The sequence below is a fragment of the Flavobacterium laiguense genome, assembly GCF_003097655.1.
GTDB lineage: Bacteria > Bacteroidota > Bacteroidia > Flavobacteriales > Flavobacteriaceae > Flavobacterium > Flavobacterium laiguense.
The window spans coordinates 57,672-98,562 of record NZ_QCZH01000012.1; the positions used below are offsets into that span (position 1 = coordinate 57,672).

28 protein-coding genes (1 of these 28 running past the window's edge) are annotated in these 40,891 nt (G+C 35.2%); 18 read left to right on the top strand and 10 right to left on the bottom strand.

The features are described 5' to 3' along the window. From rpoC to DB891_RS11325, 3 genes are all read left to right on the top strand, one after another. Positions 1 to 3,258: the 3' portion of a DNA-directed RNA polymerase subunit beta' gene (rpoC, locus tag DB891_RS11315; protein WP_116763591.1), read on the top strand. It extends 1,053 nt beyond the left edge of the window; the window shows 3,258 of its 4,311 coding nt (coding positions 1,054–4,311); its start codon lies beyond the left edge, outside the window; the stop codon is at positions 3,256 to 3,258. Positions 3,259 to 3,317: 59 nt separating this feature from the next. Further along, positions 3,318 to 3,626 carry a DUF3467 domain-containing protein gene (locus DB891_RS11320; protein ID WP_116763593.1) on the top strand — a complete coding sequence of 103 codons (309 nt, stop codon included), beginning with the start codon at positions 3,318 to 3,320 and terminating at the stop codon, positions 3,624 to 3,626. A gap of 214 nt (positions 3,627 to 3,840) precedes the next feature. Continuing rightward, positions 3,841 to 4,203, top strand: a complete 363-nt coding sequence (locus DB891_RS11325; protein WP_124019513.1) for a hypothetical protein — start codon at positions 3,841 to 3,843, stop codon at positions 4,201 to 4,203. 85 nt (positions 4,204 to 4,288) lie between these two features. Here the strand turns inward: DB891_RS11325 and DB891_RS11330 are convergent, their stop codons facing one another. Together DB891_RS11330 and DB891_RS11335 are read right to left on the bottom strand one after the other, a co-directional pair. Continuing rightward, on the bottom strand, positions 4,289 to 5,878 hold the full coding sequence (locus DB891_RS11330; RefSeq protein WP_116763596.1) for a peptide chain release factor 3: 1,590 nt from the start codon (positions 5,876 to 5,878) through the stop codon (positions 4,289 to 4,291). Positions 5,879 to 6,081: 203 nt separating this feature from the next. Next, positions 6,082 to 7,524 carry an alpha-amylase gene (locus tag DB891_RS11335; RefSeq protein ID WP_116763598.1) on the bottom strand — a complete coding sequence of 481 codons (1,443 nt, stop codon included), beginning with the start codon at positions 7,522 to 7,524 and terminating at the stop codon, positions 6,082 to 6,084. Between the two features lie 920 nt (positions 7,525 to 8,444). Here DB891_RS11335 and DB891_RS11340 point away from each other — a divergent pair. From DB891_RS11340 to DB891_RS11380, 9 genes are all read left to right on the top strand, one after another. After that, positions 8,445 to 9,866 carry a peptidylprolyl isomerase gene (locus DB891_RS11340; protein ID WP_116763600.1) on the top strand — a complete coding sequence of 474 codons (1,422 nt, stop codon included), beginning with the start codon at positions 8,445 to 8,447 and terminating at the stop codon, positions 9,864 to 9,866. 78 nt (positions 9,867 to 9,944) lie between these two features. Next, on the top strand, positions 9,945 to 10,898 hold the full coding sequence (locus DB891_RS11345) for an AAA family ATPase (RefSeq protein ID WP_116763602.1): 954 nt from the start codon (positions 9,945 to 9,947) through the stop codon (positions 10,896 to 10,898). Between the two features lie 331 nt (positions 10,899 to 11,229). Then, positions 11,230 to 14,001: a bifunctional aconitate hydratase 2/2-methylisocitrate dehydratase gene (locus DB891_RS11350; RefSeq protein ID WP_116763604.1), complete on the top strand. Its 2,772-nt coding sequence runs from the start codon at positions 11,230 to 11,232 to the stop codon at positions 13,999 to 14,001. A 124-nt stretch (positions 14,002 to 14,125) separates the two neighbouring features. After that, positions 14,126 to 16,393, top strand: coding sequence for an aconitate hydratase (locus DB891_RS11355; protein WP_116763606.1), 2,268 nt, complete (start codon positions 14,126 to 14,128; stop codon positions 16,391 to 16,393). Positions 16,394 to 16,790: 397 nt separating this feature from the next. Further along, complete coding sequence (locus DB891_RS11360) at positions 16,791 to 17,117, top strand: hypothetical protein (protein ID WP_116763608.1); 327 nt, start codon at positions 16,791 to 16,793, stop codon at positions 17,115 to 17,117. Between the two features lie 61 nt (positions 17,118 to 17,178). Next, on the top strand, positions 17,179 to 17,808 hold the full coding sequence (locus tag DB891_RS11365; RefSeq protein ID WP_116763610.1) for a hypothetical protein: 630 nt from the start codon (positions 17,179 to 17,181) through the stop codon (positions 17,806 to 17,808). A gap of 132 nt (positions 17,809 to 17,940) precedes the next feature. Beyond that, positions 17,941 to 18,483 (top strand): PAQR family membrane homeostasis protein TrhA, encoded by a 543-nt coding sequence (gene trhA, locus DB891_RS11370; RefSeq protein ID WP_116763612.1) that lies wholly within the window; start codon positions 17,941 to 17,943, stop codon positions 18,481 to 18,483. A gap of 305 nt (positions 18,484 to 18,788) precedes the next feature. Beyond that, positions 18,789 to 20,462: a peptidoglycan endopeptidase gene (locus DB891_RS11375; protein WP_116763614.1), complete on the top strand. Its 1,674-nt coding sequence runs from the start codon at positions 18,789 to 18,791 to the stop codon at positions 20,460 to 20,462. A gap of 149 nt (positions 20,463 to 20,611) precedes the next feature. Continuing rightward, positions 20,612 to 22,021: an APC family permease gene (locus tag DB891_RS11380; RefSeq protein ID WP_116763619.1), complete on the top strand. Its 1,410-nt coding sequence runs from the start codon at positions 20,612 to 20,614 to the stop codon at positions 22,019 to 22,021. A gap of 221 nt (positions 22,022 to 22,242) precedes the next feature. Here DB891_RS11380 and ald read toward each other — a convergent pair whose 3' ends face one another. After that, positions 22,243 to 23,337, bottom strand: coding sequence for an alanine dehydrogenase (gene ald, locus DB891_RS11385; RefSeq protein ID WP_116763621.1), 1,095 nt, complete (start codon positions 23,335 to 23,337; stop codon positions 22,243 to 22,245). A 202-nt stretch (positions 23,338 to 23,539) separates the two neighbouring features. Between ald and DB891_RS11390 the strand changes: the two genes are divergently transcribed. Next, positions 23,540 to 23,998 carry an Lrp/AsnC family transcriptional regulator gene (locus DB891_RS11390; protein ID WP_116763623.1) on the top strand — a complete coding sequence of 153 codons (459 nt, stop codon included), beginning with the start codon at positions 23,540 to 23,542 and terminating at the stop codon, positions 23,996 to 23,998. 612 nt (positions 23,999 to 24,610) lie between these two features. Here the strand turns inward: DB891_RS11390 and DB891_RS11395 are convergent. Both DB891_RS11395 and DB891_RS11400 read right to left on the bottom strand, forming a co-directional pair. Continuing rightward, the gene (locus DB891_RS11395; RefSeq protein ID WP_116763625.1) at positions 24,611 to 26,059 is read right to left on the bottom strand and encodes a glyceraldehyde-3-phosphate dehydrogenase; all 1,449 of its coding nucleotides are present in this window, start codon (positions 26,057 to 26,059) and stop codon (positions 24,611 to 24,613) included. 156 nt (positions 26,060 to 26,215) lie between these two features. After that, a complete protein-coding gene (locus tag DB891_RS11400; RefSeq protein ID WP_116763627.1) occupies positions 26,216 to 27,616 on the bottom strand; it encodes a trypsin-like peptidase domain-containing protein in 1,401 nt (466 codons plus the stop codon). A gap of 279 nt (positions 27,617 to 27,895) precedes the next feature. On the opposite strand from DB891_RS11400, the gene dapF reads away from it, so the two are divergent. The 4 genes from dapF to DB891_RS11425 all read left to right on the top strand — a co-directional run bounded on the left by dapF (position 27,896) and on the right by DB891_RS11425 (position 31,648). Beyond that, the gene (dapF, locus tag DB891_RS11405) at positions 27,896 to 28,678 is read left to right on the top strand and encodes a diaminopimelate epimerase (RefSeq protein WP_116763629.1); all 783 of its coding nucleotides are present in this window, start codon (positions 27,896 to 27,898) and stop codon (positions 28,676 to 28,678) included. A 167-nt stretch (positions 28,679 to 28,845) separates the two neighbouring features. After that, a complete protein-coding gene (locus DB891_RS11410) occupies positions 28,846 to 29,373 on the top strand; it encodes a GNAT family N-acetyltransferase (protein WP_116763631.1) in 528 nt (175 codons plus the stop codon). 57 nt (positions 29,374 to 29,430) lie between these two features. Then, on the top strand, positions 29,431 to 30,471 hold the full coding sequence (mltG, locus tag DB891_RS11415; RefSeq protein WP_116763633.1) for an endolytic transglycosylase MltG: 1,041 nt from the start codon (positions 29,431 to 29,433) through the stop codon (positions 30,469 to 30,471). Between the two features lie 541 nt (positions 30,472 to 31,012). Continuing rightward, a complete protein-coding gene (locus DB891_RS11425; RefSeq protein ID WP_116763637.1) occupies positions 31,013 to 31,648 on the top strand; it encodes a peptidoglycan-binding protein LysM in 636 nt (211 codons plus the stop codon). A gap of 72 nt (positions 31,649 to 31,720) precedes the next feature. On the opposite strand, the gene DB891_RS11430 is transcribed toward DB891_RS11425, so the two are convergent. The 5 genes from DB891_RS11430 to udk all read right to left on the bottom strand — a co-directional run bounded on the left by DB891_RS11430 (position 31,721) and on the right by udk (position 37,424). Beyond that, on the bottom strand, positions 31,721 to 32,257 hold the full coding sequence (locus DB891_RS11430; protein WP_116763639.1) for a hypothetical protein: 537 nt from the start codon (positions 32,255 to 32,257) through the stop codon (positions 31,721 to 31,723). A 489-nt stretch (positions 32,258 to 32,746) separates the two neighbouring features. Next, positions 32,747 to 34,876, bottom strand: coding sequence for a methylmalonyl-CoA mutase (gene scpA, locus DB891_RS11435; RefSeq protein ID WP_116763641.1), 2,130 nt, complete (start codon positions 34,874 to 34,876; stop codon positions 32,747 to 32,749). An 82-nt stretch (positions 34,877 to 34,958) separates the two neighbouring features. Next, the gene (locus DB891_RS11440; protein WP_116763643.1) at positions 34,959 to 36,323 is read right to left on the bottom strand and encodes a methylmalonyl-CoA mutase subunit beta; all 1,365 of its coding nucleotides are present in this window, start codon (positions 36,321 to 36,323) and stop codon (positions 34,959 to 34,961) included. Positions 36,324 to 36,360: 37 nt separating this feature from the next. Then, positions 36,361 to 36,684: an FtsB family cell division protein gene (locus DB891_RS11445; protein ID WP_189337138.1), complete on the bottom strand. Its 324-nt coding sequence runs from the start codon at positions 36,682 to 36,684 to the stop codon at positions 36,361 to 36,363. A gap of 131 nt (positions 36,685 to 36,815) precedes the next feature. After that, the gene (gene udk / locus DB891_RS11450) at positions 36,816 to 37,424 is read right to left on the bottom strand and encodes a uridine kinase (protein ID WP_116763647.1); all 609 of its coding nucleotides are present in this window, start codon (positions 37,422 to 37,424) and stop codon (positions 36,816 to 36,818) included. 505 nt (positions 37,425 to 37,929) lie between these two features. On the opposite strand from udk, the gene DB891_RS11455 reads away from it, so the two are divergent. Beyond that, the coding region (locus tag DB891_RS11455; RefSeq protein ID WP_133243528.1) for a hypothetical protein at positions 37,930 to 40,891 on the top strand (2,962 nt) is incomplete at its 3' end.

Genomic DNA, 40,891 nt, shown 5'->3' on the forward strand with positions numbered 1-40,891 from the left:
CTAAAAGGTAAGCAAGGACGTTTCCGTCAAAACTTACTTGGAAAACGTGTGGATTATTCTGCTCGTTCGGTAATTGTTGTTGGACCTGAATTGAAATTATCTGAATGTGGTATCCCAAAAGATATGGCAGCCGAATTATACAAACCTTTCGTTATCCGTAAATTGATAGAAAGAGGAATTGTAAAAACGGTTAAATCAGCTAAGAAAATAATAGATAAGAAAGAGCCTGTAGTTTGGGATATCCTTGAAAATGTAATTAAAGGTCACCCAATATTACTGAATCGTGCTCCTACTTTGCACAGATTAGGTATCCAAGCATTCCAACCAAAATTAATTGAAGGAAAAGCAATCCAATTGCACCCTTTAGTTTGTACTGCATTTAATGCGGATTTTGATGGGGATCAAATGGCAGTTCACTTGCCTTTAGGACCAGAAGCTATTTTGGAAGCACAATTATTAATGTTGGGTTCTCATAATATTCTGAATCCTGCTAATGGTGCGCCAATCACGGTACCTTCTCAAGACATGGTACTTGGTCTTTACTATATGACCAAGGAACGTTTGTCTACTCCAGAACTTAAAATATTAGGTCAAGGAATCACTTTTTACTCTGCTGAAGAAGTAAATATTGCTTTGAATGAAGGCCGATTAGAATTGAATGCTCGTGTGAAAATTAGAGCAAAACATTTTAATGAAGCTGGTGACTTGGTTTACCAAATCATTCAAACAACTGCAGGTCGTGTATTATTTAATGAAGTAGTGCCGGAAGCAGCTGGATATATCAATGATGTATTGACTAAGAAAAACCTTAGAGACATTATCGGGCACGTTTTGAGTTCGACTGATGTACCTACAACAGCGGCTTTCTTGGACAATATGAAAGATATGGGGTATAAATTCGCCTTTAAAGGTGGATTGTCATTCTCTCTTGGGGATATTAGAATTCCAGATGAGAAACCAAAATTAATTGCAGACGCTAGAGAGCAAGTTGAAGCTATTTCTGCTAATTATAACATGGGTCTTATTACCAATAACGAACGTTACAACCAAGTTATTGACGTATGGACTTCTACAAATGCACAGCTTACAGAAACTGCAATGAAAAACATTAGAGAAGACCAACAAGGTTTCAACTCGGTGTACATGATGCTTGATTCTGGAGCAAGGGGTTCCAAAGAACAGATTCGTCAGTTAACTGGTATGCGTGGTTTGATGGCTAAGCCTAAAAAATCTACTGCTGGTGGTGGTGAGATTATTGAAAACCCGATTCTTTCCAACTTTAAGGAAGGTCTTTCTATCCTTGAGTATTTTATTTCTACTCACGGTGCTCGTAAAGGTCTTGCGGATACGGCTTTGAAAACGGCTGATGCTGGATACCTTACTAGAAGATTACATGACGTTTCTCAAGATGTTATTGTTAATATCGAAGATTGTGGTACTCTTAGAGGTGTTGAAGTTTCTGCATTGAAGAAAAATGAGGAAATTGTTGAATCATTAGGAGAAAGAATTTTAGGTCGTGTAGCATTACAAGACGTAATCAATCCTTTAACCAATGAGATTTTAGTTAAATCTGGGGAGCAAATTACAGAAGTATTGATGAAAGCGATTGAAGCTTCTCCAGTGGAGAAAGTCGAAGTGCGTTCGCCTTTAGTTTGTGAGGCTACAAAAGGGATTTGTGCTAAATGTTACGGTAGAAACTTAGCTACCGGAAAAATGACACAAAGAGGAGAAGCAGTTGGTGTAATTGCAGCTCAATCTATTGGAGAACCAGGTACACAGTTAACATTACGTACGTTCCACGTTGGAGGGGTTGCGGGTGGTATTTCTGAAGAATCTAGTATTGTTACCCGTTTTGGTGGTAAACTAGAAATTGAGGATTTAAAAACTGTTAAAGGTGAAGATGGTGAAGGTAATGCAGTAGATATTGTCGTTTCTCGTTCAACAGAATTGAAATTAATTGACGAAAAAACAGGTATTTTATTAAGTACCAATAACATTCCTTACGGTTCTAGTATTTTTGTTGCAGATGGTCAATCTGTTGAAAAAGGGGCTACTATCTGTAAATGGGACCCTTATAATGGGGTTATTGTTTCTGAGTTTACTGGTAAAATTGCTTACGAAGATTTAGAACAAGGACAATCATTCATGGTTGAAATTGATGAGCAAACTGGTTTCCAAGAAAAAGTAATTTCTGAATCAAGAGCCAAAAAATTAATCCCAACTTTATTGGTTTACGGTAAAGATGGCGAATTGATTCGTTCTTACAACTTACCAGTTGGTGCCCACTTGATGGTTGAAAACGGTGAGAAAATTAAAGCGGGTAAAGTATTGGTTAAAATTCCACGTCGTTCTTCTAAATCTGGGGATATTACTGGAGGTTTACCAAGAATTACAGAGTTGTTAGAAGCTCGTAATCCTTCGAACCCAGCGGTAGTTTCTGAGATTGATGGTGTTGTTTCTTTTGGAAAAATCAAAAGAGGTAACCGTGAGATCGTTATCGAATCTAAATTTGGTGATATTAGAAAATACTTGGTTAAATTATCAAGTCAAATTCTAGTTCAGGAAAATGACTTCGTAAGAGCAGGTGTACCATTGTCTGATGGAGCTATTACTCCAGATGATATTTTAAGAATTCAAGGGCCTGCTGCTGTTCAACAGTATTTGGTTAATGAAATTCAAGAAGTATACCGTTTGCAAGGGGTAAAAATCAACGACAAACACTTTGAGGTAGTAATACGTCAAATGATGCGTAAAGTAAGAGTTCAAGATCCAGGTGATACTTTATTCTTAGAAGATCAATTGATTCACACCAAAGATTTTATCGTTCAAAATGATAATCTTTATGGAATGAAAGTGGTTGAAGACGCAGGAGATTCTAGCGTATTAAAAGCTGGGCAAATTATTACGCCTCGTGAATTACGTGATGAAAATTCATTGTTGAAACGTACCGACAAAAATCTAGTTGTGGCTCGTGATGTTATCACTGCAACTGCAACTCCAGTTTTACAAGGTATTACAAGAGCATCACTTCAAACGAAATCGTTTATCTCTGCTGCATCGTTCCAAGAAACGACTAAAGTATTAAATGAAGCTGCAGTTGCAGGTAAAATTGACTACTTAGAAGGATTGAAAGAAAATGTAATTGTTGGTCATAGAATTCCTGCCGGAACGGGTATGAGAGAATATGATAATACAATTGTAGGATCAAGAGAAGATTACAATGATATGATGGCAAATAAAGAGGAGTACATTTATTAATTCTTTCCCAAATAGCTCTCTCCGTCTCGGCGGAGAGAGAATTGGAAAATAACATAGCTATGAATAATTCTAATCAACAAGAACAAATTAATATTGAGTTGGATGAAAAAATTGCTGAAGGAATTTATTCCAATTTAGCGATTATCAATCATTCTTCATCAGAATTTGTTTTGGATTTTGTATGTATCATGCCGGGTGTTCCTAAAGCTAAAGTGAAATCAAGAATTGTTTTGACACCACAACATGCCAAAAGATTATTGAAAGCAATTGGAGAAAATATTCATCGTTTTGAAATCGCTCATGGCGAGATTAAAGATGTTGAACAGCCGCCAATTCCGCTTAATTTTGGACCAACAGGTCAAGCATAATTTAAAAGCCTCTCAAATCGAGAGGCTTTTTTTATGCTCAATATTTTTTTGACATTAATTTTGTTTGTGTAGTCTGATCGTTGAGGCAGTCTGGTTTGCGTACTTAAACGAGTATTCAGACATTTAAACGAGTATTTTTTTTTCCCGATTTTAATACTATTAGTTTAGTACTCGAAATATGATGCGAATATTTTCCATCTTTAAATTTAAGGGTATGAAAACTTTTTTCAAAAAATATAACACTAACAATAGAAGAATTCATTTTCTTGTTGTGTTTGTATTTTTTGGTTTTTCGAGTTTTGCTCAAGCATCCTTTAATAGTACTGATTTGAATGTGTCAGCTAAAGTTTTTAATGTTGTAACTGACGAATTACCAGTTAAAGCTTCTTCTTCTGCTACTTTAAATTCTAATACGAATTTTATACTTTGGTTTATGGGTACTAAAGTAGGTCCTAATAAAACGAAATCAAATGAGGGTGTGTACACTAAGAATCAAATTATTTCGACAGGAATAGTACCTAATCATTTGTTGATGAAAACCCTTTTGAAAAAAACTATAAATTCAAAATTTTGTTAGGTTTACATAAAGTTAAATTAATTCATCATAAAAAAAACGCCAACTTTTTAGTTGGCGTTTTTTTTATGATTCTATGTCTTCTTGATTATTCAAATTCAGATGTGAAAAATAATTTGACATTTGGGTATTTATTTTGTGTCATTTGAATCGTAAAATCAGAATCAGCAAGAAATACTAGTTGGCCGTATTTATCATGAGCTAAGAACTTTTGTTTGATTCTTCTAAATTCTTTAAACTCATCACTTTTTACGTCATTTGGTTTAACCCAACACGCTTTGTGAACAGGAAAATTCTCGTAGGTACATTTAGCGCCATATTCATGCTCTAAACGGTATTGAATTACTTCATATTGTAATGCTCCAACGGTTCCAATGATTTTACGGTTGTTCATTTCTAAGGTAAACAATTGTGCTACACCTTCATCCATTAGTTGGTCAACTCCTTTGTCGAGCTGTTTGGCTTTCATTGGGTCGGCATTATTGATGTATCTAAAGTGTTCCGGAGAGAAACTTGGTATTCCTTTGAAACTCATGATTTCCCCTTCGGTCAACGTGTCTCCAATTTTAAAATTACCAGTATCATGTAATCCTACGATATCTCCAGGATAAGAGATGTCTACGATCTCCTTCTTTTCAGCGAAGAAAGCATTTGGACTTGAGAATTTCAAATTCTTTTTTTGACGAACATGGTAATACGGTTTGTTTCTTTCAAAAGTACCCGAAACAATTTTTATAAAAGCTAATCTGTCCCTGTGTTTTGGGTCCATGTTGGCATGGATTTTAAATACAAAACCAGACATTTTTTCTTCTTTTGGATCTACTAGTCTGGTTTCAGAGTCTTTAGGTCTAGGGGATGGTGCAATGGTAACGAAGCAATCCAACAATTCTCGAACCCCAAAATTATTTAAGGCAGAACCAAAAAATACAGGTTGTAGTTTTCCATCCAAATAATCTTGACGGTCGAATTTTGGATATACTTCATCGATCAATTCCAATTCTTCTCGAAGTCTATCTGCAGGTTTTTGACCAATTATTTTTTCTAATTCAGGGTTTTGAACATCCGAAAAAGCAATGGTTTCCTCAATATTTTTTCTGCTGTCTCCGCTGAATAAATTGATGTTTTGTTCCCAAAGATTGTAAATTCCTTGAAAGTCATACCCCATTCCGATAGGAAAGCTTAGAGGTGTAACGGTAAGTCCAAGTTTTTGCTCTACTTCATCCATTAAGTCAAAAGCATCTTTCCCTTCACGGTCCAATTTGTTAATAAAAACAATGATTGGAATTTTTCGCATTCTACATACGGCAACCAATTTTTCGGTTTGTTCCTCGACCCCTTTGGCAACGTCAATAACTACGATAACGCTATCAACGGCAGTTAGCGTTCTAAAAGTATCTTCGGCAAAATCCTTGTGACCGGGAGTATCAAGAATGTTTATTTTTTTCTCTTTGTAGTTAAAGGCTAAAACAGAGGTAGAAACAGAAATTCCTCTCTGACGCTCAATTTCCATGAAATCGCTCGTAGCTCCTTTTTTTATTTTATTGTTCTTAACTGCACCAGCTTCTTGAATAGCACCTCCAAAAAGAAGCAATTTTTCAGTTAGTGTTGTCTTTCCGGCATCGGGATGTGAGATGATTCCAAATGTCCTTCTTCGTTGTATTTCTTTTAAAAAACTCATATTTTATATAAATAGTTTGCAAAAGTACTATTTATAAATGCCAATTAAAAAAAATGTAGAATCTAATTGTGAATGTTGACTTCTTGGTTATTAGTTCTAATTGCTTTAAGATCGCTTAGTTTGTGTTAGCAATAGCATAAAAGAAAAAAAAGAGGCTGTCTTTTTGTGACAGCCTCTCGGGAATTGTTATTGTGTTTTAGGTTTTACATATTAATAGACCAAACACTATATCCTTTTGGCGGACATTGAATTTTTACCCATTTGTCACCTTGGGTTGTGGGAAACCAAGTTGAATTTCCTGTAAAATCTTTAATTTGAGCATTGGTCCAATTGGTTTGAATCCATCTTTCTTGCCATGTGTCAGAATTGTTTATATAAACTACCAATCCGGGATTTCCATTGTATCCATTTCTTCTGGCAATGTATTCGTCATTATCAGTATATAAAATAGAAGTGGTTCCAGTAGCCTTCTGGTTGTGAATCCAGATAAGGTTGTTTAGTTTGGTTTTATTCAACCATTCTTCGTAATCTCTGTAAAAAATGGTTGGATAACCTTCGTGTGTTAGAATATAAGCATAAGCCAATTCTTTAGTCCAAATTTCATCCGTGTCGTGATTAGTGACAAAAGTAACCGCTTTGTATGGGTTTCTTTTCCACATCATATCATCATTAAGTAAATTAAGGTTGTTGCCATCAAATGCATCATTCATTTTGTAGTAACACGCAAAGTCGAATACGGAACTGTTGGCGTTATTTGCCCACCATTCTAATGTGTTTACGTTAGAATCCCATAATTCACCAACAGAAAATCCACCTACATTGGCATTCCAGTCTTTTACTACCCAAGTACCAAAACCTTTTACGTAGTCAAATCTCCATCCATCGAATTTCATGGTGTTTTTATAATATTTACCTACGCCATCTGCTCTTTTCCAAAGCCAATCCTGCACATTTGGAGCAGCATGACACAAATCTGGGAATCCGCCAAATGCGCCTTCGTCATTATTTCCGAAGGAATTTTTGTAAAAATCAGCATACGTTCTTGGGAATTTTCCTGAAGCCACTCCAGTGAAATTGGTCCAAGTATTGGTTCCTGTAAATGGATTGCTTTCAGAAGCTCCTCCGCTGTTATGATTGATTACAATATCTGCATATACTTGCATGTTTTCAGTATGTGCTTTGGTGATTAAGCTTACCAATTCTGTTTTTGAACCAAATCTAGTTTCTGTAGAGCCATTTTGATTGAAATCCCCAAAATCAAAATAATCGGTAGGATCATATCCCATTGAGAAGGCTCCATTTTGTGCTTTTGATGCTGGAGGTAACCAGATGGATCCAATTCCTGCATTCGACCATTCTGTTACTTTAGTGCTAACGGTATCCCACCAAGTTCCTCCTGCGGGAACATCCCAGTAAAAGGCTTGCATCATTACTCCTCCGCCAGGATTTGCAACATATTTACCTGTTAGGGAGTTAGTTGTTTTACCCGTACTAAAGGGGCGACCATCGTGATGGGTCACGTTAACTATTTGATCATGCACTTCAGCGATTGAAGCTTCTTTTGTAGAATCCTCGTTCGAGTTACAAGAATAGAAACCGATGGTTAAAGCGGTTAAGAAATAAATCTTTAAATTTTGTGTTTTCATTAAAATAGTGATTTTGGTTAATAATTGAGGTTTGGTTGTTGTGTTAATTTTTTGTATTCTTTGTTGGAATTTAGATTTCTGAATAATTCTTTGTTTCGCTTAAACGGATTAGGTAATTACCTAGGTAAAATTTAATCAATACTCTTAATTGGCAGGATATTAGGTTTTTTTTTTGCTAATGTATGTGTATTTTTAGATGGTCAATAATTGATTTTTTTTATTCGCTTACTATTACGTTGTAGTGTTTAAAACTTGGTGTAACTTGTTTAAATTGTAAGTTTTATGAGTATTATTTAATAATTGTTTTTTTATTTGCTTCTTTTTAATAGAAAAACGTAAAAACATATTATTCTGTAAATTGCAGATTCAATTATGAAATTTACTTTTATTATGCGAAAAAATTAGAATTTTGTAAAACGTAATATGGTGTAGTAAATTGATTCGAAAAATAAGAGGTGTCGTAAATTGGAACCCGAATGAAATAGATCTAATAATTTTTTGCTGAATAGTTGCAAAAACTTAACTTTTTTAAAATCTTTGTTTGTAAATCGATATAGTCTGGATTAGGGAATCATAGAATATAAAAACACTTTGAAATGTTTGAAAGTGAAGGTTTTTTAAGTAATTGAAATGTTTAATGATGAATTGGTTTTTAAAGCTATTTCACGGAAAAAATGAAGTCAGCAAAGGAACTTAATAATTTTTTGTTAATACTAGTGTGGAAACTTGTTTAATGCATTCGAATTGTTATTTTTGTTCGGTTTAAGTTTTAGGAATTGTAAGTATTTTGCTGAATTAATTCATTTTAATTGTTTGAAACTTAAAATTAAATGTGTTGTTTTGTTTTAAAGCATTGTGTATTAGATGGTATGCTTTTTTTTCGGAACGATTTTTTTTTAGAATAATATAAATTATAAAAAATGCCTTTAAAAATTGTATTGATGAATTCCGTAGCCAATAAAGTTGTGTTAACTTTTTTTCTTTTGTTTTTTTCTTTTGTAGATGCGCAAGAAATTATTAAAGACAGCGTTGTTGTGACGAAGACAGCTGTTCCGTCTGGAAAAAAATTAAAAATCGATGGCGTTGTTGCTACAGTTGGGGATTATATTATTTTGGATTCGGATATCGATAAATCATTTCTTGAAATTTCAAGTCAAGGCGGATCTGTTAAGGATATTACAAGATGTCAGGTTTTAGGAAAGCTATTGGAAGATAAACTATATGCGCATCAAGCGGTACAAGATAGTGTTATTGTTAGTGATGCCGAGGTAAAAGGGATGATGGATGAAAGGCTAAACTATATGGTAGAACAAATTGGTTCTATGGAAAAAGTAGTGGCGTATTATCAAAAAGATTCGGAAGAGGAGTTTAGAACCTATTTCTTTGATGTGTTGAAAGAGCAGAAGCTTACTGGAGAAATGCAAAAGAAGATTGTTGATAAAGTAGAGATTACCCCAGAAGAGGTTCGTGAGTTCTTTAAAAAAATACCAGTTGCCGATTTGCCTGTTTTTGGTGCTGAATTAGAAGTAGCGCAGATTGTGATTAAACCTAAAGTTACGGATGCTGATAAGCAAAAAGTAATTGATAAATTGAATGGTTTTAGAAAAGAATGTCTTGAGGGGGCAAGTTTTGCAACCAAAGCAGTATTGTATTCTGAAGATCCAGGCTCCAGTAAAAACGGAGGGTATTATAAAATGAACCGTAAAACTCCTTTTGTCAAAGAGTTTAAGGATGTGGCTTTTGGTCTTGCCGAAGGTGAAATTTCAGAACCTTTTGAAACTACTTTTGGGTATCATATTATTTATGTAGAAAAAATCAAAGGTCAGGAAATTGAGTTGAGACATATTTTGATAAGCCCAGCAGTTACCCAAGAGTCTTTGAAAGAAGCCAAAGAGAAAATTACTTTAATCCGTAAAAAGATCATGGACAAAGAGATTACTTTTGCGGAAGCGGCAAGAACGATGTCTGATGAAAAAGAAACAAAAACAAATGGTGGGGCATTGGTGAATACCAAAACGCAAGATACTCGTTTTGAATTGACAAAAATGGATCCTAAAATTTATGGTCAAGTGTCTAATTTAAAAGACAATGAAATTTCTTTGCCATTTTTAGAGGATGAACAAGGAAAAAAAGATTATAAAATTATGATTGTAACCAATAGAATTGATGCGCATACTGCGGATTATGCTAAAGATTATATCAAGATTAAAGATCTGGCATTGAAGGAAAAGCAAATTAAAGCTATTGGAAAATGGTTTGATACAAAAATTAAAGATACCTATATAAAAATTGTGGGAGAGTATAGAGATTGCGCTTTTGCGAACAATTGGTTAAAAAAATAATTTTCATTAAATAAATAAAAAGAGTTAGTTTTATGATTTCATAGTACTAACTCTTTTTTAATTTAAATATAGCGCAAAATGTCAGATGTAGCAGCAATACAGAATTTAGTTCAAAAACGTAAAGAACTAAAAAAAGAAATTGCAAAAATTATTGTGGGGCAAGAAGCTGTCGTTGATCAGATTTTGCTTTGTATTTTTTCTGGAGGTCATGCTTTGTTGGTTGGAGTTCCAGGTTTAGCAAAGACATTGTTGGTAAACACTTTGGCGCAAGCCTTAGGACTTGACTTTAAGAGGATACAATTTACACCGGACTTAATGCCTTCGGATATATTAGGGAGTGAAATATTAGATGAAACTAGGCAGTTTAAATTTATAAAAGGACCGATTTTTTCGAATATTATATTGGCTGATGAAATCAATAGAACGCCACCAAAAACACAAGCTGCTTTGTTGGAAGCGATGCAGGAGCGTTCGGTGACGATTGCTGGAGAAAATCGCAAATTGAGTTTACCTTATTTTGTATTGGCTACTCAAAATCCTATTGAGCAGGAGGGAACTTATCCTTTGCCTGAAGCTCAATTGGATCGGTTTATGTTTGCTGTAAAACTGGAATATCCTTCTTTTGAAGAAGAAGTTCAAGTGGTAAAACGTACGACTTCGGATTCAGAGAATGTTGTGAATCCATTGTTTACGGCTCAAGAAATTATTGATTTTCAACATTTGATTCGTCGTATTCCCGTTGCGGATAATGTGGTAGAATATGCGGTTACACTGGTAAGTAAAACGCGTCCGGATAATGTGCTTTCAAATGAGTTTGTGAAAAATTATTTGGATTGGGGTGCGGGACCAAGGGCTTCGCAGAATTTGATTTTGGCTGCCAAAGCCAATGCTGCTTTTCAAGGTAAATTTTCGCCGGATATAGAAGATGTAAAAGCAGTTGCTATCGGAATATTGCGTCATAGGATTATTAAAAACTACAAGGCCGACGCCGAGGGAATTACGGAAGAAATGATAATCTCAAAACTGATATAAGTATTTTACGATACTATTTTTTACTAAATACCGCTTTCTGAAAAGAATGCGGTTTTTTTTTTTAATCAATCGTTGTAGTTTTGTTGTAAAATGGATTTTAAATTATAGTTTTCGTAATTTAAAGACGTAATTTCGATTTTATTTCAATATAATTCATGTAAAATGATTATTTTGCAATAATAATTTTTCAAAAGGCGACTTCTATTAAATGTTTTTAAATTCTCGTCTTTAATTATTAAATTTGCAACACAAAAAAATAAAACACTTATTATTATGGCTTTTTTATTTTTAAATAATAAAGGAATTTGCCATATAACATTGAAAAGATATCATTATGACTTATAGCGATTACATTAAAGAAATCGAAGAAAGAAAAGGTCAAGGGCTTCACCCTAAACCAATTGATGGCGCTGAATTATTAAGCGAAATCATTGCGCAAATTAAAGATTTAAATAACGACTACAGAGCAGATTCTCTTAACTTCTTTATTTATAATGTTGTGCCTGGAACTACTCCTGCTGCTAATGTAAAAGCTGATTTTTTAAAAGAAATCGTTCTAGGTCAATCAGTAGTTGCTGAAATTACGCCTGCTTTTGCTTTAGAATTATTATCACATATGAAAGGTGGAACTTCGATAAAGGTATTACTTGATTTAGCTTTAGGTAATGATGTAGCTATTGCGAAAGATGCTGCAGAAGTTTTAAAGACACAAGTTTTTCTTTATGAAGCAGATACGGATCGTTTAGAAGTAGCTTTCAAAAGCGGTAATGAAATCGCTGCGGCTATTTTAGAGAGCTATGCTAAGGCTGAGTTTTTTACTAAATTACCGGAAATAGCAGAAGAAATTAAGGTAGTTGCTTTTATTGCTGGTGAAGGAGATATTTCAACTGATTTACTTTCTCCAGGAAACCAAGCGCACTCAAGATCAGATCGAGAACTTCATGGAAAATGTTTAATTTCTCCTGAAGCACAAGCTGAAATCAAAGCATTAGCAGAAGCGAATCCTGATAAGAGCGTGATGTTAATCGCTGAAAAAGGGACTATGGGCGTGGGTTCTTCAAGAATGTCAGGTGTAAACAACGTGGCACTTTGGAGTGGTAAACAAGCGAGTCCATATGTTCCATTTATTAATATTGCTCCAATCGTTGCAGGAACAAACGGTATTTCTCCGATTTTCCTAACAACTGTTGATGTTACTGGTGGTATTGGTCTTGACCTTAAAAACTGGGTAAAAAAAACAGATGAAAATGGTAGCGTTCTTCGTAATGAAAGTGGTGATCCTATTCTAGAAGAAGTTTACTCTGTTGCTACTGGTACTGTTCTTACAATCAACACAAAGAAAAAGAAACTTTATAATGGCGATAAAGAATTGATAGATATTTCTAAGGCATTTACGCCTCAGAAAATTGAGTTTATAAAAGCTGGTGGGTCATATGCTATTGTATTTGGAAAAAAATTACAAACATTTGCATCAAAGACTCTTGGTATTGATATCGTACCTGTATACGCACCGTCAAAAGAGGTTTCTGTTGAAGGACAAGGTCTTACAGCTGTAGAGAAAATATTTAATAAAAATGCGGTTGGAACAACTCCAGGTAAAGTTTTACATGCTGGTTCAGATGTTCGTGTTACCGTAAATATTGTTGGTTCACAAGATACAACAGGTCTTATGACTTCTCAGGAATTGGAATCTATGGCTGCTACTGTGATTTCTCCAATCGTTGACGGTGCGTACCAATCAGGTTGTCATACTGCTTCAGTTTGGGATAATAAGTCTAAGGCGAACATCCCAAGATTAATGAAATTTATGAACGATTTCGGATTGATTACAGCTCGTGATCCGAAAGGTGTTTATCACTCAATGACTGATGTAATTCACAAAGTACTTAATGATATAACTGTGAATGAGTGGGCTATCATCATCGGTGGTGACTCTCATACAAGAATGTCTAAAGGTGTTGCTTTTGGTGCTGATTCAGGAACTGTTGCTCTTGCATTGGCTACTGGTGAAGCTTCAATGCCAATTCCTGAATCAGTAAAGGTAACGTTCAAAGGAGATATGAAAAGTTATATGGATTTCCGTGATGTGGTCCATGCTACACAATCTCAGATGCTTAAAACTTTTGGTGGAGAGAATGTATTTCAAGGACGAATTATTGAGGTTCACTTAGGAACTCTTAATGCGGATCAAGCATTTACGTTTACGGACTGGACTGCAGAAATGAAGGCGAAAGCTTCTATCTGTATTTCTGAGGATGATACCTTGATCGAATCGCTAGAGATGGCAAAGGGTAGAATTCAGATTATGATTGACAAAGGAATGGATAATGCAAATCAAGTTCTTAAAGGATTGATTGCTATTGCTGATAAGAGAATTGCTGAGATTATATCAGGCGAGAAACCTGCTCTAAGACCAGATGCAAATGCTAAGTATTATGCTGAAGTTGTTGTAGATCTTGATCAGATTGCTGAGCCAATGATTGCTGACCCTGATGTGAATAATGCTGATGTTTCAAAAAGATATACTCATGATACCATTAGACCTTTATCTTTCTATGGAGGGGTTAAAAAAGTAGATCTTGGATTTATCGGATCTTGTATGGTTCACAAAGGAGATATGAAAATCCTTGCTCAAATGCTTAAGAACATTGATGAGCAAGAAGGTAAAGTAGAGTTCAAAGCGCCACTAGTTGTAGCTCCTCCCACTTATAATATTGTTGATGAACTAAAAGCAGAAGGTGACTGGGAAATTTTACAAAAATATTCTGGTTTTGAGTTCGACGATAACGTTCCTAAAGCTGCGGCACGTACTTCATACGAAAAGATGCTATACTTAGAGCGTCCAGGTTGTAATCTTTGTATGGGTAACCAGGAAAAAGCTGCTAAAGGGGATACTGTAATGGCAACATCTACACGTCTTTTCCAAGGAAGAGTTGTAGAAGATACTGAGGGTAAAAAGGGAGAGTCATTACTTTCTTCTACACCAGTCGTGGTTTTATCTACAATACTTGGTAGAACTCCAACAATAGAAGAATATAAAACTGCAGTAGAAGGGATCAACCTAACTAAGTTTGCGCCTTCTCATAAGTTATTAGTTAAATAATTCACATAATTAGTTAATTATAATTTAAAAGCCTGAGTCACTAGACTCAGGCTTTTTTTTATACTCTATTTTTTTGTATCTTGTATGTTTAAAAATAGAATAGTAACAATTATATATAAATCTTATGGCTTTTGATATTGAAATGATTAAAAAAGTGTACGACAACATGAAAACTCGTGTTGATGCTGCACGTGAGATTGTTGGTCGTCCACTTTCTTTGACTGAGAAGATTTTGTACAGCCATCTTTGGGATGGAACTGCAAAGCAAGCTTATGGAAGAGGAGTGGATTATGTTGATTTTGCACCAGATAGAGTGGCTTGTCAAGATGCAACAGCTCAAATGGCATTGTTGCAATTTATGCATGCTGGTAAATCAAAGGCAGCAGTTCCTACAACGGTTCACTGTGATCACTTGATCCAGGCCAAAGTTGGTGCTTCTACAGATTTAGCGGTAGCAAATACACAGTCAAAAGAAGTTTTTGATTTCCTATCTTCAGTTTCAAATAAATACGGTATTGGTTTTTGGAAGCCAGGATCAGGAATTATTCACCAAATTGTTTTAGAAAACTACGCTTTCCCAGGTGGAATGATGATTGGTACCGATTCTCATACTGTAAATGCAGGTGGATTAGGAATGCTAGCAATTGGTGTTGGTGGTGCTGATGCTGTAGATGTAATGTCTGGAATGTCTTGGGAATTGAAATTCCCTAAATTAATAGGAGTAAAATTGACCGGAAAATTATCGGGTTGGACTGCGCCAAAAGATGTTATCCTTAAAGTGGCCGATATTCTTACCGTAAAAGGGGGGACAGGAGCTATTGTTGAATATTTTGGAGAAGGTGCTTTGAACATGTCTTGTACAGGAAAAGGAACTATCTGTAATATGGGTGCTGAAATTGGCGCTACTACGTCTACATTTGGTTACGATGATTCGATGCGTAGATATTTGGCTGCTACTGGGCGTCAGGATGTAGTGGATGCTGCTGATAAAGTGGCTTCTTACTTGACTGCAGATCCAGAAGTATATGCTAATCCAGAACAGTATTTTGACCAACTTATCGAAATCAACTTATCTGAATTAGAACCACATATTAACGGACCTTTTACACCAGACCGCGGAACTCCAGTTTCTAAAATGAAAGCGGAAGCTGCTGCAAACGGATGGCCAATAAAAGTAGAATGGGGATTAATTGGTTCTTGTACCAACTCTTCTTACGAAGATATGGCTCGTGCTGCTTCAATAGTAAACCAAGCCGTTGAACACGGAATCACTCCAAAAGCGGAATTCGGAATCAATCCAGGTTCTGAGCAAATTCGTTACACTATCGAAAGAGACGGTATCATCGCTACTTTCGAAAAAATGGGAACTAAAGTATTTACCAATGCTTGTGGACCATGTATCGGACAATGGGATAGAGCAGGTGCTGACAAAGGCGAGAAAAATACTATCGTACATTCATTCAACCGTAACTTCTCTAAAAGAGCCGACGGTAACCCAAATACACACGCTTTTGTAACTTCGCCAGAAATGGTAGCTGCACTGGCTATTTCAGGAAGATTGGATTTCAATCCGTTGACTGATACTTTATTGAATGATAAAGGAGAAGAAGTGAGGTTAAATGCTCCGTTTGGTGATGAATTGCCAAAAAGAGGTTTTGCTGTTGAAGACGCAGGTTTTCAAGCACCAGCCGAAGACGGATCAAGCGTTCAAATTGCCGTAAGCGAAACTTCAGATCGTTTGCAATTATTGGCTCCATTTGATGCTTGGGACGGTAAAAATATTTCGGGGTCTAAATTATTGATTAAAGCTTTCGGAAAATGTACTACAGACCACATCTCAATGGCAGGACCATGGTTGCGTTTCCGTGGACATTTAGATAATATCTCAAACAATATGTTGATTGGTGCAATCAATGCATTCAACCAAAACGCCAATTCGGTTAAAAACCAATTGACAGGCGAGTACGATGCAGTTCCTGCAGTAGCTCGTGCCTACAAAGCAGCTGGTGTTCCTTCTGTTGTTGTTGGGGATCACAACTACGGAGAAGGATCTTCTCGTGAGCATGCCGCTATGGAGCCTCGTTTCCTAGGTGTAAAAGCGGTATTGGTAAAATCTTTTGCCCGTATCCACGAAACAAACCTTAAAAAACAAGGTTTATTAGGATTGACATTTGCTACTGAGGCTGATTACGACAAAATTCAAGAAGATGATACTATCAACTTTACTGATTTAGTTGATTTCGCTCCAGGAAAACCATTAACGTTAGAATTCGTTCACGCTGATGGAAGCAAAGATACTATCTTGGCTAATCATACCTACAACGAAGGACAAATTGGTTGGTACAAAGCAGGTTCAGCATTAAACTTAATTGCAGCTGCAAGTAACGCATAAGTAATTAACTGTTTCTATGTCAAAACTCTCAAGGCAACTTGGGAGTTTTTTTTGGTCCTAAGCTAGCAAAAATGAGGAGCTCATCCTGCTGTCACTTCAAGCTTATTCGTATCCTTGTTTTTTCTAAGATATAAAAGGAGCTTCCTCTGGTCGCTCTTTTATATCAAGAAAAAATACAAGGCTACTTCATAAGGCTTTCCACTTCCATCAGGGCTAGGGCATTGGTTTTTATAATAATATTTTGTTGTGATTATGAGTTTATTGATGTTTAAATTAGGTAGTTGAAAGGTTCTGAAAGTTTACTGAAATTAATTTATTTTTTTTTGATACTCTATAAGGGAATTTTGATAAATTTACAAGCTAACTGTTGGTTTTAGAATTAAAATTTAATTGCATAATGCTAATACTTCTTTCAATTTTAATATTGTTTATTCCTTTTTGGTTTCAGATTATTGTTGGGAATAAATCCTTGAATAATTCAATATCCATAAGCTTTGTTATTGTCTGTGTGATTAGTTTGATTCTTCAAGTGCTCATAACATTATTCAGTTTCTTTTTGGCTATAAAAAGTATTGTTGGCAGTGGAAATAAATGCGCTACTGGAGCAGTCGGGATTTTTGCTTTTAGTTTTTTAATAACGTTATTGATGTTGTTTGCGATGGTTGTGCAATTTGTTAAAAAGAAGTTGCGAGATAGGAGTGTAAATCTCGATGAGCCAGAATAAATAAAATCTCTTTGAATGAAATTAAAGAAAAACCAATTACTAATAAAACATAAACATTGAAATGAATTCAATCGAAATTCCAGCTGATTTAAAAAATCTTATTGCTAATGAAAAAATAGATTTTTGTGTAAAAGCAAAAAGCAATTATCCAAAAAGCAAATCATACGGAATAATAATATTTGGAATAGTTTGGACTGCGTTCATAAGTATTTTCGTTATTGCATTTTTTGGACCTCTTTTTTTAGGAAAGGAAGTTCATTTTAAAACAAACGATGAACCAACTGTTGGGAGTATCGATAATTGGGAACCATTATTGGTGCCGGGGCTAATAATCGGATTGTTTGTGATAGTTGGTTTAAGTATGCTTATTTGGGGATTTTATACTTTGTTTCAAAATGGAGGATATTTCGTTGGGACCGAAACTAGATTAATCAAGTGTCTAAACAATAAAATAACAATAACGGATTGGGAGCATTTTTCTGGGAATATAGAATTAAGCAATGAAAATAATCTTGGCGATATTGAGTTTCAATTAAGAACAGGAAAAATGGAAAGCAGAAAGAATAGTCCAGACAAGTTCGTACCTGATATTATCTATATTTCGGGAGTTAATAATGTTCTTGAAATCGAAAAATCATGTCGAGTAAGAATCAAAGAAAACGACCCAACACCGGTAATTGTTAATCAATGAGAATTGTAAATGATGAAATATTTTGTTCAATTAAATGTTTTAAAATTGAGATGTTTTTCGTAAATTAGAATGATTAAATTTAATGAGTTATCTTATTTTGAACTGGAAGGTAGATTGTAAACAACAAATACAATGTTGCATAGAGATCAAACGCGAAGTGAGGAATTAGCCAATGGAATTTCACATATTCTAGGGGTGCTTTTTTGTTTGATAGCAATGCCTTTTGTAATTGCGGCCGCTTCTAGACAACATAATTTAGTTACACTATTATCCGTTATTACTTTTGGCGTCGGAATGTTATTGGTGTATACTTCTTCGGTTTTGTATCATTTGACTAAAAACGGAAAGACAAAACGACTGCTTAATACTGCAGATCATATTAGCATATATTACCTTATTGCAGGAACGTATACTCCACTCATGGTGCGGTATTTGAATCACGATACTGCGGTTGTTTTTCTTGGAGTGATGTGGTCTATTGTGGCTTTGGGCACTATTTTTAAGATTTTTTGCTCCAAGCAATTTGAGTTTGTATCCATGTTGCTTTATTTGGTAATGGGTTGGATGATTGTTTTTGTCATAAAACCATTGTGGCATACTGTTCCTTTAGTTGTGCTTGCCTGGATTCTTGCGGGTGGAATAAGTTATACTTTTGGTGTTTATTTTTTTTGTTAAAGGAGATAAACGATACTATCATACTATTTGGCATTTCTTTGTGCTTTTAGGTACTGTACTGCATTATATCTCTATTTATTTAAGTTTATAGAATTCTTTTAATGGATTGTGATATGCTTTAAAAAGGATGGAATTGTTGTGTTTTTTAAAATTTTAGTAATCCTTTAACTTTCTAATCTAACAATTAACTTATATTTGTAAATCTTGAAAAAAAATCATTTTTGAGAGACAAAATACAGCAAAATTCAATAATTCGCCTCGAAATCGCTTGTATTTGTAAAAATGAGGTAGAAATTGAAAAATGTATGAAGTATTTTAGAGTAATTGTTTTTGTCCTGACTTTGTGTAGTGTTAGTGTTTTTTCGCAAGATAAAAACATCAAACATAGCATAGCAAAAGGGGAAACAATTTCTAGTATTGCTGAAAAATATAATGTTTCTGCAACTTCGATTTACAAGCTAAACCCAAATGCTAAAAAAACCTTGCAACTCAATCAGGTAATATTGATTCCAAATTCGGAGACTAAAAAAACGAATAAAGTGGTTGCAGTTCCTGAGAAGAGCACAAAAATTAATCACGAAGTCTTACCAAAGGAAACACTTTACGGGATTGTTAAACTATATAAAACAACAACCGAATTACTTTATAAAGCTAATCCGCAATTAGAAGCGGAAGGTTTAAAAATTGGTCAAACGATTAATATACCAACAGTAGGATTGACCAAAAAAGAAATTGCAAGTCTATCCAATAAAAACACTTCCGAAACTGTCGAAACTGCACCCTTGATGCATCAAGTGAAACCTAAAGAATCTTTGTATGCCATTGCCAAACAGTACTCTGTTACCATTAAAGAATTAAATGAAGCCAATCCAAAAATAGGAAAAAAAGGATTGAGTGTTGGACAAATGATTGCGATTCCGAGTAATGGTAAATTGCCTTTTGAACCAGTTGTAGCCGAAGAAAAAACAATTCAAGAAGTAGCGAGTGTAGCTGTAGTTGCTGAGAATAAAGAAGTAGCCACAAAAGTAAAGGAAAAAGAAATAGAGCAAAAAGAGAGAGTAGCTACAAAAGAAATTGAAACTATTACTCCGAAAGAAATAACACCATTGGCGCATAAGGTTAAGTCGGGAGAATCTTTGTATGTCATTGCAAGACAATACGCAATTACATTAAAAGAATTGAAAGAGGCCAATCCGAAAATAGGTAAGAAAGGATTGAGTATTGGGCAAATGATTGTGATTCCAAGCAATGTGGAATTAGAAGGGAAATTTGTTGTCTCTGAAGACAAAGAATCGATTCCAGTTATTGTACAAAGCGCAAAAGAAGATAAAGAAATAGAGACAGATACTCAAAATACAGGCACAGACGTTATTCATGAGGTACTGCCAAAAGAAACCAAATACGGTATTGCCAAGAAATATGGAATCACAGTAGGGGTATTAGAAAAGCAAAATCCTGCCATTCAACAAAAAATATTGGTTGGTTCTAAGCTTACCATACGTGTCCCAAATGCTACTATTGTAACCGTTGCTAATGAGGAAGTGATTGAAACTAAAGATACAGAGTCTAATTCTGCGATAACGATCTCCAATGAAAACTTAATCGATCAATTGATCGCTTCGGCTTCTGATAATATTGGGACGAGATACCGTAGTGGAGGAACTTCAAAAGCTGGTTTCGATTGTTCTGGTTTGATGTGTTCAACTTTTGGGGGTTTTGATATAAAATTACCGAGATCATCTATTGAACAATCTAGTTTTGGAGAAAGAGTCGAAACCGAAAAGGCGCAAAAAGGAGATTTGATTTTCTTTAAAACAAACGGCAGAAGTCGAATTAATCATGTTGGTATGGTTGTGGAGGTTTTAGATGGCGAAATTAAATTCATTCATTCGGCTACACATTCTGGAGTGATTATTTCCTCTACTAAAGAGTCTTATTATCAACGCAACTTTGTGCAGGTGAATCGAGTAGTTAAATAGCTTTTAGAAAAAATATATTCAGCACGACTCTTAAGGAAACTTAAGAGTTTTTTGTTTTTAGGATTTAATTTCTTTGCGTAAAGACTAATGTTAGTCTTTTTCCAAAAAAAGTATATCTTTAGCCAACCAAAAAAATAAACCAAAAAAAAATGGAAGAAAACATACCAGGAGAATTTAAAAAAGAATTAGGATTATTAGATGGAACAATGCTTGTAGTAGGTTCCATGATAGGATCTGGGATATTTATTGTAAGTGCCGATATCGCTAGACAAGTGGGATCAGCGGGTTGGCTTATATTAATATGGCTGATCTCAGGATTGATTACTATGATTGCTGCCGTGAGTTACGGGGAATTGAGTGCCATGTTTCCAAAAGCAGGAGGACAATACGTTTATCTCAAAGAAGCCTATAATAAGTTAATTGCTTTTTTGTACGGCTGGAGTTTCTTTGCGGTAATTCAAACGGGTACCATCGCAGCGGTAGGGGTAGGTTTTTCTAAATTTGCCGCCTATTTATACCCACCTTTAAGTGATGAAAATGTATTGTATGAATTAGGTAGTTTTAAACTCAATGCTGCTCAAATAGTTTCTATAATTACGATTGTGATATTGACGTACATTAATAGCCGTGGGGTAAAGAATAGCAAGACTCTTCAAACAGTTTTGACGGTTGTTAAAATTTTGTCGCTTTTCGGATTGATTATTTTTGGATTTATACTGGCTGCCAAAGCGGATGTTTGGAATGCCAACTGGACTGACGCATGGAGTTCAAGAGCTTTTGATGTAGAAAAGGGTTCGTGGATGCCTATTGGAGGAACGGCTTTGTTAACGGGAATATCGGCAGCCATGGTGGGTTCTTTATTCTCCAGTGATGCTTGGAATGGAGTTACTTTTATTGCGGGGGAAATTAAAAACCCAAAACGCAATGTAGGATTGAGTTTGTTTCTAGGAACGTTGATTGTAACGGTTATTTATATCTTGACCAACTTAATGTATCTTGCGGTAATCCCTTTTCAAGAAATTGCAACGGCAAAATCAGATAGGGTAGCGGTGGTTGCTTCTCAATATACCTTTGGAGACATGGGGACGATTATTATTGCGTTGATGATTATGATTTCGACTTTTGCGTGTAATAATGGATTAATTATGGCTGGAGCCAGAGTGTATTATACGATGGCAAAAGATGGTTTGTTCCTAAAAAAAGCGGGAGAGTTGAATGATGCAAGTGTGCCGGCATGGGCTTTATGGGTTCAATGTTTGTGGGCTTCGCTATTGTGTTTGACGGGTAAATATGGCGATTTGTTGGATTTTGTAATCATCATTGTTTTGATTTTTTATATTCTTACGATTTATGGAATTTTTATTCTTAGAAAGAAAATGCCTGATGCCGATAGACCTTATAAAGCTTTTGGATATCCTTTTTTGCCTTTAGTGTATATTATTATAGCTTCGGCAGTTTGTGTGGGACTGTTGCTTACTAAATTTTCTACTTGTGGTTGGGGAGTCTTGATTATGCTTACGGGAATTCCGGTGTATTATTTGACCAAACCGAAGGGGTAAGTTGGCAGTGTTCAGTAATCAGTGTTCAGTATTTAGATTGGAGAATTCAGAACGTAAATTCAGATTGCAGTTTAAATATAGAAATCCGTCTCATGTAAAATTGAGACGGATTTTTTAGCTTTTAAAAAACAGAAAACCCGTTTTCTTGAGGACGAAAACGGGTTTTTCTAGTGTAGTAAGCACTTATTTAATATTAGGAAACTGGTTCTTAATACTAACTCTTAATTCAAAGGAAGGTTCCAAGCATCAGCAACTCCTTTGTAAAGGATTTTTCCGTTAGCAATGTTTAATCCTTTGTTTAATTCTTCGTTTTCAGCACATGCTTTTTCCCATCCTTTGTTTGCCAATTGTAAAGCATAAGGTAAAGTAGCATTTGTAAGTGCCAATGTAGATGTATAAGGAACTGCACCGGGCATATTTGCCACACAGTAATGTACAATATCGTCAATGATAAAAGTTGGGTTTTCGTGAGTTGTAGGAGTACATGTCTCGATACAACCTCCTTGATCTACCGCTACGTCTACAACTACAGTTCCTGGACGCATTAATTTAAGCATATCACGTTTGATTAAGTGAGGTGCTTTTGCTCCTGGAATTAATACTGCACCAACAATTAGGTCAGACTCTGTAATTGCTTTGCTGATGTTGTAATGATTAGACATAATTGTAGAGACGTTTGCTGGCATCACGTCATCTAAATAACGTAAACGCGCTAAACTCACATCCATAATCGTAACATGAGCTCCTAAACCTGCAGCCATTTTCGCTGCTTGAGTTCCTACGATTCCACCACCAAGTACTAATACTTTAGCAGGAGGAACACCTGGTACACCACCAAGAAGAATTCCTCTTCCTTTTAATGGTTTTTCAAGATATTTAGCACCTTGTTGAATCGCCATACGACCGGCTACTTCAGACATTGGTACCAATAATGGTAAGCTACGGTCTGTTTTTTCAACTGTTTCGTAAGCCAAACAAACAGCTTGACGCTCTATCATTGCATGAGTTAATGGCTCTGATGATGCAAAGTGGAAGTAAGTGAAAAGTAATTGATCTTTTTTGATTAAATTGTATTCAGAAGCTATTGGCTCTTTTACTTTGATAATCATTTCGGCGATACTATATACCTCTTCAATAGTAGGTAAAATTACAGCTCCGGCAGCAGTATATTCTGCGTCTTCAAAACCGCTTCCTTCACCTGCAGTTGCTTGAACGTAAACACTATGTCCGTGGTTTTTCATCTCAGCAACACCTGCTGGAGTTAGAGCAACACGATTTTCGTTATTCTTGATTTCTTTTGGTACACCGATTATCATATCAATAGTATTAAGTTGTTGTTTCTAAATTGAAATACAAATCTAAGGCATAAAGAAAAATTTAGCGCATATCGATTTAAAATAAGAAAATATTATTTTTATTTAGTAATTTAGCATAAAATAATTCTGTATTTGATGTTTTTTTTATTTGTAAAAAGAAAATTAATCGGATTATTTGAATTTTAACGAATCCCTTTATGTTATGATTTTAGATGAAACTGACAGAAAAATATTGCGACTTCTGCAAGAAGATGCGCATTTGACCTTAAAAGACATTTCGAGCAAGATAAATTTGTCTCTAACACCGGTTCATGATCGAGTGAAACGTCTTGAAAAAGAGGGTGTTATAGAGAAATATGTTTCGATATTGAATAAAAAAAAGCTAGGTAAAAACCTGACGGTTTATTGTCAAGTAACTTTGGTTAGACAGACTTTTGATATATCGGATGGTTTCAATCAAGCTATTTTGAATTTGCCCGAAGTGGTGGAATGTAATTTTGTTTCGGGAAGTTTTGATTATATGCTTAAAATAGTTCTTCCGGATATGGAAAGTTACCATCATTTTCATCAAAAAAAATTATCGGTTTTGCCTGAAGTATCCTTGATCAATAGTTTTTTTATTATTTCGGAAGTGAAGAGTACGACGGTATTGCCGATTTAGATTTTTGATTTAAGATTAACGATTTTTGACTTTAGATTTTGAAATGAGAGAATAAAAAATAGAAAAAGTTCAAAAGAGTGTTCCAAAGTTTCAGCACAACGAATTATCATAAAATTGTCATCCTGACGAAGGAAGGATCTCCATAATACTATTCTATAATATTGTCTTTGCGAGATGTGATGTAAAATGTTATTCTTTTTGATTGTCGAGTTTCTTGCGGAGATTTCTCCTTCGTCGAAATGACAAACTTGTGTGATATTGCATATTTAAATCATCATGTTTTGTAAATGCTAATAACGAAAACTTAATCTGCTGATGTTGCGCGTGAAGGATAGGAGCAAGCTACCGAAGTAGCGCGTCCCGATAGCTATCGGGAAGCCTGACAGTAGTAGGAAAGGGCTCGAATATGCGTAAAGTATGTTGGGGCCCTTTTTTACTGGTGGCACGTCCTAAGTGAATTTAGAGTTCAGATTTTAGAATTTTGAAAACAAAAAATCCGCCTCGTTCTAAAACTTGGCGGATTTCTATTGAATTCAGGTTGGATTGTAAAATTATTATCTAAAAAACTAAAATTAAAACTAAAAGCACAACTCCCAACCTGTAAACGGTATGCTAGTAATACGTAAAACGTCTTACTTTGGCAATGTATTTGGCAAGTCGAATTACTTGGTGGCTGTACCCATATTCGTTGTCATACCAAATGTATAATACTATATTTTTTCCGTCTTTGGATACGATGGTTGCGTTGCTGTCGTATATAGAAGGTGCTGAGGTTCCTACGATATCCGATGAAACTAATTCATTGTTTAATGAATATTTGATTTGCTCTACCAATTCGCCTTCAAGGGCATATTTTTTCATGATGGTGTTGATAGCTTCAACCGAAGTTTCTTTGGTTACTTCAAGATTTAAAACAACCAATGAACCATTAGGAACCGGTACGCGAATCGCATTTGATGTTAATTTACCTTCTAATGATGGCAATGCTTTTGCAACTGCGGTACCTGCACCAGTTTCGGTGATAACCATATTTAGTGCTGCAGCTCTACCACGACGGTATTTTTTGTGCATATTGTCGACCAAATTTTGATCGTTGGTGTAGGCGTGAATAGTTTCTAGGTGACCTTTTACAACTCCTAAAGTATCTTCAATTGCTTTTAGAATTGGAGTGATTGCATTGGTAGTACAAGAAGCAGCCGAGAAAATATCTATTTCGTCTGGATTGTACTCGTTTTGATTTACACCATGAACGATATTTGGAACTCCTTTTCCTGGTGCTGTAAGTAAAACTTTGCTTGCTCCTTTTGAAGTTAAATGGCGACTCAAAGCCTCTTTTGTTGTGAAAGCACCTGTATTGTCAATCACTAAAGCATTGTCGATACCGTATTGTGTATAGTCAATTTCTTCTGGAGTGTTTGCTGTGATGATATGAACGGTTGTACCGTTGATGATCAAAGCATTGTTTTCGACATCGGCAACAACAGATCCTTGGAAATCTCCGTGAATGGAATCGTAACGTAATAATGAAGCTCTTTTTTCTAGGCTTGAAGCATCGTTTTTGTCTCTGGTAACGATGGCTCTCAAACGCATTTGTTCGCCTTTACCTGTTTTTGACATTAATTCTCTAGCCAATAAACGACCAATACGACCAAAGCCATAAAGAACTACATCTTTAGGTTGAATTTCTTCTGAGGATTTTGCTTCTTTTAATTTATCTAAAACAAAATGTCTTGCATCTGGATATTTTTCATCTTCTAATCCGTATTCGTAAGTCAATTTACCGATATCTAATTTTGATGGTGGTAAGTCTAAAGAAAGAATAACATTGGCAATTTCTACTGAGTCTGAAACCGAAATAGGTTTACCTACAAATTTACCCGCGTATTCGTGTAAGTTGATAATTTCGCTTACGTTTCTATCAATTAATTGATTGCGAAATAAAACCAACTCAATCGATTTGTCGTACCACAAATCGCTGATAATTTTGATTAATTCTACTCCTGAACGTCTTCTGTCGGCTTGAAACGAAACTTCTTTTTCGTATAAATCCATGTTATTCATATTGAAAATTTGTAAAATAAATTAATGCAATTTTTTAAAATTTGGTGCAAAAGTATAGTTTTTATATGTTTAACGAAAACGATTTCGTAATTTTTTTTAAATAAAAAAAGCTGCCTTAGAATTGTAAGGCAGCTTTAAATTTATCGATTTAACGTTTTAGATAATTATTCGAATGACTTCTCCGTTTTTATTAATCATTTCGATACGAATACTTTGTTTTTCATCTTTATTATTCAAAAGTTTAGAGACGGTTTCAATATTCGTTGCTTTCACATTATCAATGCTTAAAATGATGTTTCCCTTGAGTTCTTCATTGTATTGCAGTAAATTTTCATTGGTAATGGCTTTGATTTTTACTCCATAATCCAATTTGAATTTCTTTTTATCGGCAGCATCAATGTTTTCTAGTTCGATGCCTTTGAATTCTGTAGTAAAAGATTCGTTTTTACTCAATACAACTGGAGCAATCATAGTTTTTCCATCTCGCAGATAGGTAACTTGAATTTTGTCGTTTGGTCTTTTGGTGTTTACATAACCCGAAAGATCGGCAAAAGTGGCAATATCTTGATTGTCTAATTTTATGATGATATCTCCTTTTTGTAATTTGGCTTTTTCGGCTCCTGAGTTTTTGGTTACTTTGTTAATATAAAAGCCTTGTGTTTGCGTAATACCTAATTCTTTGGAAGCAGTACTGTTTAATTCACCTCCTTCAACACCTAGAATTCCTCTTTGTACATTTCCAAATTCCATAATGTCCTCAATTATTTTCCGAGCATTATTAGAAGGAACAGCAAAGGAGTAACCAACATAAGAACCTGTCATAGACGAAATCATCGTGTTGATTCCTATTAATTCACCACGGGTATTTACCAATGCGCCACCACTGTTTCCAGGATTTACAGCTGCATCCGTTTGTATGAATGACTGAATTCCTCTGGTGTCTAGATTTCTGGCTTTGGCCGAAACAATTCCTGCTGTTACGGTTGATGTTAAATTATAAGGGTTTCCTACCGCTAGAACCCATTCACCGATTTTTACTGAATCGGAATTGGCAAATGTAGAATACGGTAATTTTTCATCGGCATTAATTTTTAGCAAGGCAATATCCATTTTAGAATCGGTTCCAACGAGTTTTGCTTTGTATGTTTTTTTGTTGTTTAAAGTGATTTCAATATCATTAGCGTCTTTTACGACGTGATTATTGGTTACAATATATCCATCTTCAGAAATGATAACCCCTGATCCAGTTCCTACTTGTTCTTGTTGTTGCTGTCCGCCATAGCCATAAAAATATTCCATTATGGGATTGGAAATAGTTCTTACCGATACGTTTTTTACGTGTACCACAGTGTGAATGGTTTTTTCTGCGGCAACTGTGAAATCTACGTTTTCTGCGCCTAAACTAGCTAGTCTTCCATAGGACTCGGGAGCCAGTGTTGTAATTCCATTTTTGTTAGACGAAAAATAACCGTTGTCATCAAATAATAATTTGTAAGCGCCAAGGGTTGTTGCGCCACTTAGCAAGGATACCAAGAATAATTTTGAAATTTGTTTCATAGGTGTTAGTATTTGTTATTTGATTCTAAGTTGCTATCCCGATATTGGGACTAAGATTGTTTAATTTAAAAATAAATGATTCTTTGATTTGCTTTTTTTGTTGTTTTCTGAAAAATAGAAGCTTAGTATCTCAGAAACTTAGTTTCTTTAATATTATTAGTTATTTGATTACGAATTTAGGAGTATTTTATTTTTGAACAATACAGTTTAACGCTCTTTAACAATGATTAACAATTCATTAATAGTTTGTACTTTTGTGTAACTAAAATTGAAATAAAAATGCAATTAGAATTTTATAAATACCAAGGAGCTGGAAACGATTTTGTTATGATCGATAATCGTTCTGGATTTTTTCCAAAAGAAAATACGCAATTGATTGCTCATTTGTGTGACAGACGTTTTGGGATAGGGGGAGACGGACTCATATTGTTAGAAAACGATTCGGATACTGATTTCAAGATGGTGTATTATAACTCAGACGGCAATCAAAGTTCGATGTGTGGAAATGGAGGGCGCTGTTTGGTGGCTTTCGCCAAAGATTTAAAAGTGATTGAAAATAAAACTACTTTTATTGCAACAGATGGTTTGCATCAGGCTTCATTTGAAGATAATGGATTGGTTTCTTTGCAGATGATTGATGTTCCCACTATAGAAATTAAAAAGGATTATTCGTTCTTGAATACAGGTTCTCCACATCATGTGCAAATGGTAGAAGATTTAGAACACTATAATGTAAAAGAAAATGGTGCAGCGATTCGCTATGGTGAATTATACGGCGCAGCAGGAAGCAATATCAATTTTGTAAAAAAAATAGATGATACCACTTTTAGACTTCGCACCTATGAAAGAGGAGTGGAAGACGAAACTTTGGCTTGTGGAACTGGAGCTACAGCTGTTGCAATTGCCATGAATGCTACAGGGCAAACGGATGTCACTGCCATTAATGTGAATGTTGAAGGCGGAAAATTAGTCGTTTCTTTTGATAAAGATAAAAATGGTTTTACGAATGTTTTCTTGAAAGGGCCTGCTGAATTTGTGTTTAAAGGAGAAATAAAAATTTGAGATTGCTACGCCAGTTCGCCTTTCAGGCTCGGGTGTAGATTAACGATTTTTGATTTTAGATTTATGTAGCATCGAAATTCAGAAGTTATCCTTAGTTTGTTATCACTCGTGTCAAAAATCAAAAATCGTTAATCATCATTCAAAAATCTAAAATTTTAACTTCCTCAATGAAAACATTAAAAGGCGATAACATTTACATCCGAGCGCTTGAACCCAATGATTTGGAGTTTATTTATGCCATAGAAAATGACCAAAGCATTTGGGAAGTGAGTAATACACATACACCCTACAGTCGATTTTTGGTGAAGCAGTATTTAGAAAATGCCCATCAGGATATTTATGAAGCCAAACAATTGCGGTTGGCGATTTGTCAGGATCAAGATTTCCCTGCTTTGGGATTGATTGATTTGTTTGATTTTGATCCTAAGAACAATAGAGCAGGTGTAGGTATTGTAATTCAGGGTGTTGAGAATAGAAATCAGAGCATTGGGTCGGAAGCATTGGACTTATTGATTCAATATGCTTTTTATAATCTTAATTTACACCAATTATATGCAAATATTGGATGTGAAAATACGGCTAGTATTGCTCTTTTTACTAAATTTGGTTTCGAAAAAATAGGCATCAAAAAAGATTGGACTTTTGTCAATGGAGTCTACAAAGACGAAGCGATTTATCAATTAATTAATGAATAGAAATTTCCAGAATGTTTTTGGGGACGAACTAGAATAGCAATTTTAAATTTATATATTTTGAACATAAAGAAAATAGTATCCATAGGAGCTGTGGTAATTGTATCCATTTTAATCGTTTACGGTTTTGTTTTGATAAGCCAAATTTTTAGTGACAACACAAAATTTGCAGAAAAAGAGTTGTATGTCTATGTGCCAACTGGATCGGATTATGAGCAAGTAAAGAAAATAATTGCGCCGTATGTAAAAAACATGGATCGATTTGAAATGGTAGCAGGAAAAACAAGCTATCCCGAAAACGTAAAATCTGGACGTTTTTTGTTTAAAAAAGGAATGAGCAGTTATGATTTGGTTAGAACTATGAAGGTAAATGATCCAGTAAGTTTAGCTTTTAATAATCAAGAGCGTTTAGAAAATTTTGCCGGACGTGTTGGTTCTCAAATAGAACCCGATAGTTTGGAGTTATTGAATACGTTTAAAGATTCTATTTTTTTGAAAGAAAATGGATTTACAGAAGAGAATGTTTTGGTAATGTTCATTCCAAACACTTATGATATTTATTGGAACACTTCTGCAGAGAAGTTTCGTGATAAAATGATCAAGGAATACCGTAATTTTTGGAACAAAGAACGCACTGCCAAGGCAGTCGCTCAAGGTTTAACGTCAATTCAAGCTACTGTTTTGGCTTCGATTGTGCATAAAGAATCGGTTAAGAAAGATGAAAGGCCTAGGATTGCGGGTGTTTATTTGAATAGAATGGGACTCGGAATGCCATTGCAAGCTGATCCAACCGTTATCTTTGCGATGAAAAAGAAGTCTAATGATTTTAATCAAGTCATCAAGAGAGTTTTTTATAATGATTTGATTATGAAACATCCTTATAACACTTATGTAAATATAGGTCTTCCTCCAGGGCCAATCGCTATGCCTGATATTACTGCACTTGAAGCGGTTTTGAATCCTGAAAAGCATAATTACATCTATTTCTGTGCAAGTGTAGATCGTTTTGGATATCATGAATTTGCGGCTACTTTACCAGAGCATAATGTTAATGCCAAAAAATACTCCGATTGGATTATTGGTCAAGGAGTACAACGCTAGGGATTTTTCATATATTAAAGAATATTTCAAAAAGCTTCAAAATTGTTTAGTAAACAGTTTTGAAGCTTTTTTTTTTGCCTCTATTTTTTTTTAGATCAAATTGATTTTTTTTCCAAAAATGATCTTATGGAAACGCAATAGACAGCCCTCCCGATAGCTATCGGGATTGTGGTCATGCCCAAATGTAAATTAGTGTTAATAAAAACCGATTATTTAAATTTCAAACGATATCGTAAAATTGAGATTTTTCAATCTTTACGGTGTTATTTTGTCTTTTTTAGACGTTTTTACTTTTTTTAAGCAAGAATAAGCTTAGGTATTCATGCTGGTTATTATGTGTTTTTATTATTTCTTTTATTTTTATTATTAAAATTTAAATACCCGCACAACGAGGTGTTTAAGGGGTGTTTGTTTTGCTTTTTGGTAAGTTTAACGAGTTTTTTGATAGGTTTAGCGGCTTGATTTTTGGCTTTATTTTTTAAGTCGTATCTTTGCGCATAGAAATTTCTTAACGGGACAGCGTTTTGAAGAAATCCCAATTATGATAAAAAAATGGTATTATTGCGCGAGTTTGATTGTTGTTGTAGCTTTTTTAAGCTCCGGTTTTAAACCCTCTAAATTAGATTCTACCCCATGGTTTCTAATTCACGAAACAGATGATTCATCCTACTTACTACCATCTTTAAATGTTGACGATTATACCAATTCTGAGATTCCCTATACTGGAACTTTTTTTATTGGTTATAAAGAAGCAATCGGCTTCAAAGAGTCACAAGGAAAATACAAAAAAATTAATTCTCTCGGCTATTTAGGAAAATACCAATTTGGTATAGAAACATTAAAAACTATTGGAATCCACAATAGTAGTGTCTTTCTAAACAGTCCTAAAATGCAAGAAAAAGCATTTATTGCCCTTTTGTCTAAAAATAAATGGGAGTTAAGAAATGTTATCGAAAAGTATGAAGGTACCGTTATAAATGGAACTAGGATTACGGAATCGGGAATTTTGGCAGCAGCGCATCTTGGCGGTGTAGGATCAGTGAAAAAATATTTTAGATATAAAGGTAAGCGTTATTTCAAAGATGCGTACGGGACTTCTATAAGGAGTTATCTAAAGAAATTTGGGGGGTATGATACTTCCTTTATTATTGCTGATAGTACTGCAAGTGTACTGTAAGTTTTCTTGAATCTCAATTTTTAGTAATATGAGACCGTTTGAAATTAATTTCAAACGGTCGCTTATTTTTGTTTAGCTTTTAGCTATTATTTCTCCTTCGGGATTTACTTTTAATTTAATTATTTCGTTCTCTTTTTTGATTTTTAAATTGTATTCCTTTTTTGTAATATCCCCATTTTCTTGAGTATAGAGAAACTTGTCATTTACAATTTGCCAACCTGGATATGTTTTGTAAATGGAATAAATGACTGGTGCAGGGAGTTGTACATTACTGTATTTTTCAACAACGCCGGTAAGTTTTCCTTTTTCATCATAAGTGGCTGTCAAAACTCCTTTTTCTCCTTCTAGTATAACAAGATAATTGTCAAAACCTTCATAGTCTTTTCCTAAATTATAGGTGATAAATTCATTTTGAAGTTGTGTAACACTTGGGTCTGGATTTTTATCAGGTAGGTAAACTGAAAAATCTTTTCCTGCACTTTTAATTACTACCTCAGGTAGGTCTATGGATTTCATTTTTCCCTCATCTTTACCTCCGTTTACCTTATTCTGTGAAAAAGAGGTAATATGCGTTCCTAAAAACAACATAATAATGATAAATGTTTTCATAATATTCTTTTTAAATTAATAGTATACTTGAAAATAGTAGGGATAAAATAAATACCAAGGTTTTTTGTTATTGCTTCCCCTTCTCATTATTTTTTATTTATTTTAAACACTAACTACAAAGTTAGTTTAATTATAAAAAATTGAGTGTTAAGTACTTACTTAATAGATGTTAATTTATTGGACTTTTTTATTCAGATAGAGAGTCATAATATCTAGATATAAAGCAGTATAACCCAATTTTGCGTATTACATCATAATTATAGGATTATATATATGTATAATTAGAGCCAGAAACTTAATATTTGTTCGCTATTTATACGAATCAAGGGTTGAAATGTGCCTATTGGAACTTTTCAACCCTTGATTCGCATTGTTATTAAAGTACTTAAGGGAATAGTTATGGTTAAATTTTAAGAAGGGAAATTTAATGGAGTTTTATTAAAACACGCACACGAATAAATTCCATTTTAAATTAAACGGAGAATCCAGTTAATCAATTAAAATTTCTAATATTTTAATGGCGGCCTCGCTAATTTTTGTTCCGGGTCCAAAAACAGCCACTGCACCAGCATCAAATAGAAACTGGTAATCTTGTGCAGGGATTACTCCGCCAACAATAACCATAATGTCTTCTCTACCATATTTTTTAAGTTCTTCAATTACTTGAGGAACTAATGTTTTGTGACCAGCAGCGAGTGAGGAAACACCTAGAATATGTACATCGTTTTCCACGGCTTGTTTGGCAGCTTCGGCAGGAGTTTGAAATAATGGGCCAATATCCACATCAAAACCTACATCGGCATAACCAGTAGCGACAACCTTGGCACCACGGTCGTGACCATCTTGTCCCATTTTGGCAATCATAATTCTTGGTCTACGTCCTTCTTGTTTGGCAAAGGCGTCTGCTAGTTGTTTTGCTTTTTCAAAGCTCTTGTCGTCTTTCATTTCTTTGCTATACACACCGCTAAAAGATTTAATTTGTGCTTTATATCTGCCAAATACTGTTTCTAACGCATCGCTAATTTCCCCTAAGGTACAACGATTCCTCGCAGCTTCAACGGCAAATTCCAATAAATTTCCTTCTCCAGTTTGGGCGCAAAGGGTTAATTTTTGGAGTGATGCCTGTACTTTTTTAGAATCTCTCGTTGCTTTAATTCGATCGAGTTGTTCGAGTTGTTGTAGTCGAACCATCTGATTGTCTACATCCAGAATTTGTAAGGGATCTTCTTTCTCTAAACGGTATTTGTTAACTCCTACAATAATGTCTTGACTACTATCGATTCGGGCTTGTTTACGGGCTGCCGCTTCCTCAATTCTAATCTTTGGAATTCCAGTTTCAATGGCTTTGGTCATTCCGCCCAATTCTTCCACTTCTTCAATGAGTTTCCATGCTTTTTCGGCAATTTCATTGGTTAGGCTTTCCACATAATAACTACCTGCCCAAGGATCTACTGTCTTGGTGATTTTTGTTTCTTCTTGTAAATAGATCTGGGTATTTCGGGCAATTCGAGCCGAGAAATCGGTAGGCAAAGCAATCGCTTCATCTAGTGCATTGGTATGCAAAGATTGTGTTCCTCCAAAGGCTGCTGCGGTAGCTTCGATGCACGTACGAGCCACATTGTTGAATGGATCTTGCTCCGTCAAACTCCAACCCGATGTTTGGCAATGGGTTCTCAATGCCAATGATTTATCATCCGTTGGGTTAAATTGTTTAACGAGTTTTGCCCAAATCATTCTTCCAGCTCTCATTTTGGCAATTTCCATAAAATGATTCATTCCAATAGCCCAGAAAAAAGATAGGCGAGGAGCAAAATCGTCTATTTTCATTCCGGTTGCCAATCCTGTTCGAATGTATTCTAAACCATCGGCAAGCGTGTAGGCCAATTCAATGTCTGCAGTAGCCCCAGCTTCTTGCATGTGGTATCCTGAGATGGAAATGGAATTGAATTTAGGCATTTTATTGCTGGTGAATTCAAAGATATCAGCGATGATTTTCATCGATGGAGTAGGTGGGTAAATGTAAGTGTTACGTACCATGAACTCTTTCAGGATGTCATTTTGGATGGTTCCAGAAAGTTGCTCCGGTTTTACCCCTTGTTCTTCTGCCGCAACGATATAAAAAGCCATAATAGGCAAAACGGCACCGTTCATAGTCATAGAAACCGACATTTCGTCAAGCGGAATCTGATTGAACAATACTTTCATGTCTTCAACAGAGTCTATGGCTACTCCTGCTTTTCCAACATCACCTACTACTCGTTCATGGTCTGAGTCGTAACCTCTATGTGTAGGTAAATCAAAAGCGATAGAAAGCCCTTTTTGACCAGCTGCAAGGTTCCGTCTGTAAAAGGCATTGCTTTCTTCGGCCGTAGAAAATCCGGCATATTGACGGATTGTCCACGGTCTTCGCACATACATAGTGGCGTAAGGCCCTCGTAAATTAGGCGCAAAACCCGCTCCAAAATCAAGATGCTCGATGGTTTCGATATCTTTTTCGGTGTACGTTTTGTGGAGTTCAATTCCTTCGGCAGTTTGAAAATTTTGTTCCAAGTTTAAGGGAGCAGTTTCCAAACCATTGGAAGTATCAAGCTTTATATGTTGTAAATCTTTTCTTTTCATTTTTTTAGTCTTTAATCTTTTTGGTTGCTGTGCCAAATTGATTTTTTTTATAGTTTATCGAAGACTGAATACTGCAATCTGACTACTCTTCCAAAAGTCGTTCCTGTTCCAATTTCTCGGCCAATCGTTTTTCAATTATTGGGGTGATCAAAGTTTTTCGGGGCTTAATTTTTACAAAAGGAAACAATTCTAAGTCCTGTTTCATTTTGTCCTGCTTGTTGGGGTATTTGTTGGTACCTAATAGTGGTTCTTTTCCGGAGTCGAATAAAGCTTGTTCGGTATCGGCACTTTCTTGAATTTTTCTTTTGATGACACCTTCATTCAATTGCTTTAGAAAACCTCCATTGGCTTCAATGTCTTTGAATAACAATAATGCTTTTTCGGCCAATTGATTCGTTAAGCTTTCAACGTAATAACTTCCGTCAGCGGGGTTGTCCACTTTGTCAAAATAGCTTTCCTCTTTTAGAATCAACAATTGATTTCTGGCAATTCTATCGCCAAATTCATTGTCTTTATGGTACAAGGCATCATAGGGTAAATTGGCAATGGCATCTGCTCCTCCGAGAATGGCGCTCATGCATTCGGTAGTGGTGCGAAGCATGTTTACATTATAATCGTAGATGGTTTTGTTGCGTTTTGTTGGAGTAACCAGTAAATGGCAATCTTGGTTGTGATTGTATTCTTGGGCTATTGTATTAAAAAGGATTCGTAAAGCACGCAGTTTTGCGATTTCGAAAAAATAATTGGTTCCTACCGAAACTTGAAATACAATCGGTTGATTGATAGCTGTTATTCGATTAAAATATTCATTGGCATGAGCCACACCATAAGCGATTTGTTGAACCATATTGGCACCGGCATTTTGGTACAAACCACTATTTATGCTTATAATCGAAAGAGATGAAGTTTCTTTTGATAGTGTGTTTAGCGTGTCAAAATTAGTTTTATCATTGGTTACAAACCAATTCCCGTCTTTGGCTAATTGTCCTATTGGGTCTAAATTACAATAGATGGTCGCTTTTTTTTCTTTTGCAATAGCGTCAATCTTTTTTACGAAATCGATTGAAATAAAACTGAAATGAAAGTAAATGGCAACTTTGTCTAAAGGTAATTTTCCTAATAGTTTTGCAATATCAACAGTGTCATCTTGAATAGTGAAACGGAGACTTTCAGCGCCACGATTTATAGAATCCAACCCTTTTTCTATTGATTTCTCTATGTCAAAAACAAAGATATTTTGGCATATTTTAAATTGCGAAGCTTTTGTGGAAACGGACTGTTTTTTTGTAAAATCTTCTTTGTCGTAAAATGGTTTCACTTTGATATCCTCTGGAGAATTCCAAATTAAGGTGTCATTATAATCGGCTCCTTTGAGTTCAAATTGAATTTTTTGTTTCCAAAGTTTTGCAGAAACAGGGCTGAAATCGTCGAATAGGTTCTTAGCCATTTTAATTGTAATTAGTTTTGATTATAATACTTAACGATTATTTCTTTTTAACGGTATCACCTTCAAATTCGATGATGTAAATATCTTCACTATCTTTTTTCATATAGTATTTTTCACGAGCATACTTTTCGATTTGTAAAGGGTTCTTCAATTGCTTGATGTTCTCTTCATCTTTTTTTATTTCGCCTTGATAATAAGTGGCATTGTCTTCCAGCTCCTCTATTTGTTTGTTTAAAAAACGATGTTCAAAATAGGAATAGTTGTCCAAAAAGATCATCCAAGTCAAGAAAGACAGTGAGACCCAAACATACTTGTTGCTTAAAAGTTTAAACCAAGTTTTGTCTTTATAGGGGTTTTTCATTGAGATTTTTTTTAGTATCTAATTTTAATGGAAAAGTATAGATTTTGTTTTGTAATTCTTTGTTTTTTCACATGGGTATGATAAAAATAAAGAGTTGTGCGTTTTAAATACGCAATAAAATTACAATAAAATTATAAAATACGTTGATTAATTACGGCACGAACCACATCGATTGCCACGGTATTGTATCTGTCGTTGGGTATTATAATGTCGGCAAATGCTTTTGTGGGTTCAATAAATTGTTCGTGCATGGGTTTTAAAGTGTGTTGATAGCGGTTTAAAACTTCATTCATGTCTCTGCCCCGTTCTGCGATGTCTCTTTTCAAGCGGCGAATTAGGCGTTCGTCTGAATCGGCATGCACGTATATTTTGATATCAAAAAGATTTCTTAATTCGGGATTTGTTAGGATTAAGATACCTTCAACAATCATCACTTTTCTTGGATGTGTGACAACAACATCATCGGTTCTGTTGTGTTGTACAAAAGAATAGACGGGTTGATTTATAATATTTCCAGCTTTTAATTCTTTGAGATGCTCTACCAATAACTCAAAATCAATAGCTCTTGGATGGTCAAAATTGATGTTGGAACGATCTTCGTAGCTAAGGTCATGGGTTTCTCTATAATAGGAGTCTTGAGAGATAATCCCAACTTCAGCTTCGGGTAATTCGTTCATGATTTGATGAACGACTGTTGTTTTTCCAGATCCTGTTCCTCCTGCAATTCCTATAATGAGCATAAAATATTTTGTTTGTTTAAGTTGCAAAAATAGCAATAATTCTATTGAGATAGATCGATTCAAGGAGTTCAGATGATATTCTTATAAACAAAAGTGTTTTTTGCCATTCAGCACTACAAGCACTAAGATAATTTCTAGCACGAAGTCACAAATCAATAAAGATATTTTTGAGTCCCGATATCGGGATTGTGACTTGCGGCATTTTTATCATAGTATTTGTTAAAAAAATGAAGTATAAACAGAGTAAAATGGTTTTTTACACACAGAAAAGCAATGTAAATTGATATAATAACATTTAATTCAAATAAAACATGTACTTTAACCGTAAAAATACACACTTAATCGATTAGTTATGATATAGTTAGATTTGTCTTTTTTGTTTTGTGGCGATTGTATATTTTCGCATCCTTAAATTATGTTGATTTTTTACTATAAATTCTTTCAATATATTTTTATAAGCCACATGTTAAAAAAGTTATTCTGTTCAAATACAAAGTTTTCAATTATGATAAAAAAATTACTTATTACACTGCTTGTATTATTGAGTTTTAATAAAGTTGTTGCCCAAACCCCTGGAATGATTATAGAGCCGGCCAGTGGTGCTTCTAAATCTGTCTTGGATCCTAATAATGATGGTTATATATCAACATCAACAGCTGGATTTTTGGGGAATGACAAGAGTAATAGCGAAATAGCCTATAGAACATTGATAGCGGCAGGTAGCGAACCCAGTTCGGATGTTAGGAATGGTCCTAATTGTGGTTTCTCTGATTTTGTTGAATCTGTGTCTGGGGGTATTGATCCTGTTTTTCATTATTCTAATGGAACAAACTGGTTGTTTCGATTTAGAATGGCCAGTATTGCTCCCAATGCAAAAAGTTATTCGATTTTAATTGATACCGATGGTTTGTTTGGATCTACCGGCCCAAATGCTGATCCAACTTATACAACATCTAACCCAGGTTTTGAAGTTGAAATAGTTTTGGCTACTAAATTTGGAGCCAGAATTTATAATTTAGAAAATGCATGCGGAGCAAATCTTGTCAAGTCATATCCCGTTGATAGAATACAAAAATCTATTGCAGCTTCTACAGAATGTAGTCAAATGAATTTCTTCTTAGATTTTTATGTTGACTGGGCGGATTTAACACCGCTTGGATTTACTCAGGCTACTCCAATGCGATATGCTATTGTTGATAATATGGCAGCGGATAAGTCTACAATTTGCAGTCCGAGCTCTGCCTCAGATATTGGTGGGGTAAATGATACCGCTTGTGGAAGTTTGGAAAATTGTTTTAATGTGATTATTAATAATCAGCCACTTTGTTCTCCGAGTTCTCCTGCTACATGTGTTTTTTCAGATTGCCCTGTAATAACTTTGCCTTTGTCAACAGGGGCTACTACGGTAAGTGGAACTTCTACTGAAGCAAGCGGAACGACTATTCGAGTTTATAAAAATACAGCTTTAATAGGTTCAACTACTGTAACTGGAGGAGCTTGGTCATTAACTGGAATTTCGCCGCCACTTGTAATTGGTGACAAGATTTCGGCAACAGCACAAGCGACAGGAGAAGTCGAGTCAGGAACGAATTGTAATAATACAACAACAGTTCTAGGTTCTACATGTACACCGCCAATTACAAGTGCATATGAATGTGGTAAAAGCATTCAAGGAATTGCAACTCCGGGTGCAATAGTTAGAGTGTATAAAGGAACAAACACAACTCCCGAAATTCCTGGAGGAGGAACAATTTGGACTTCTGGGCAATCAATTACAGCAACAACTTTGCCTAGTGCATTATCTCCAAATACTCAAAATTTTCTTCATAAATGTACTACAGATGGAGTTTCAACAAGATGTAATTCTTCTGGAGCAGGTTGCTTAACATATGGTGCTTATCGGATTACGCAACAATTAGCGGGTCAATGTGAGTCGACACCTGTTTGGATTTGTGTTGGTGGATTATCACAAACAGCAACTCCAACAATTTCTACAACTATTACTACCTCTACTACTTCAGTAAGTGGTACCGTTCCAACACCAGATAATGTTGTAGGTGTTACAGTATATTTATATGCAAACAATATTCAAATTGGAACTACAACCACAACAGCAGGAGGTAATTGGACAATTCCATCTTTGACTTTTTATACATGTGATATTGTAAAAGCATTAGCTGTAAAAACTACAGTAACTGTTAAATGTCCTTCGGATTATTCTACTGCTCAAACAATTTCTGCGGGTGTTACATCTGCTCCAACGATTACAGGTACTTATTGTACCACTGCTACTATAACGAAAGTAACGGGTACTTCATCAGAACCAAATGGAACCGAAATTCAAGTATTCGAAAATGGTATTGCCGAAGGATCAACAACAACCGTTCTTGGAGGTTTATGGACAGCCACAACAGGAATTAGTATCGCTCCAGGAAGAACGATAACTGCAAAGGCTACAAATTTAACGAGTTGTGAATCTCAAAGTGTGGCATCTGCAGGCGTTTTGGTTGGATCACAAACTTCAAATGCAGTTACTATCACTCCAGCATCAATTGTAGAAAATACAACTTCCATTTCGGGGACAGGTGCCAATGGGGATACAATAAAATTATATATCGATGGCCACCCGGTATATCAAGATTTAGCAGAAACAACCTTGGCTACAGCTGTTGTTTCGGGTACTTCTTGGACAATATCAACAATTTATGCTAATGCATTATATTCTGGAGGAATAGTAACGGCAACAGCCACAAGTGGATCAAATTGTGAAGGGGTAAAATCGGATTCAACCCCTGTTACTTGTAGTCCTCCATCAAAAACGTTAACGGTAAATCCAGATAATACCACTGTGTGTTCAGGAAGTGTCGTTGCTAATGTTCAAGTGCTTTTATCCCAAGCGGGGGTAATTTACCAACTATTTAATAATACACTTGGGTTAAATTCCGGGTCATCTGTATTAGGAACTGGCGATCCGATAACTCCGATAACTCTGAGTTCTGCAGTACTTACTGCAAACGCTACATTGTCCATAAAAGCCATTAAATTTCCTTTTGGTTCTTGTACTCAAACGTTAGATGAAACAGTGGGGGTTACTGTAAATGCCGTTCCAACCTTGTCTTTAGCGGTAGGTTCGGATGCCGCTTCAATTTGTGAAAATACTTCAACAAACATAACTGTTGCACTTTCTCAAGTTGGTTTTAATTATCAATTAAGGAATGGTACAACAAACATTGGATCAGCAGTAGCGGGAACGGGTGGTACTATCAATTTGCCAACGGGTAATCTCTCTGCTACAACTACATTTAATGTAACAGCTACAGGAGTTGCCCCTTCAAGTTGTACAGGGCAATTGACGGCAACAAAGGAAATTACAGTAATTGCCTTGCCAGTAGTGGCAGCCATCGCAGATGGTTCGACAGCGGTTTGTGCAGGTTCAGACACAGCAGCTTTCACCAACACCACAACAG

What these genes read in the sequence shown, in the direction of transcription:
- DB891_RS11320 (WP_116763593.1), top strand. Translation starts at nt 3,318, where the DNA reads ATGAATAATTCTAATCAACAAGAACAAATTAATATTGAGTTGGATGAA.
- DB891_RS11325 (WP_124019513.1), top strand. Translation starts at nt 3,841, where the DNA reads ATGAAAACTTTTTTCAAAAAATATAACACTAACAATAGAAGAATTCAT.
- DB891_RS11330 (WP_116763596.1), bottom strand. Translation starts at nt 5,878, where the DNA reads ATGAGTTTTTTAAAAGAAATACAACGAAGAAGGACATTTGGAATCATC.
- DB891_RS11335 (WP_116763598.1), bottom strand. Translation starts at nt 7,524, where the DNA reads ATGAAAACACAAAATTTAAAGATTTATTTCTTAACCGCTTTAACCATC.
- DB891_RS11340 (WP_116763600.1), top strand. Translation starts at nt 8,445, where the DNA reads ATGCCTTTAAAAATTGTATTGATGAATTCCGTAGCCAATAAAGTTGTG.
- DB891_RS11345 (WP_116763602.1), top strand. Translation starts at nt 9,945, where the DNA reads ATGTCAGATGTAGCAGCAATACAGAATTTAGTTCAAAAACGTAAAGAA.
- DB891_RS11355 (WP_116763606.1), top strand. Translation starts at nt 14,126, where the DNA reads ATGGCTTTTGATATTGAAATGATTAAAAAAGTGTACGACAACATGAAA.
- DB891_RS11360 (WP_116763608.1), top strand. Translation starts at nt 16,791, where the DNA reads ATGCTAATACTTCTTTCAATTTTAATATTGTTTATTCCTTTTTGGTTT.
- DB891_RS11365 (WP_116763610.1), top strand. Translation starts at nt 17,179, where the DNA reads ATGAATTCAATCGAAATTCCAGCTGATTTAAAAAATCTTATTGCTAAT.
- trhA (WP_116763612.1), top strand. Translation starts at nt 17,941, where the DNA reads ATGTTGCATAGAGATCAAACGCGAAGTGAGGAATTAGCCAATGGAATT.
- DB891_RS11375 (WP_116763614.1), top strand. Translation starts at nt 18,789, where the DNA reads ATGAAGTATTTTAGAGTAATTGTTTTTGTCCTGACTTTGTGTAGTGTT.
- DB891_RS11380 (WP_116763619.1), top strand. Translation starts at nt 20,612, where the DNA reads ATGGAAGAAAACATACCAGGAGAATTTAAAAAAGAATTAGGATTATTA.
- ald (WP_116763621.1), bottom strand. Translation starts at nt 23,337, where the DNA reads ATGATAATCGGTGTACCAAAAGAAATCAAGAATAACGAAAATCGTGTT.
- DB891_RS11390 (WP_116763623.1), top strand. Translation starts at nt 23,540, where the DNA reads ATGATTTTAGATGAAACTGACAGAAAAATATTGCGACTTCTGCAAGAA.
- DB891_RS11395 (WP_116763625.1), bottom strand. Translation starts at nt 26,059, where the DNA reads ATGAATAACATGGATTTATACGAAAAAGAAGTTTCGTTTCAAGCCGAC.
- DB891_RS11400 (WP_116763627.1), bottom strand. Translation starts at nt 27,616, where the DNA reads ATGAAACAAATTTCAAAATTATTCTTGGTATCCTTGCTAAGTGGCGCA.
- dapF (WP_116763629.1), top strand. Translation starts at nt 27,896, where the DNA reads ATGCAATTAGAATTTTATAAATACCAAGGAGCTGGAAACGATTTTGTT.
- DB891_RS11410 (WP_116763631.1), top strand. Translation starts at nt 28,846, where the DNA reads ATGAAAACATTAAAAGGCGATAACATTTACATCCGAGCGCTTGAACCC.
- DB891_RS11425 (WP_116763637.1), top strand. Translation starts at nt 31,013, where the DNA reads ATGATAAAAAAATGGTATTATTGCGCGAGTTTGATTGTTGTTGTAGCT.
- DB891_RS11430 (WP_116763639.1), bottom strand. Translation starts at nt 32,257, where the DNA reads ATGAAAACATTTATCATTATTATGTTGTTTTTAGGAACGCATATTACC.
- scpA (WP_116763641.1), bottom strand. Translation starts at nt 34,876, where the DNA reads ATGAAAAGAAAAGATTTACAACATATAAAGCTTGATACTTCCAATGGT.
- DB891_RS11440 (WP_116763643.1), bottom strand. Translation starts at nt 36,323, where the DNA reads ATGGCTAAGAACCTATTCGACGATTTCAGCCCTGTTTCTGCAAAACTT.
- DB891_RS11445 (WP_189337138.1), bottom strand. Translation starts at nt 36,684, where the DNA reads ATGAAAAACCCCTATAAAGACAAAACTTGGTTTAAACTTTTAAGCAAC.
- udk (WP_116763647.1), bottom strand. Translation starts at nt 37,424, where the DNA reads ATGCTCATTATAGGAATTGCAGGAGGAACAGGATCTGGAAAAACAACA.